We start from the raw sequence: 57,275 nt of genomic DNA, 5'->3' as shown, positions 1-57,275 counted from the left end.
GGGCGGATCCTGCGGCGGGGGCGGCGGCGATGCCGCGGGCGGGGGTACGAAGATCCGGCGCTGACGGCCGAGGGCGGTGTAGGTGGTCGTCACGTCCGGCCAACGCGGGGGCGGCCGCCCTGGTCACCGATCTCCCGAATCGTGCGTGAGTTCGTGGACGTCCGCTCCCGGATCTGGCCTCGGTCCGTTTTCTGACGTACCGTCAGCCGGACCGTCTCCAGCCTCCGGGGAGGCCTGCCATGGCCGACGACCGTCCCGCACCGCTCGACGAGTACCCCGTGCACCAGGTCCCGCTCTCCATGAAGCACGTCGCCACCGGGGACCGGAACGCGTACGACCGCTGCATCTTCCACGTCCTCGACCACGACGGCCACGCCCTGCTCATCCTCGGTCTCGGCGTCTACCCGAACGTCGGGGTGATCGACGCCTACGCCACCCTGCGCACCGGGGACACCCTGCACGCGGTCCGCGCCTCGGACGCCCTGGGCGACGACCGGATGCGGCTCGCGGTCGGCCCGCTGCGCATCGAGGTCGAGGAACCGCTCCAGCGCTTCCGCCTGACCTGTGACGACGACGCGCTCTCCTGCGACCTCGTCTGGACGGCCGGCTTCCCGGCCCTTTGGGAGCCGCACCACCTCCAGCGCCGGGGCGACCGGCTCACCCTGGAGGGCCGCAGGTTCGTGCAGGCCGGGGGAGTGTCCGGGGTGATCCGGGCCGGCGGCGAGGAGTTCCGGGTCGACCCGGCGGGCTGGACCGGCACCCGGGACCGCAGCTGGGGCGTCCGCCCGATCCCGGGGGAGGAGGCCGGGCGGCTCACCGAGGAGAATCCGACCGAGGGCTTCCACTGGATCTGGTGCCCGGTCCGCTTCGAGGACCGCTTCCTGATGGTCATCACCCAGGAGGACGCCGACGGCCACCGCACCCTGAACGAGGCCACCCTGGTCCGCCCCGGCGACCGTGACCGCCAACTCGGCTGGCCGCACACCGAGATCGCCTACCGCTCCGGCACCCGGCACCCCGAGCGGGCCGTCGTCCACCTCGGCGACCCCCGCAAACCCCGGGAACTGGAGGTGGAGATCCTCACCTCCTCGCCGCTCGCGGTGGGCGCCGGCTACCCGCCGGCGGACGACTGGCAGCACGGCACCTGGCAGGGCCGGGGATGGGTGGACCGCCGTACCTACGACCTGACCACGCCGCACCCCCGCGCGGCCTACGGCGTCACCGACCACTCCGCCCGCTTCCGCCTGGACGGGCGGACCGGCCACGGCATCTTCGAGCACGGCTCGTTCGGCAGACACGATCCCAGCGGCTTCACCGGCTTCGACTCGGTGGCGCCCTGAAGGAGGAGGCCGGGATGACGACGAAACCGCGCCCACGCACCACGACCCGCGACCCGGAGGACCTCACGCGCCGGCTGACCGCCTGGCTGGACACGCGGCTCCCCGGGGCCAAGGCCGTCGGCGTCACGGTCCCCGCCACCAACGGAATGTCCAGCGAGACCCTGCTCTTCGAGATCGAGCACCCCGAACCACCGCTGAGGGCCTGCGCGTTGAGACTGGCGGCGGATCCGTCCGCGTACACGGTCTTCCCGTCGTACGACCTCACCCGCCAGTACCGCACCATGCGGCTGGTCGCCGACCACACGGACCTGCCCGTCCCCCGGGTCCTGTGGCTGGAGGAGGACCCCGGACCGCTCGGCGCGCCCTTCTTCGTGATGGAGCGCGTCGCGGGGCGCGTTCCGCCCGACGTCATGCCCTACACGTACGAGGGGAACTGGCTGCACGCGGCGACCGACGCGGAACGCGAACATCTCGAAGCCGTCTCCGTCGGCCTGCTGGCCCGGCTGCACGACCAAGTGCCCCTGCCCGAGGCCGAGTTCCTCGCCCTTCCCGGGGGCGGCGACGCCCTGCACCGGCATGTCGAGTCCCAACGGCGCTACTACGACTGGGTGGTGGACGGTCTCGCCCGCTCACCCCTGATCGAGGCCGCCTTCGACCGGCTGGCCGACCTGTGGCCGCGCGAGCCCGGTACGCCCGTCCTCAACTGGGGCGACGCCCGGATCGGGAACGTCGTCTACGACGGCTTCGACCCCGTCGCCGTCCTCGACTGGGAGATGGCGGCACCGGCCCCGCGTGAGGTGGACCTCGGCTGGACCGTCTACCTGCACCGCTTCTTCCAGGACCTCACGGCCGCCTCCGGACAGCGGGGACTGCCCGCGTTCCTGCGCCGCGACCGCGTCGAGGCCCGCTACGCCCGCCTGACCGGCCACGCCCCGCGGGACATGGACTTCTACACCCTGTACGCCGCCCTGCGGCACGCGATCGTCATGCTGCGCATCGCCTATCGGCAGGTGTACTTCGGTGAGGCCGCCGTCCCGGCGGATCCGGACACACTGATCCTGCACCACGGCAGTCTGCGCGCCATGGTGCAGGGCAGTTACTGGGACGCGGTGCGGTGACTCAGGCAGCCTGACGGACGGCGGTGTAGCCGCCGGGGCGCATCGCCCGTACGCGCATCGGGCGCGAGCCCGGGCCGCCGACGTGCGAGAAGGGCTGCGTCCGCCAGTTCAGACCCTGCGGGAGGGTGAGCAGGAGGGCGGTGTCCTGCTCCTGCGGCTCGGCCGACTCGTCCGCGGACGGGGCCTCGTCCGCCGCGCGGCCCGTGCCGGCACAGACCGTGAGGCCGAACGGGTTCCACGGCGAGGCGCACAGCGCGTGCTCCGGCAGGAACTCCTCGTCCGCCAGCAGCGCGATGGACTGCGCGCAGTCCGGGCAGATCACCCGGAACATCTCGAAGGTGTCGTAGGCGTCCAGTTCCTCGGCCTCGTAGAGGTCGGGTTCGACGCCCTCCGGCTCGGGCTCGACAACCAACTGCGGGCGCTTGGACGTGGTACGACCAGGGCGCTTAAGACTCTGCATGGGTAACTCCCCCTCGGGCTGGGCCGTTACGGCACTGCGGCCTCGACCACAGCAAGCACTTCCCGTCCGCTCTCGGCGGTAATCACGAGAACATCACGGAGCCCGTTCGAGGGCTGTGGCGTTCGTCACATGCCGCGCGCAGGTGCCCGCTGCGGCGGTTTTTTCCGCGGGTCGGCTCGCGGCGGACGCCCCGTGACATCACAAACCGGCCATGACCTGGGCCGCTGAGCTATCCGTGGAGATCAGGCGCACTGTAGTTTTTGCGCCATGGAGGAGCTGGACCGTCAAATCGTGCAGCTGCTCGTCAAGGACGGGCGGATGAGCTACACGGACCTGGGCAAGGCCACGGGTCTGTCCACGTCGGCCGTGCACCAGCGGGTGCGCCGCCTGGAGCAGCGTGGCGTCATCCGCGGCTATGCCGCGGTCGTCGACCCGGAGGCCGTCGGGCTGCCGATGACGGCGTTCATCTCGGTGAAACCCTTCGACCCCAGCGCCCCCGACGACATCGCGGACCGCCTGGCCGGCGTCCCCGAGATCGAGGCGTGCCACAGCGTGGCGGGCGACGAGAACTACATCCTCAAGGTACGGGTGGCGACCCCGCACGAACTGGAGGAGCTGCTGGCCAGGCTGCGCAGCCTGGCCGGGGTGTCGACGCGGACGACGGTGGTGCTGTCGACGCCGTACGAGGCGCGTCCGCCGAAGATCTGAGCGGGCCGCCACCGCTGCCGCCACCCGCGCGTGCTGCGGTTGCTGCCGTTGTCGTCGCCACCGCTACGGCCGCCACCCGCCGCCATCGCTGAGGCTGCCGCCCCCGCCACCGCCACCGCCGTCGGCATTCGTTCGGCAGGGCGGAGCGGGTGGGCACGGCAGACGGCTCCGGGGGCCTTGGAACGTGCTCCGAGTGCAGCCGAGTGTCGACTGCGGGTGGTCGGTGGCTGGTCGCGCAGTTCCTCCCCCAGCCTTCGGCCGGGGGTACCCCCAGCGCCCCTGACGGGGCGCGTTTCGGGCGCCCCCCTGTCCAGAGGCGCCGGTGGCAGGGGCGAAACTGTTCCCCATGAGTGAGCGCAGCCCCGAGCCCAAGACCGTCCTTCTCCGCCGCGGCGAGGTCCACAGTCCCGCCGATCCGTTCGCGACCGCGATGGTCGTGGAGCGGGGGCAGGTCGCCTGGGTCGGCTCCGAAGGCGCCGCCGACGCGTTCGCGGACGGGGTCGACGAGGTCGTCGACCTCGACGGGGCCCTGGTCACCCCCGCCTTCACGGACGCCCATGTCCACACCACGTCCACCGGGCTCGCCCTGACCGGCCTGGACCTGTCCGGGGCCGGTTCCCTGACCTCGGCCCTGGCGCTGGTCAGGGACTTCGCCGCCGCCCGCCCGGACGACCGGGTCCTGCTCGGGCACGGCTGGGACGCCGCCCGCTGGGCCGACGACCGCCCGCCGACCCGCGCCGAGCTGGACGCGGCCACCGGCGGACGCCCGCTCTATCTCTCCCGTATCGACGTCCACTCGGCGGCCGTCACCACGGCCCTGCTGGACCTGGTGCCGGGCGCGGTCCCGCGCCAGGACGCTCCGCTCACCGGCGACGCCCACCACGCCGTACGCGCCGCCGCGTTCGCGGCCGTGACGCCCGCCCAGCGTGCGGCGGCCCAGCGCACCGCCCTCGCGCACGCCGCCTCGCTCGGCATCGGCACCGTGCACGAGTGCGGCGGGCCGAAGATCTCCTCCGAGGACGACTTCACCGGGCTGCTGCGGCTCGCCGCCGAGCTGCCCGGACCGCGCGTCGTCGGCTACTGGGCCGAGGAGGACGCCGAGAAGGCCCGCCGACTCGGCGCGCTCGGCGCCGCCGGCGACCTGTTCGTCGACGGCGCCCTCGGCTCCCACACCGCCTGCCTGCACGAGCCCTACGCCGACGCGGGTCACACCGGCGCCGCCTACCTGGACGCGGACGCCGTCGCCGCTCATGTCACCGCCTGCACCGAGGCCGGTCTGCAGGCCGGTTTCCACGCCATCGGCGACGCCGCCGTGACCGCCGTCGTGGAGGGCGTCCGGGCCGCCGCCGAGAAGGTCGGCCTGGCCCGCGTCCGCGCCGCCCGGCACCGCGTCGAGCACGCCGAGATGCTCACACCCGAGCACATCGCAGGCTTCGCCGAACTCGGCCTGATCGCCTCGGTGCAGCCCGCCTTCGACGCGCTGTGGGGCGGCGCGGACGGCATGTACGCCCAGCGGCTCGGCGCCGAGCGGGCCGGCACCCTCAACCCGTTCGCCGCCCTCCTCAAGGCCGGGGTCCCGCTCTCCTTCGGCTCCGACAGCCCCGTCACCCCGCTCGACCCCTGGGGGACCGTCCGGGCCGCCGCCTTCCACCACACACCCGAACACCGGGTCTCCGTCCGCGCCGCGTTCACCGCGCACACCCGCGGCGGCTGGCGCGCGATCGGCAGGGACGACGCTGGCGTCCTGGTGCCGGGCGCGCCCGCCGACTACGCGGTCTGGCGCACCGACGAACTGGTGGTGCAGGCTCCGGACGACCGGGTCGCCCGCTGGTCCACCGACCCGCGCTCCGGCACCCCCGGCCTGCCGGACCTGACCCCCGGCCGCGAGCTGCCGGTCTGTCTACGCACCGTGGTGGGCGGCCGGACCGTGTTCGTACGACCGGGCGAGTGACCCGCCGCATTCGTACGGCCGGGCGAGTGATCTCCCGGGGTGGCGCGGCCGTGATCGACGGCCGCCGCTCCGTCGCGCGACCTGCGCATCCTCTGCGCTGACCAGGGGTTTGGGGCTGTTTCCGCAGGTCAGACGGCTGTTGACAGCCAGCGGCAGCGGGCCGGTAGGTTCGGCGGAGTCCACCACCGGACGCCCGACCATGGAGCAGTTCGCGCACTCGTCGCAGCGCCGCTGGGTCAGGGACGGTGTGCCGCACCGGGGCACCGTCACTGGGAGCCAGGCTCAGCGCCCGCGCCGACGAGGGAACGTTCCGGCCGGTCGGGAGGTGTGACCCGGGTGGGGCCCGGACGCTCAGTAGACAACGGCTTTCGGTCGACCCGCAGCCAGCGGGTCCCAGGTCGGCCCGAAGGGCGCCGGGCCCCCATCCGCAGGAGAGGCAGCCCTGCCCCGCAGGGGAACAAAGTGGCGCCGCGGGGGAACACGGTGGCGAAAGTACGGATGGCGGGCACCCGAAACGGGCATCCTTACCCCGTTCTTGCGGAATCGACACCACCATACGAATGAGCTGTCGCGTCAGTGCAGGCCGCGGCCACTATGGTGGTCCCCTGCGTACGACATGAAGGGGCAGCAGTGAACGACGGCGACGGGACCCTCGCGGCCAAGGCGCAGGGGCGGCGGTTCGGCCCGCTCGGCACGGCCTTGGTGATCATTCCCACGTACAACGAGGCGGAGAACATCAAGTCCATCGTCGGCCGGGTGCGCCAGGCCGTCCCCGACGCGCACGTGCTGGTGGCGGACGACAACAGCCCCGACGGCACGGGCAAGCTCGCCGACGAACTGGCCGCCGAGGACGACCACGTCCAGGTGCTGCACCGCAAGGGCAAGGAAGGCCTCGGCGCCGCCTACCTCGCGGGCTTCCACTGGGGCATGGACAACGGCTACGGCGTGCTCGTCGAGATGGACGCCGACGGCTCCCACCAGCCGGAGGAACTGCCCCGGCTGCTGACCGCGCTGAAGGGCGCCGACCTGGTGCTCGGCTCCCGCTGGGTGCCCGGCGGCCGGGTGGTCAACTGGCCGAAGTCCCGTGAGTTCATCTCCCGGGGCGGCTCCCTGTACTCCCGGCTCGCCCTCGACCTTCCCCTGCGGGACATCACCGGCGGCTTCCGCGCCTTCCGCCGCGAGACCCTGGAGGGCCTGGGGCTCGACGAGGTCGCCTCCCAGGGCTACTGCTTCCAGGTCGACCTGGCCCGCCGCGCGGTCAAGGCCGGCTTCCAGGTCGTCGAGGTGCCCATCACCTTCGTCGAGCGGGAGTTCGGCGACTCCAAGATGAGCCGCGACATCCTGGTCGAGGCGCTGTGGCGGGTCACCTCGTGGGGCGTCACCGAGCGGGTGGGCAGGATGACCGGCAAGGGCAGGCCTTCCTAGCGGACGCCCGGGAAGCTCACAGTTCCGGTTGATCATCCCCTTATGCCGCACTGAGCCGGGCCCAGGCACACTGGGTGCATGACGACTGGCGCGCAGACCCCTCCGCACACCACCCGGCCCCGCCGCTCCCGGCTCGGCAGATACCTGCCGCTGGGTCTCGCGGTGTGGCTGGTGCTGGAGATCTGGCTGCTGACGGTGGTCGCGGGCGCGGCGGGCGGCATGACCGTGTTCCTGCTGCTGGTGGCGGGTTTCGTCGCCGGTTCCGTGGTCATCAAGCGGGCCGGCCGGCGGGCCTTCCGGAGCCTCAACGAGGCGATCCAGCGCGGCGGCTCCCCGGAGCGCGGCGGTGGCAACGGCCTGATGATGCTGGGCGGCCTGCTCCTCATGATCCCCGGCCTGGTCTCCGACGCCCTCGGCCTGCTGCTCCTGCTCCCCCCGGTGCAGAAGGCGGTCTCGCGTATCGCGGAACGCACCCTCGACAGCAAACTCCGCGCCGCCGCCCCCGGCACCCTCGGCAACGCCTTCCAGCAGGCCCGCATGCACCGCCCGGACGGAAAGGTCGTCCAGGGCGAGGTCATCCGCAACGACGTCCCCCGGCCGGGTGACGAGCCGGCGGGGGAGCGGCCACCGCTGACACGGTGAGTGCGCCCGCACCCGGAACGACCGAGGGCGCCGCACGTTCTGTGAACGTGCGGCGCCCTCGGTCGTTGTGTCGGCTTCCGTTGGACGGAACTGCAAGGACCTATGCGGACTTGCGGCTGTCCCTGGGGTGAATCGCGATGTTCATCGCCCCGGAACGCAGAACCGCGAGACGCTCCTCAAGGACCTCTTCGAGCTCCTCACGGGTGCGCCGCTCCATCAGCATGTCCCAGTGGGTACGCGCGGGCTTGGCCTTCTTCTCTTCAGGGCCGTCGCCGTCCACGAGGAGTGCTGGGGCCCCGCAGACCTTGCACTCCCACTCCGGCGGGATCTCCGCCTCGACCGAGAAGGGCATCTCGAACCGGTGCCCCTTCTCGCATGCGTACTCCACGGCCTGGCGCGGGGCCAGGTCGATACCGCGGTCCGTCTCGTAGCTGGTCACCACGAGGCGCGTACCGCGAAGAGCTCGCTCACTCATGAATCGTGCCTCCCGGGCTTGTCGCCCACAGGACAGGTGTCGCTGTCGTCGTCATCCGGTCAACGTCCGGTCGGCGGTAAAGATTCCCGTTCCGGGTCATGCGTCGCCGTCGTAGCCGCCCCTTGTTGTACCCACCAGCGCCCGGTTTGTCACATCTGCTAGCAGATGTCACCCAGCGTTTCGGTATCTTTGACGCGCAGTAACGGTACGCCTGGCAGGCCAAACGCGTACACTACCGCCCTTCCGCGTTGAACGCTAAATCTTCCTGCTAGATCTTCTGCGGAACCGGATTGCCGGCCTCGCCGATCGCCCGACGCACCGGCACCCGCGCGAGCAGCGCGAACCCGATGACGAAGAACGCCACCAGCGAGATGATCGCCGAGCGGTAGCTCCCGGTCAGCTGGTAGGTGATCCCGAACAACAGTGGTCCCAGCCAGCTCATCCCCCGATCGCTCATCTCGTACGCCGCGAAGTACTCGGCTTCTTTCCCGGGCGGTACGAGATGGGAGAACAGGGAGCGGGACAGGGCCTGGCTGCCGCCGAGGACGAGACCGATGCCGGCCGCGAGGGCGAAGAACCACACGGGTGCCTCGGCCGGCAGGAAGTACCCGGCCGCCAGCGTCACCGTCCATGCCACCAGCGATCCCAGGATGGTGCGTTTCGCCCCGTACGTCCTGGCCAGCCGTCCCATCGTCAGTGCGCCCGCCACGGCCAGCACCTGCACCATCAGGACGGCGCCGATGAGCGTCGACTGGCCGAGCCCGAGCTCCTCCGAGCCGTAGACGGACGCCTGGGAGATCACGGTCTGGATGCCGTCGTTGTAGATGAGGTAGGCCAGCAGGAAGGAGAGCGTCAACGGATGGCGGCGCATGTCCCGGGCCGTCGCCGCGAGTTGACGCAGCCCCGGCGCCGCCGCCTCGGCCGCCCGGCCGCCCCGGTCGCGCAGCCGTCGCAGCGGTACGAGGGTGAAGGCGCCCCACCACAGGCCCGCCGCGGCCAGGCAGACGCGGACCGCCTCGGTCTCGGAGAGGCCGAAGGAGTCGTGCGCGGAGTAGAGGACCAGGTTGACGATCAGTACCAGTGAGCCCGACGCGTAGCCGAAGGCCCAGCCCCGGGAGGAGATGGTGTCGCGCTCCTCGGGCGGGGCGATCTGGGGGAGGTAGGAGTTGTAGAGCATCAGGGCGACGGACTGGGCGGCGTTCGCGACGATCAGCAGCAGCCCGCCGAGCAGATAGCGGTCGCCGTCCAGGAAGAACATGCCCGTCGTCGCCGCGGCCCCGGTGTACGCGGCCACGCCGAGCAGCTGCTTCTTGCGGCCGGTACGGTCGGCCGCGCTGCCCACCAGGGGCATGAGCACGACCGCCAGGATCACCGACAAGGAGACCGAGTAGGCGAAGAAGGAGCCCGCCCGGACCGGGATGCCGAGCGGGTGTACATAGCCGTCGGCGTCCGCCGCGTGGTCGGCGACCGACGTGAGGTACGGGCCGAGGAACACGGTGAGGACACTCGTCGAGTAGACCGAGCACGCCCAGTCGTAGAAGTACCAGCCGCGCTGTTCGCGCCGCAGCTCGGTGGCCTCGTCGAAGACCCCCCTCCGCACGGTTTCGGTGCCCACCCGTGCCCTCGCCTTTCCCGCAGCAGTACCGCCCGCGCGCCTCAGAACCAGACGCCGCGCTTCTGCATGACCTCACGCAACGTGTCGATGTGATCGGTCATGATGCCATCGACGCCGAGGTCCAGGAGCCGGTGCATCCGCTCGGGTTCGTTGATGGTCCACACGTGGACGTGCAGCCCGAGGGCGTGGGCGGCGCGCACGAAGCGCCGGTCGACCACCGGGACCCCCGACTGCGACTCGGGCACCTGGGCGGCCACCGCCGACCGGCGCACCGCGGCGGGCAGTCCCCAGGAGCGCAGCCGCAGCCCGACCACGCCCCGGGTGCCGAACGAGGTGGCCAGGCGCGGCCCGGCCAGCCGCTGCGCCCGCAGCACCCGTGCCTCCGAGAACGAGCCGACGCAGACCCGGTCGTAGGAGTCCGTCTTCTCGATCAGGTCGAGGAGCGGCCGCAGGGCCGGCTCCGCCTTGGCGTCCACGTTCCAGCGGACGTCCGGGAACTCCTCGAGCAGCTCCTCGAAGAGGGGGAGCGGCTCGCGGCCGGCCACGCGCGCGTGCCGTACGTCCTCCCAGGGCAGGTCGGCGATCCGGCCGGCCCCGTCGGTGACCCGGTCCAGGGTGTCGTCGTGGAAGGCGACCAGCTTGCCGTCGGCCGTGGCGTGCACATCGGTCTCGATGTACCGGTAGCCGAGTTCGACCGCGCGCCGGAACTGCGCCACGGTGTTCTCCAGACCGTCCGCGGCCCCGCCCCGATGGGCGAAGGCGATGGGGCCGGGGTGGTCCAGGTACGGGTGGCGTGTCAGCGTGCTCACTTGCGCAGTATCGCGCGCCCGGGTGACCCCGTGGCAACGACCGTGCTGCGACCGGATGCCGCCGGGACGGCGAACACCTTCAGGAACAGCTGCGCGAGGGGGCCGATGGACACGGCGTAGAGCAGGGTGCCGACGCCGACGGTTCCGCCGAGCGCGAACCCGCTGACGACCACCGCGACCTCGATCGCCGTCCGGATGAGCCGGATCGAACGGCCGGTACGCCGGTGCAGCCCCGTCATCAGACCGTCCCGGGGGCCCGGTCCGAAGCTCGCCGCGATGTACAGCCCGGTCGCCGCCCCGTTGAGCACGATGCCGGCCGCCATCAGCGGGATCCGTACGGCGAACGCGTGCGCCTCGGGCAGGACGGCGAGGGCGGCGTTCATGGCGAGGCCGATGACGAAGACGTTGGAGACCGTGCCGAGGCCCGGCCGCTGGCGCAGCGGGACCCACAGGAGCAGTACGACCGCCCCCACGACGATCGACACCGTGCCGATGCTCAGCCCGGTGTGCCCCGCGAGCCCCTGGTGCAGCACGCCCCAGGGCTCCAGCCCGAGGCCGGCCTCCACGAGCAGCGCGGAACTCACGCCGTACAGCGTGAGTCCCACGTAGAGCTGGATCAACCGCCGCCCGAGACGGCCTTGCGTGGACAAGAGATACCCCCTGGTGGTGAAGGTGGCCTGACCCGTGTCACTCTGTGGCTCGGGGGAGAAAGCCATCCATGGCCAATTCGGGGAAGGTGGACTGATTCTCATGGCGCAGTGGACCTCGGCGGTGGGTGCCGCGCAGCTCGCCCGGCTGCTCAGCTCGCAGCAGGAGCGCCCTGCCGGTCCCGGCACCCGGCGTCCGCCCGCCTATCGCGCGCTCGCCGACGGGGTCCGGCTGCTGGTGCTCGAAGGGCGCGTCCCGGTCGCCGCCCGGCTGCCCGCCGAACGCGAACTGGCGCTCTCCCTGTCCGTGAGCCGTACGACCGTGGCGGCGGCGTACGAGGCGCTGCGCGCGGAGGGGTTCCTGGAGTCCCGGCGGGGCGCCGGCAGCTGGACCGCCGTTCCGGCGGGCAACCCGCTCCCCGCCCGCGGCCTCGAACCACTGCCCCCCGAGGCCCTCGGCTCGCTGATCGACCTCGGCACCGCCGCCCTGCCGGCGCCCGAGCCCTGGCTGACCCGTGCGGTCCAGGGCGCCCTGGAGGAGCTCACGCCGTACGCCCACACCCACGGCGACTATCCGGCCGGCCTCCCGGTCCTGCGCTCGATGATCGCGGAGCGCTACACCGCGCGCGGGATCCCGACCATGCCCGAGCAGATCATGGTCACGACGGGTGCGATGGGCGCGATCGACGCCATCTGCCATCTCTTCGGCGGGCGCGGTGAACGCATCGCGGTCGAGTCGCCGTCGTACGCCAACATCCTCCAGTTGATGCGGGAGGCGGGCGCCCGCCTCGTCCCCGTCGCGATGGCCGAGGGGCTGTCGGGCTGGGACATGGACCGCTGGCGCCAGGTCCTGCGGGAGGCGGCGCCCCGGATCGCGTACGTCGTCGCCGACTTCCACAACCCCACGGGGGCGCTCGCCGACGAGGACCAGCGTCGTCGGCTGGTGGACGCGGCCCGCTCGGCGGGCACGGTGCTCGTCGCCGACGAGACGATGAGCGAGCTGTGGCTGGACGACGACGTGGAGATGCCCCGCCCGGTCTGCGGCTTCGACCCGGCGGGCTCGACCGTCATCACGGTCGGCTCCGCGAGCAAGGCCTTCTGGGCGGGCATGCGCATCGGCTGGGTACGGGCGGCTCCCGACGTGATCCGCAGCCTGGTCGCCGCGCGGGCCTATGCCGACCTGGGGACGCCGGTGCTGGAGCAACTGGCGGTGAACTGGCTGTTCAGCACGGGCGGTTGGGAGCAGGCTGTCGACCTGCGCCGGGCGCAGGCGCGGGAGAACCGGGACGCCCTGCTGAGAGCGATCCGGCGGGAGCTGCCGGCCTGGGAGTTCGAGGTGCCGAAGGGCGGTCTGACCTTGTGGGTCCGGGCGGGGGGACTGTCCGGCTCCCGGCTGGCGGAGGCGGGGGAGCGGGTGGGAGTGCGGGTGCCCTCGGGGCCGCGGTTCGGGGTCGACGGGGCTTTCGAGGGCTATGTACGCCTTCCGTTCACCGTGGGGGGAGCGGTGGCGGACGAAGCGGCGGCGCGGCTGGCGGCGGCGGCGCGGTTGGTGGAGTCGGGGGCGAGTGGGGGGAACGGCGAGGCGCCGCGGACTTTTGTGGCGTAGCGGCGGGGTGGTTCTTGGGCCGCGGGTCGGCGGGGGCCGGTCGCGCAGTTCCTCCCCCGGCCGAAGGCTGGGGGAGGCACCCGGCAAGCGCCGGTGAGCGTCCCCACCCCCACCTCAGCCCTCGGCGATCGCGGCTTCCAGAGGTGCCGCCTGCTCCACCACCCCGCTCCGCGGCGGCAGCAACGCCAGCACCGCCTCGCGGTCGACCTCGCTCGTCGCGTCGTCGTACGGATCCGGAGTCGCCGGCACCTGAAGCCGCAGCACCGGCCCGTGCCCCAGCCGCGCGTACCCCCGCCCCGGCGGCACCTGGGCCAGCGGTGTCGTGTGCGGCGGGGCCCCCAGCGCAGCCGCCAGCTCGTCCGGCAGCGCCGGTCCCAGGACGACACGCGCGCGTGCGTGCTGTCGCACCGCCTCGCTCAACACGTCCGCGCTGTCGAGCTGTTCGGCGACCACCACGGTGACGTTGGCCGCGCGGCCGTGCCGGAGGGGGGCCTGGAGGAGGGCCTGCGGGTCCTTCTGGCCGTCCGCCGAGGCCAGGTGGACGAAGGCGCTCGGGCGGTCGAGGAGGATCCACAGCGGCCGCCGGCAGTCGTCCGGCGGCGGATGGCCCGCCTGGCGTGCGCGGCTGAGGGCGATGAGCCGCCGCTCCGTCTCGTTCGCGGCCCACTCCAGGCTGGCCAGTGCCCCGCCGAGCCCGCACTCCACGGCCAGGACCCCGTCGCGCCCGGCGAGGCACATGTACTCGCCGGTGCCGCCGCCCTCGACGATGAGGACGTCGCCGTACTGGAGGGCCTGCAGGGCGATGGAGCGCAGCAGGGTCGAGGTACCGCTGCCGGGGCGGCCCATGACCAGCAGGTGCGGTTCGGTGGAACGGACGCCGGTGCGCCAGACGACCGGCGGTACGTCACGCTGCTCGTCGCCGTACCCGAGCGGGAGCGTGCGCTGGACCTCGCTGGGGTCGGTGAACCCCAGGACCGTCTCGCCCGGCGCGGTGACGAAGCGCTGGGCGGCGATGTCGGTGGGCAGCGGGGCGAGGACGGTCACCGTGAGCCGGTTGCCCTCTTCGTCCCACGCGAAGTGGTACTCGCGGCCTCGCCCGGACTTCGCGGTGAGCAGGTTCTCGATCCGCGCGCGGGCCTGGGGCTCGCCGTCCGGGAAGTACGCGGGATAGCGGAGCAGCAGCTGGCCGAGGCGGCCCGCGTCGTCGAACTCGTGCGCGAGGAAGGCCTTGTCCCACTCCCCGCCGTGTGCGTACAGCGGCGCCGGGTCCTCGGCGGCCGAGAAGTACGGCACCAGGGCCTCGTACAGGGACTGGAGCCGCTGGGTCTGCGACTCGTCGGGGCCCTCCGGCGGGGACGGGGCGCGGTCACGGCCCTGCCAGGCGCTCGCCGCCATCAGGGTGATGACGGCGAGCAGCGGCCCGTACGGCACCAGCGCCACGACCAGGACGACGGAGGCCGCCAGGAACAGCAGCGGCCCACGCTTGTCCTTGGGTGTCTCCGCCCATCTGCGCCGCCCGGCCGAGGCCAGCCGGCTCAGCCCGCGGGTCACGGTGATGAGCGGGTGGAGGACGTCGGTGGCGCTGTCGGCGGCCGTCCGGGCCAGCTCCCGGCTCCGGGCGAGCTGCGCGCCGCCGTTGCTCAGAATGCGGGGGAGAGGGCGCCGGGCCACTGCTGTCTCCTCACGGTGCGTACGGGCGGGTGCGGCATCAGAACTTGATGCCGCCGAGCAGGCTCGCCAGGCTCTCGCCGCCTGCCTTGATGCTCGGTGCGATGGCCGTGCTGGCGAGATAGAAGCCGAAGAGCGCCGAGACCGTGGCGTGCGACGGCTTCAGTCCGTCCTTGCGGAAGAAGAGGAAGACGACGATGCCGAGCACGATGACGCCTGAGATGGAGAGGATCATGTGAGATCTCCTGGTGTCGAAGGGGGACAGTCACCATGAGTTCTTCCAGGATCACAGCAGGTATCCATACTATTAAAGGTGTAAATGGGTGAAACCGGGCTTATTTCACTCATTTGGTGGATCGTCCCTGTTCTGCATCGGCCGGGCTGACCGCCTTCCGGCGTGGGAATGCGATCGTCCGGCGGGGTTGCGGTGATCTTTACCTCGGGCAGATCCGGTCATGTGCCCCCTGAGCCAGTACGCTGGCGATTCACTCGTACGGCTCTGCGGCCCGCCCGTTGCCGTACGCTCCCCCAGTCCGCGATAGTCCCCGCAGCGCACAGGAGAGGCGGTCCGGCCGATGAGCGAAGCCCCCGACCCCGAGGTCGTGGAGCTGGCGACCAAGATCTTCGATCTGGCCCGGCAGGGGCGGACCGAGGAGCTCGTGGCGTACGTCGACGCGGGCGTTCCGGCCAACCTCACCAATGACCGCGGCGACTCCCTCGTGATGCTCGCCGCCTACCACGGCCACGCCGAGGCGGTGCGTGAGCTGCTCGCCCGGGGCGCCGAGGCGGACCGGGTCAACGACCGAGGTCAGACGCCACTCGCCGGAGCGGTCTTCAAGGGCGAGACGGATGTGGTCAAGGTGCTGGTGGAGGCCGGTGCGGACCCGGCGGCGGGCACTCCGTCGGCCGTCGACACCGCACGGATGTTCGGCAAGGTGGAGGTTCTGGAACTGTTCGGCACCTCCTGACCCATCTGTTCTGACCAGCTAAAACACACAAAACGGGGGAGGCGGTACAGGGCCGCCGAAATTTCGGTCGCGGCAGGTCGAAGTGCCGAGTCATCATGACGTCGTGATTCACGGACGCGATGGCTGGGCAGGTGTTGCCGCACCGCGCGGGCCGTGATGCGGCCCGCATGGGCCACTGACGAGAGGCAGAGAGAGATGGTCTACAGCAAGCAAGAGACGGCGGGCGCTCCGACGTTGTGTCACGCGGCCAGGTAGTGCGTGTTCTCCGGTTGCGTCGACGCTTGATGTGAGGCTGTTTCCCATGTTCGATCCGGTCATAGCGCCCAGCGGCACGCTGCTCGGCCTGCTTCAGCGGGGCCGTGGCGACGGCACGCTGCACGCGCTCACCGCCCCGCGCGCCGAAGCGCTCGCGGCGCTGAACCACTGTGTGCTCCACGACCCCCGCCACGACTGGCAGGTGGAGAACCGCTCCCTGTACTACGCCCGGCTCTACCTCGACCTGCACGGCGAGCTGGACGCCATCGAGGCGCACCTCTTCGACCCCGAGGACGTCCTCGACACCGAGGAGTCCCGCACGGGCCTCGCTCTGGCCGTGCTCGGGCACCTCGCCTCCTACGGCAGGCGGGACGCGCTCGAACTGCTGCGCAGGTACGCCGCGACCGGCGCCAACTGGGCCTGGGCCCTGGACGAGCTGGCGCTGCGCGACGACGACGCGGGCCTGCGCGCCCTCGCCGCCCCGGTGCTGGCGCGTTTCACCACGGACGCCGAGGGCGAGGCCGAACTGGCCGCCGCTGTACGGGACGCGTTCGAACCACGGCCCTGGCGGCTGTGGGCCGAGGATCCCCGCGAACCGATCGCCACGCGCGTGCGTGCCGCGCAGGAGACCGGCTGTTTCGACCGCTGGCAGCGCCAGATGCGACCTGCCGGGCCCCGCCCGGGGTGGAGCGTGCGGGCCGTCTTCGAATGGGCCCAGCAGGGCGTCGAGCGGGGCGCGGCGCTCCATGTGCCGGCCGCCCGCTGCCTGGTCGCCGTCGCCGGCCCCGAGGACCGGCCGGAGATCGTCCAGGCCGCCAAGGACGGCACCGACGGAGCCCGCTGCACCGCCCTGCGCTACCTCGCCGACAGCAACGACCCCGACGCGCTGAACCTGATCGAGGTCGCCGTGGCCGACGGCACGGCCACCGTTGTGGAGGCCGCCGTCGACGCCTTCGAACGCATGCGCAGTATCGCCGCCGTCGAACGCGCCCGCGGCTGGGCCCGCCGGCCCGACGCCCTCGGCGCCGCCGCCGGCCGGATGCTGGCTTGCCGGGGCGGAACCAAGGACAGCGAACTGGTCCTCGCCGCGCTGAGGGAGGCCGTACGCGGCGAAGGCCCGGACGCGCCGACGCTCTGGACCCTCGTGGACGGCACCGGACGCCTCGGCATCGTCTGCGCCGCCCCCGTCCTGCGCCACGTGTACCGCGAGACCGCCTCGTCCCACCTCCGTGGCCGCGCCGCCCGCGCCCTGGCCGCCACCGACCCCTCTTTCGCCACCGGCTTCGCCGTCGAATGCCTGTGGGACTGCGAGGAGACCACCCGCGAACTCGCCGCCCGGCACGCCGAGACCGGTGACGCCCGGGTCGTCGAACAGCTCCGCCGGCTCGCCGCCGACCCCGCCGAGGAGGCGGAGGTGCAGACGGCCGTACGCAGCCGTATCGGACCGGACGCGACCGCCATGTGACATATCACTGCAACCGGCAACTGTTTCACCACGGGAACCACGGGGGATCCCGTACACGTTCCATACGCGGACGACCGCCCGCCGGGTGAACAATCGGTGACCGCCCGGTCAGCCGAGCATGGACGCCGGTTGGCCCGCTCGGGTGTGCAGGGCAACGCTCATGGGACGTTTAACAATCGGAAAGATCCACTTTGACGCGGCCACGTCCGGCGCGGCGACAACACCGGTATGCGTGTCGTCATCGTGACCGAATCCTTTCCCCCCGATGTGAACGGCGTGGCCCACTGCGCGCTCCAGACCGCCCGACACCTCGTCGATCGCGGTCACGCTCCCCTCGTCGTCGCTCCGGCTCCCGCCCCCGGAAACAGGCTCGCCGCGGCCGCCGCGCCCTGCCCTGTCGTCCACGTCCCCTCCCTTCCGCTCCCGGGCTATCCCCAGGTCCGCGTGGCTCTCCCCAGCCGCAAGCTCGCCGCCGCCCTGATCGAGCACCGCCCCGACGTGGTGCACCTGGCCAGCCCCTTCATCCTCGGCGTCCGCGGCATGGCCGCCGCCGCCCGGCTCGGCATCCCGGCCGTCGCCGTCTACCAGACCGACCTGGCCGGATACGCCCGCACCTACGTGGGCGCCGGCGAGGCCGCCGCCTGGCGGCGGATCCGGTCCGTGCACGGCGCCGCCGACCGCACCCTCGCCCCGTCCACCGCCTCGATCAGCGACCTGGAGGCGCACGGCGTGCCCCGGATCCAGCTGTGGCAGCGCGGCGTGGACACCGTCCGCTTCCGTCCCGAGTTCCGCGACGAGGCCCTGCGCCGCGAGATCGCCCCGAACGGCGAGGTCATCGTCGGCTACGTCGGCCGTCTCGCCCCCGAGAAGCAGGTCGAACTCCTCGCCGGGGTCTGCGGCCTGGAGGGAGTGAAGGTCGTGATCGTGGGCGACGGACCCGCCCAGGCCCACCTCACCGAGGCCCTGCCCGGCGCGGTCTTCCTCGGCCGCCGCACTGGCGACGACCTCGCCCGGATCTTCGCCTCGTTCGACGTCTTCGCGCACACCGGCCCCTTCGAGACGTTCTGCCAGACCGTCCAGGAGGCCATGGCCAGTGGCGTCCCGGTCGTCGCACCCGCCGTCGGCGGCCCGATCGACCTGGTCGACCACGGCCGCACCGGGTTCCTGGTCCCGCCGCGCGACGCCGGTGCCGTCCGGGAGGCGGTGGCCTCGCTCGTCGCCGACCCCGGGATGCGGGCCGCGTTCGGCCACGCGGCGCGGACCACGGTCGAGGGCCGCACCTGGGCCGCCGTCGGCGACCAGCTGATCGGCCACTACGAGGACGTGCTCGCGGCGCGCCGACCGGTGGTGGCGGCATGAGCGTCACCTCGCCCGGCCCGCTGCGCATCGTCCGGCTGGCCAACTTCGTCGCCCCCGCCTCCGGCGGTCTGCGCACCGCCCTGCGCGAACTCGGCAAGGGCTTCGTGGCGGCCGGGCACGAGTCGGTCCTGATCGTGCCGGGGGAGCGCTACTCGGACCGGGACGAGGAGCAGGGCCGCGTCATCACGCTGCCCGGCCCGCTGCTGCCCGGCACCGGCGGCTACCGCGTCCTCGTCGACAAGAAGCGGGTGCAGACCCTCCTGGAGCACCTCGCCCCGGACCGCCTGGAGGTGTCCGACCGCACCACCCTGCGCTGGACCGGCCGCTGGGCCCGGCGCGCCCGGGTCCCCGCCGTGATGGTCTCCCACGAGACCGCCGACGGGGTCCTGCGCACCTGGGGCATGTCCGAGAACATGTCCCGGCGCACCGCGGACGCGCTCAACATCCGTACGGCGCACACCTACGCGCGCGTGGTGTGCACCACCGAGTTCGCCGAGCGCGAGTTCATCCGCATCGGCGCCCGCAACGTCGTACGTGCCCCCCTGGGCGTCGACCTGGTGGGCCGCCACCCCTCGCTGCGCGACCTCGACCTGCGGGCCCGGTACGCGCGCGAGGACGAGGCACTGCTCGTCATGTGCTCGCGGCTGTCCGTGGAGAAGCGGCCCGGCACCGCCATCGACGCAGTGGAGGCGCTGGTACGGCGCGGCCGCCGGGTGATCCTGGTCGTGGCCGGCGACGGGCCGCTGCGGGAGCGGCTGGAGCAGCGGGTGCGGGAGCGCAGGCTGCCGGTCACCTTCCTGGGGCACGTCTCCGACCGGGACAGCCTGGGCGCGCTGCAGGCGTCCGCCGACGTCGCCCTGGCGCCCGGACCCGCGGAGACGTTCGGGCTCGCCGCCCTGGAGGCCATGGCCTGCGGGACGCCCGTGGTCGCCAGCGCCTCCTCCGCGCTCCCCGAGGTGATCGGAGCCGCCGGGGCCACCGCGGCCGACCGCGGCGAGGCGTTCGCCGACGCCGTGGAGATGCTCCTGGAGCGGCCCGCCGCCGCACGCCGGGAAACCGCACGCGCGCGTGCGGAGTGCTTCGGCTGGGGAACGGCGGTGGAGGCGTTCCTCGCCGCGCACGACGCGCCGGTGCTGTTCCGTCGTGACGAGAGCGGAACGACGGCACCGGTCCGTCGTGTCGTGCCGGAGGGCGTGGCATGAGAGCGGTTCGTTTCGTGGCGCTCGGGGACTCGCTGACCGAGGGCGTGGGCGACCCCGCCGGCGACGGGTGGCGCGGCTGGGCCGCGCTACTGGCCGGCGGACTCGCCGCGAAGGAGGTGGAGTTCACCAACCTCGCGGTCAGCGGGGCGCAGACCCGGGACGTGCTGGAACGCCAGACCCCGGCCGCGCTGGAACTGCGTCCCGACATCGTCGCCGTCGTCATAGGCGTCAACGACACCCTGCGCTGCACGTTCGACATCCACGCGGTGGCCGAACGGCTCGACAAGGTCTACGCGGCCCTGACCGAGCAGGGCGCGACCCTGCTCACGGCGTGCCTGCCCGACCCCGGTGCGATGTGGGGACTCCCGGGCGCCCTGGCCCGCCCGCTGGCCCGCCGGGGGCGTGCGGTCAACGCGGTGGTGCACGCCCTGTCCGAGCGGTACGGGGCCGTCCACCTGCACGCGTCGGAGGGCGCCTGGCTCACCGACCGCGAGATGTGGAGCGCGGACCGGCTGCACCCGTGCGAGCGCGGGCACCGGCAGCTCGCCGTCCGCTTCCACGCCCTGCTCGCCCCGCTGGGCATGGCGACGGGGACGGCGCCGTCCCCCGAGCCCGAGTACCCGCCGCCGACGAAGAAGGCGAGTCTCCTCTGGCTGGCCACGGCCGGCACCGCCTGGGTGATCAGGCGCTGCCGCGACCTGCTGCCCCAGCTGCTGCGGCTGGCCGTCGACGAGATGCGGCACCGCCGCAGGGGCACCAGCGCCCGCCTGGACCTGAGCGCGTCCGCCGCGGTCTCCGCCGCGCTGGCCGCCCTCCAGCCGCCGGAGCGGCCCGCCGACGCCGCGTGAGGACGACGAGGTCATACGGACGACGGCACCGGGCGAGGCCGCCCCGGCGGGTCAGCGACGGCGCACGGCCACGAAGCGGACCGGGATGCCCGGGACCGCCTGGCCCGCCGCCGGGAGGTCGGCGGCGCGGACCACCGCGATCACCGGATATCCGCCGGTGGTCGGATGGTCGGCCAGGAACACCACCGGACGGCCGTCCGGCGGTACCTGCACGGCACCGAGGACCATGCCCTCGCTGGGGAGTTCACCGGTACGGGCCCGTCCCAGGGCGGGCCCTTCCGTGCGCAGCCCGATGCGGTTGCTCGCCGACGACACGCGGTACGCGCGCGAGGTGAACGCCCGGACGGCCTCCGGCGTGAACCAGCCGGCCCGCGGGCCCAGCGTCACCCGCAGCACGAGCTCCGCCGGCGGGGACGGCTGCGGTACGACGTCCCCGCGCGCGTGCGGTCCCACGGGTGCGCCCACCGGCAGCACCGTGCCGTCCGCCAGCGGCGCGGGACCGAGCCCGGAGAGCAGGTCGGTGGACCGGCTGCCGAGCACCGGCTCCACGGCGATCCCACCGGAGACGGCCACGTAACTCCGTACGCCGGAACGGGCCGTGCCCACGTCCAGCAGTTCCCCGGCCGGAACCACGACGGGCGCGCCCCAGGCCGCCGGACGCCCGCCCACCGTGACGGAGCACGGCGCGCCGCCGACCGCCACCACGACCGTCGAACGCGGCCGCACGGCACACCCGTTGAGCGTCGTCTCCAGCACGGCCGCGTCCGGTGCGTTCCCGGTCAGCCGGTTGACGAGCGCCGCGGCGGGTGCGTCGAGTGCCCCGGAGCGGGGCACCCCCAGGTGCGCGTGTCCGGGCCGCCCCCGGTCCTGCACGGTGGTCAGCGCACCGGCCCGTACGACGACGAGCGCACGGTCGGTCATACGTCCCCCACCGGCACGAACCGCACGCGCGTCCCCGGCGTCAGCAGCGCGGCCGGTACGCGCGCGTGGTCCCACAGCACCGCCTCCGTCGTCCCGATCAACTGCCAGCCTCCCGGCGAGGAACGCGGGTACACACCGGTGTACGGCCCGGCCAGCGCCACCGCGCCCGCGGGCACGGCGGTGCGCGGGGTGGCCCGGCGCGGCACGTCGTAGCGGGCGGGCAGCCCGGTGAGGTAGCCGAAGCCGGGCGCGAAGCCGCAGAAGGCGACCGTGAACTCGGCGCCCGAGTGGATGCGGGCCACCTCCCGCTCGGGAACCCGCCAGTGGGCGGCGACCTCGGCGAGGTCCGGGCCGTCGTAGCGCACGGGCAGCTCGATCGCCGCACGCGCGCGTGGGGGAGCGGGCGGGACCACGGCGGAGGCCAGTTCGGCGGCCAGGCCGGCCGGGTCGTCGAGGCCGTCGAGCAGGACCGTGCGGGCCGCGGGCACAATCTCGCGGACCCTCAGCGAGCCGTCCGCGCGGCGGCGCAGCAACTCGGCGTGCAGGGCCTGGGCCTGTGCGCCGGAGCCGACCTCGACGAGGAGGGCGTCGTCGCCGACCGGGTGGACCGTCAGGGGCGTGGCTTCGGGCGTGGCCTCCCGCGGGCTCGTGCTCACGTTCACGCTTGCGCCCACGTTCGTGCCCGTGCTCACGCCCACGTTCGTGCTTGTGCTCGTGCTCATGCGAAGGCCGCCACGGTCACGCCCGCCGCCGTGAGCCGCGCACGCACCCTGCGCGCCAGTTCCACGGCGCCCGGGGTGTCGCCGTGCAGACAGAGCGAGCGGGCGCGCACCGCGATGCGCGTGCCGGAGTGCGAGGTGACCGCGCCGGAGCGCGCCAGTTCCACCGAGCGCTCCATGACCGCCTCCGGGTCGCTCACCACCGCGCCCTCCCGCCCGCGCGGGACAAGCGTCCCTTCGTCGGTGTACGCGCGGTCCGCGAAGGCCTCCGTGACCGTCGGCAGCCCCGCCTTTCCCGCCAGCGCGAGCAGTCGGGAACCGGGCAGTCCCAGGACGGGCAGCGACGCTTCCGCGAGAAGCACGCCGTCGACCACCGCGGCGGCCTGCTCCTCGTCGTGCACGACCCGGTTGTAGAGCGCGCCGTGCGGCTTCACGTACGCCACACGTGCGCCGGCGGCCCGGGCGAAGACCTCCAGGGCGCCGATCTGGTAGGCCACCTCGGCCGCCAGCTCGGCGGGCGGCACGTCCATCGCGCGCCGCCCGAACCCCGCCAGGTCCCGGTAGGACACCTGGGCGCCGATCGTCACCCCGCGCCCGGCCGCCAGCTCGCACACCCGCCGCATGGTCGCCGCGTCCCCGGCGTGGAAGCCGCAGGCCACATTGGCGCTGGTCACGACGGACAGCAGCTGCTCGTCGTCGGTGAGCCGCCAGCGGCCGAAGCCCTCGCCCAGGTCGGCGTTCAGGTCGATCGAGGTCATGGATGCGCTGTCTCTCCTGTCAGGCCACGCGGTACTGCTCGTCGCGGGCGTCGCTGATGAACATCTGACCCGGCGCGTGTGTGATGGCGAACGGCGGCCGGGAGGCCATGACCGCCGCCTGCGGAGTCACCCCGCAGGCCCAGAAGACCGGGATGTCGTCCGGGGCGGCGTCCACCGGGTCGCCGAAGTCGGGCCGGCCGAGATCGGCGATGCCGAGCGCGGAGGGATCGCCGCAGTGTACGGGCCCGCCGTGCACCGCCGGGAGCAGACTGCTCTCCCGGATCGCGGTCGACAGATGCTGCGGCGGGACCGGGCGCATGGACACCACCATCGGCCCGCGCAGCCGTCCCGCCGGGCGGCACGGCCGGGTGGTCACGTACATGGGCACGTTCCGGCCCTGCTCGACATGGCGTATCGGCACCCCGGCACCGGCCAGCGCCCACTCGAACGTGAAGCTGCACCCGAGCAGGAACGACACCAGGTCGTCCCGCCAGTACGCGCGCACGTCCGTCGGCTCGTCCACCAACTCCCCGTCCCGCCACACCCGGTAGCGCGGCAGGTCGGTGCGCAGGTCCGCGCCCTCCGCCAGTTCGGTGCCGGTCGCACCGGCGTCGGTGACGTCGAGCACCGGACAGGGCTTCGGATTGCGCTGGCAGAACAGCAGCATGTCGTACGCCCAGTCGGCGGGCACCGAGATCAGGTTTGCCTGCGTGTGGCCGGCCGCTACCCCGGCCGTGGGGCCGGTGAGGCCCTCCCGGAAACGGGCCCGGGCGCTTCTCGGGCTCCACGCGTGCGCGTGCTCGTCGACGAGGACGACCGGGCGGTCCTCCGTGGCCAGAGCGAGAACGTGGTCTTCCGCAGTGTTCACGCCAGTTCCTTTCCGCGCGTCTCCGGCAGTCCGAACAGGGCCAGGGCCGCGAGCGCGTAACCGGCCGCGCCGAAGACCAGCGCGCCGCCCACGCCCCAGCTGTCGGCCAGGAAGCCCACCAGGGTCGGGAAGACCGCGCCCACCGCGCGGCCCGCGTTGTATGTGAAGCCCTGGCCGGTGCCGCGCACCGCCGTCGGGTACAGCTCGCTCAGGTACGAACCGAAGCCGCTGAAGATCGCCGACATGCAGAAGCCGAGCGGGAAACCGAGCACCAGGAGCAACGTGTCGGCGCCGCCCGGGATGTTCGCGTACGCCAGCACGCAGACCGCCGACAGCACCGCGAACAGCCAGATGTTGCGGCGCCTGCCCAGCCGGTCGGTGAGGTGGCCGCCGGTGAGGTAGCCGAGGAACGCTCCCGAGATCAGGAAGGTCAGGTAGCCGCCGGTACCGACGACCGACAGGCCGCGCTCGGTCTTCAGGTACGTCGGGATCCAGGTGGCCAGCGTGTAGTAGCCGCCCTGGACACCCGTGGACAGCAGGCCCGCGAAGACCGTGGTGCGCAGCAGACCGGGGGCGTCGGCCGTGCCCGGCCGGAAGATGGCGGCGAACGAGCCGCGCTGCGGGCTCTGTTCGCGTACCGCGACCGCCTGCGGGGCGTCGTGCACCCGGCGGCGCAGCCACACCACGAGGAGCGCGGGCAGCGCGCCGGTCCAGAACATCACCCGCCAGGCCAGGTCGTCGCCGACGAACGAGAAGACCAGCGTGTACACGATCGCGGCGAGCGCCCAGCCGACGGCCCAGGAGCTCTGGACGGCGCCCAGCGTGCGGCCGCGGTGGCGGGCGCTCGCGTACTCGGCGACCAGGATCGCGCCGACCGCCCACTCGCCGCCGAAGCCGAGGCCCTGGAGCGCGCGGAACACCAGCAGGGTCTCGTAGTTGGGTGCGAAGCCGCAGGCCACGGTGAAGACCGCGTAGGTGATCACCGTGATCATCAGCGCGCGGACCCGGCCGACCCGGTCCGCGAACACGCCCGCCGCGGCGCCGCCGACCGCGGAGACCACCAGGGTGACGGTGGTGAACAGGCCGGTCTGGCCGCTGTCCAGGCCGAAGTACGCCGCGAGCGCGACCATGCTCAGCGGCAGGGTGAAGTAGTCGTATGAATCCAGGGCATATCCGCCGAAAGCTCCGGCGAACGCACGCCGGCCGCGCGGACCTAGGGCGCGCAGCCAGCCGAACGCGCCGTCCTCGGCGGTGCGTTCACCCCTGCCCGGATGCGTGTCGGACGGCAGGGCCTGCGGTGGAGGAGTCGTGCTCATGGGCACCTCGCAGATGAGGGACGGAGGGTGCGGGGACTGAGCAGTGCGGGGCCGTACCAACGGCCGCTTCGACGGCCGTACGAAGGTGAGCGTGATGAGCACCGTAGAGGATCGTTCAACGATCCTTCAATACCCACGTTGTTTCGTTCCTGTGTCTGCGGTTGAATTCCGGGCATGGCAGAGCAGCTGACGGGACTGGCCGACGACCGCGCCCTCCTCGGGCGGACCAGCACCGCGGAACGGGTCTCCGACATCCTCAGGAGCCGCATCGCCGACGGTTACTTCCCGCCAGGCACCCGCCTGTCGGAGGACGGCATCGGCGGTGCACTCGGTGTCTCGCGCAACACCCTGCGCGAGGCGTTCCGGCTGCTCACCCACGAGCGCCTGCTGGTCCACGAACTCAACCGGGGCGTCTTCGTCCGGGTCCTGACCGTGGAGGACGTCGAGGACATCTACCGCACCCGCGCCCTCGTCGAGTGCGCCGTCGTGCGCGGTCTCGGCGACCCGCCGTACGCCCTGGAGAGCCTGTCGGCGGCGGTCACCGCGGGACGGTCGGCGGCCGCCGCGGATGACTGGAAAGCAGTGGGTACGGCCAACATCCACTTCCACCGGGAACTGGTCGCCCTGGCCGCCAGCGAACGCACCGACGAACTGATGCGCAGCGTCTTCGCGGAACTCCGCCTCGCCTTCCACGTGGTCGACGACCCCCGCGCCCTGCACGAGCCGTACCTGGCCCGCAACCGGGAGATCCTCGAGTCGCTCCAGGACGGTGACAGGGGCGGGGCGGAACGCCTGCTTGAGACCTACCTCACGGACTCCCTGGAACGAGTGGTGGAGGTCTACCGACGCCGAGTGGACAGCGCCCCGTAAGTCTGGGCGCCCCGCAAGGTTCTGCGCCCCGTCAGGGGCGCTGGGGGTAGGAACTGCGCGACCAGCCACAGACGACCCGCACTCTGACACACCACCTGCAGTTAACCGGCGCTCCCGGCGGGGCCGCTCCGCGTCGTTTGGGCCGATGTCAGACCCAGGACCTAGTCTGTGCACCGTGACTTCGCCTGCATCGACGGACAGCGTGCCGCCCCAGCTCAGCGCGGGGCCGCGCCCCGCACCGGGCCCGGCCGCCGACGAGGGGCTGGCGCGCCGGCTGCGCGCGCTCGCCTGCACGGCGCCGCTGCACGACCTCGACGCACGCAAGGCGAACCTGGCCGGCGAGTACTCGGTGTACGGCATGGCCGAGGTGGCCCTCTCCGCCATCGACCTGGTCACCCTGAACATGGACTTCGACACCGGTGCCGACCACGAGCAGATCGTCGCCCGGCTGATCCCGCGCATCTCCGCCCAGACCCCGCACCGCCCCGTCGCCGAGCACGAGCGCGTGGCCCGCTGGGTCCTGGAGAACCTGATCAACGTCGGCAGCGTCGATCGCGGTTTCCGCGCGGTGTACGGCACCTTCGCGCCGGACGGCTCGTACGTCCGCCGGGACTACGACTTCAAGCTCATCGAGGAGGTGCCCGGCCCGGGGGGCACGGTGTACCTCCGGACCACCGACGAGGCGGTCAACGTCCTCGTCGGCGCCCTCGACACGGACGTCACCAGCGCCCAGATCGCCGCCGAGGTCAAGCTGGAGGTGCTGATCAACCGCGGCCGGCTCGCCGACGCCCAGCTCGCCGCGGAGCAGGCCCGCTACCGGACCGTGCAGTACTCGGAGAGCCTGCGCCGGGCCCTGGAGGCCACCCGGCGCAACGTCCGCGCGGTGGACTGGCTCAGCGCCGTCCCCGACATGATCGCCGAGGCCCTCGACCACGTCGCCGACCGGTACCGGCACGAGAACGCGATCCTCACCAACATCCGCAAGGCCCGCGACGAGACCGAGGAGCCCGAGAACAAGCGGCGCGCCGCCGAGCTCGTCGACATCGTCAAGGACTGCATCCGCCGGCACACCCAGTTGCAGTCACGGCTGCTGGAGGCGGGGCCGCTGTTCCGCGCCGAGCAGGACCGGCAGGCGTTCGCGACGCCGATGACGACGTCGGGGACGGACCTGTACGGGCACCTCCTCGCGCCGCTGCTCCCGCTGCCGCTGGAGCAGGCGAGCCGGGTCACGGGGGCGTTCTTCGCGCGCGGGACCGGGCTGCGGACGCCGGTGTCGGTGCGGGTCGGCGACCTCGTCGACATACTGCTGACGCCGCCGGTGGAGCGGGAGCACCTGGGTGCGGAGATGCCGGAGCCGGACCTCATCGCCACGCCGGACGACAGCCGGTTCAGCGAGGAGCAGCTGGCGGACGCCATGCGGCTGCTGGACCTTCCGGCCGACGCGCCGCGGCGGTTGTCGGGGCTGCTGGCGGAGGCGCGGCGCGTGGGGGGCGAGGATCTGGCGTACCTCGTTGCTCTCCTGGCGGTGCACGCTGCCAGCCCGGCTGTCGGTACCGCCTATCGGCAGGGCGAGCAGAAGTTGTTGTTCGCGGTGGACGACGGTACGGAGTTGGACGACCCCGGCTTCGGCGGTGCCGATCTCGTCGTCGGGACGGCTCTGCTGGACGCGGTGGGGATGGCTGCGGATCGGACCGAGGCCGCGTGATGTCGTGTGCCGGGTACGGGTCCGTTGTGGCTGGTCGCGCCCACGCGGCGGCAGTCGCAGATTCAGCACAGCCCCGCGCCCCTGAAGGGGCGCACCAGGGCGTCCCTGTTTTCAAGATCGAGGAGTTGTCGTTGTGAGCGAGTACGTCGAGGCTGAAGCGGCTGTCGCGTCGGCGAGTGCTGCCGTCACGCCCGCCGATGCCGCCGACGCGGCTCGGCTCGTCGCCTTCGGGCTGCAGCCCAAGCTGCAGCCCGCGCGTGATCAGGAGTACGCCGAGCTGCTGCGGCGCTATCGGGAAGACCCGCCGTTCGCGCGGCTCGCCGATGCCGTGGCCGCCGGTCTGGGGCTGGTGGTCCTCGAGGTGTCGCCCCGCGCGGGCATGGCCGTGACCGCCGCCGAGGACTCGGTGTTCGCCGTGCGCATGGGCGACTACGCGCGTCGTACGTCCGCGGACGGCAGCGACCGGTTCCTGCACGGCCTCGCCCACCTCGCCGTCGCCGCGCTGGCGTTTCCGCGCCCCGAGGACCTGGCCGACGACGGCTACATCGGGCGGATCACCGTCAACGGCGTCGACGCCTTCGTCCGGCAGGCCTGCCGGCGGCTGGAGGAGCGGGCCGAGGAGGCGGGAGAGAACACCGACCCGGCCACCGACGCGCCCGGGCTGGAGGCCGCCTGGCGGATCTGGGCCAGACGCAGCGCGACCGGCGCCACCAAGGACGCCCGCCGGCTGGCCGGTTCCACCACCGGCATCATCGGCAAGGCGGTCGTCTTCCTCACCGACTCCGGGTTCCTCCAGCGCACCGGCGACGACCAGGGCGGCACGTACCGCACGACGGCCCGCTACCAGCTCCAGGTACGGGACCTGGCCGGCAGCGCCGCCATGGCCGAGCTGCTGGAGCTCGGCGTCGTCCCGGTCACGGACGGCACGGCCAGCCTGCTGCCCGCGGACGCCACCGAGGACCTGGACCTGGTCGCCGACGCCGGTCTGCCGTTCCACTCCTGAGCCGTTCCCGAAGCCTTTCCGAGCCGTCACCACCCTCTTCCCACGTCTTACGAGAGTCCGCCATGTACGAGCTGTCCCGGGTCCGCCTCTACTCCATCGGGCCCGCCGGTGCGCGCTACGCCGACACCGTGCTGGACCTGCGCGGTGTGGGCGAGCCCGTGCCCGACCCCGCCCCCACCCAGGCGGAGTTCTTCGAGGAGGAGCCGGTCGGCCCGCCGCGCCGGCCCGCGCCCGCAGGCGTGCTCTTCCTGGAGAACGGCGGCGGCAAGTCGGTGCTGCTCAAGCTGATCTTCTCGGTGATGCTGCCGGGGCACCGGAACACCCTCGGTGGCGCGAGCTCGGGTGTGCTGCGCAAGTTCCTGCTCGCCGACGACTGCGGCCATGTCGCCCTGGAGTGGCAGCACACGCTCACCGGCGAGTGCGTGGTCGTCGGCAAGGCGAGCGAGTGGCGGGGGCGGCAGGTCTCCAACGACCCGCGGAAGTTCGCCGAGGCCTGGTACTCGTTCCGGCCCGGCCCCGGGCTCTCGCTGGACAATCTGCCGGTCGCCGAGTCCACCGCCGTACGACAGCCCGTGGAGGGCACCTCCGGGGCCCAGGGGCGGCGGCGCACCATGAAGGGATTCCGGGACGCCATCACCGAGGCGGGCAAGGCGTACCCGCACCTGGACGTGTACTGGGAGGAGATCCACGACCGCTGGATCGAGCACCTCGGCGACCTGGGCCTCGACCCCGAACTCTTCCGCTACCAGCGCGAGATGAACGCCGACGAGGGCGAAGCCGCCGGCCTGTTCGCGGTGAAGAAGGACTCGGACTTCACCGACCTGCTGCTGCGGGCCGTGACCGACACCCGGGACACCGACGGACTCGCCGACCTGGTCGGCGGCTTCGGCAACAAGCTCGGGCGGCGCGCCGAGCTGATCGCCGAACGGGACTTCACCGCCGGGTCGGTGGACCTGCTGGGGCGGATCGTGGAAGCCGCGGAGGCACGGTCACGCGCGCGTGACATCCACGCGGGCGCCGAACGCCGTACGCGTAACCTGGCGCGCCGGCTGTCCGCGCGAGGCGTGCAGGAGCGGGTGCGCGCCGCCGACCTCGCCCAGCGGGTCACGGCCGCCGCCTACGCCGTCACACACACCGACGGCGCCCGCGAGCGCAGCTCGCTGATCGCCGCCGAACTCGCCTACCGGCACGCCTCCCTGGCGCTCGCCGTCGGCGAGAAGTCCGCCGCAGCGCAGAAGCGCGAGCTGGCCGACGCACGCACCCTGCACTCGGCCTGGCAGGCCGCCGAAGCCGTGCTCCGCCACCGCGCGGCCGCCGACCGCGTCGCGCGGGTGGCCGCCGCCATCCAGGAGGCCGAGCGGGACGCGGCGCCCGCCCTCGCCGCCCGCGCCAAGGCCGCCGTCGCACTGGTCCGGGCCCTGCACGGGGCCGCCGAGAGCGCGGAGACCCTCGCCAACGAGGAGGAGGAGCGATCCGCCGCGCTCCAGGAGGTCAGCGACTGCGCGTACCGGGACTCGACCTCCGCCGCCACCGAGGCCCAGCGCGCCCGCAGCGAGACCGGGCATCTCAGGCAGCGGCTCGGCGAGGTCGAGCAGGAGACCGCAGAGGCGGTCCGCGCGGGCTGGCTCGACGACAGCGCCCCGGACGCCGACCCGGCCAGGGCCGCCCTCGCGGCGAGCGACGCCGAGAAGACGGCCGTGGCCGCCTGGGACACCGCCCGTGAGGCCTCCCGCCGAGCGAGCGAGAACGCGCGAGAGGCGGCCTCCGCCGAGTCCCGCGCCGAACTCACCGCCGCCCGTGCGGCGGACGCCGCGACCGCGGCCGAGCGGACGTACGACGCCGAGAAGCGCCTGGCCGAGAGCCTCGCCGGGGAGGAGCGGCTCACCGAACTACTGGGCCTCACCGGCTCCCGCACCGCCATTCCTCGACCCCGCCACGAGGGCGGCGACGACCACCACACGACCCTCGTGCCCGAGGAACTCGACCGGTTCGCGGACGAGTTGCGGGAGCTGCTCGACGACGCCGTCGGGTCCGCCGAGCGGCACCTGTTCGAGCTGCGCACCGCCGCCGCCGACGACTCCCGGATCCTCGGCGCCCTCGGCGACGGCGGACTGCTGCCGCCCGGCCCCGACGTGCTGGCCACCGTCGAGTTCCTCGGCGAGCACGGCATCCCCGCACTGCCGGGCTGGCGCTACCTCGCCCAGGCCGTCGACCCCGCCGACCACGCGCGCGTGCTGGCGGCCCGCCCCGAACTCGTCGACGGCGTCGTGATCACCGACCCCGACACGCACGCCCGCGCCCGCGAGGCGCTCAGCGAGGCGGCCCTGCTGCCCCGCTCGGCCGTGGCCGTCGGCACCGCCGCCGCCCTGCTCGCGCCCACCCCGGCCGCCGACGCCACCCCGGGCGACGTGTTCCTGGTACCGCCGAACCCGGCCATGCACGACGAGCACGCCGCCGACGAGGAGCGGCAGGCGCTGCGCGCGCGGGCCACCGAGCGGGACGAGGAGATCCGCATCCTCGCCGCACGGCTCGGCAAGGACCGCGAGCTGGCCGCACGGCTCGCCTCCTGGCGCACCGGCTGCCCGGCCGGGCGGCTCGTGGAGCTCGCGCAGGAGGCCCGGGACGCGCGGGTGTTCGCGGAGGAGTCCGAGGCCGAGCTGGCCGAGGCCCGGACCGGGCGGGCGGAGGCCGAGGAGGCCGCCGCCGAGGCCGCGCAGGTGCGCGACGAACGACAGGAGGCCGCCCAGCGGGCCCGGCGCGCGGCCGACGCCCTCGCCGGCCTCGCGTTCCGGCTGCGCGAGCGGGCCGGCTGGCAGGTCAGGTTGCGCGAACTCGCCGACGAGGCCACCGAGTCGGAGGCGCGCGCCCAGTCCTGCCTGGAGCGCGCCCGCGTCGCCGACGAGGACCGGCGCGCCGCCCAGCGCGCCGCCGACGACGCCCGCCGCACCGCCCGTGCGCTGCGCGCCGAGCGCTCCGAGATCGCCGGCGCCCCCGACGACATGCCCGAGACCGACGAGGACGCCCCGGGGTCCTCGTCCCCGCTGCCCGCCCTGCGCGAGGCCTACCGGGCCGCCTCGCAGGTGTACGAGAAGGTCGGTGTCGGCGCCGATCTGCGCGCCGAGCAGGCCCGTGCGGAGAGCGACGAGAGCGCCGCGCTCGCGGAGCTGGAGCGGCTGAGCAACAAGGTCCGCACCCGTGCGGAGCAGCTGCTGCAGTCGCCCGACGGCTCCGACGGGCCCTCCCGGCAGGCCGCCGCCGCCCGTGCCGAGGAACTGGTGCAGCTCCTGGAGACCCGCATGTCCACCGCGAGCGAGCAGCTCGGGCGGCTCCGCGGCGAGGCCGAGCGGCACGCTCCCGAGGACGGCGAGGCGCACACCGAGCTGCCCGAGGAGCTTCGGCCGCGCGACGCCGAGCACGCACAGGCACTGCTGCGCACGGCGACGGCCGAACTCGCCGCACGCACCGAGGCGCTGGCTCAGGCCAGGGAGGCGCACGCCGAGCTGCTGGACACGCACCGCGCGGCCGAGGACGCGGCGGGCGGCTTCGAGGAGATCGCCGCCATGCTCCGCGACCTGCTGCGTGAGCACACCGCCGACGAGGAGCAGGAGGAGCCCGAGCCGTACCCCGGCAGCCTGGAGGAGGCCCGGCAGTCCGCCGCCGAGGCCCGCAGGTCGCTGCGCGGCTGCGCCGGCGACCTGTCCGCCGCCGAGTCCGCCGTCCGTGAGGCGAGCGACGTCCTCGTACGGCACGCCAACGCCACCCGTTACGAGGCGGTGCGGACCCCCGCGCGCCAGCAGATCCGGGAACTGCCCGCCTCCGCGCTGCCCGAGCACGCCCAGAAGTGGGCGGACGCCTTCGCACCCCGGCTGCGGGTGCTGACCGACGAACTGTCCCAGCTGGAGCGGAACCGGGACTCGATCGTGGACCGGCTGCGGGGGCTCGTCGAGTCCGCGCTGGCGACCCTGCGCTCCGCCCAGCGGCTCTCCCGGCTGCCCGAGGGGCTCGGCGAGTGGTCCGGGCAGGAGTTCCTCCGCATCCGCTTCGAGGAGCCCGACCAGGCCACGCTCACCGAGCGGCTCGGCGAGGTCGTCGACGAGGCGACCCGGGCCGCCGTGAAGAAGAACTCCGATCTGCGGCGGGACGGAATGTCCCTGCTGCTGCGGGGAGTCGCGGCCGCCCTTCAGCCGAAGGGCGTCGCCGTGGAGATCCTCAAGCCGGACGCGGTACTGCGCGCCGAGCGGGTGCCGGTGGGGCAGATGGGGGACGTGTTCTCCGGCGGGCAGCTGCTGACCGCCGCCATCGCCCTGTACTGCACGATGGCCGCACTGCGCTCCAACGACCGGGGGCGGGACAAGCACCGGCACGCGGGGACGCTGTTCCTCGACAACCCCATCGGGCGCGCCAACGCGACGTACCTGCTGGAGCTCCAGCGGGCCGTGTCGGACGCGCTGGGCGTGCAACTGCTGTACACGACCGGGCTGTTCGACACGACGGCACTGGCCGAGTTCCCGCTGGTCATCCGGTTGCGGAACGACGCGGACCTGCGGGCCGGCCTCAAGTACATCAGCGTGGAGGAACATCTCCGGCCCGGGCTGCCGCAGCAGCCGCAGGCCGGAGAGGCCGTGCACAGCGAGATCACCGCCACGCGGATGTTCAAGAAGCCGTCAGCCTGACGGTCGGTCCCTTCAGGCACCGGGTGCGCGGCCTCAGGGGTGCGTCAGCTGCCCCGCCTGGCCGCCCCGCCGCCGTATCCGCTCCTGCTCGCGCTCGGCGGCCCGCTGCTGCCGCCGGGCCGCGCGCCGCTCGCGGCGGAGCGTGCGGGCGGTGCTGCTCGGCTCCGAGACCACGCCGTAGCGCTGGTTCCACACCTGACGGGTCACCAGGACGTCGACCGCGCTCCAGGTGGCCACCACCGTGCTCACCACGCTGCTGATCACCATCGGGAACGCCAGCCAGGACTCCGCCATCGTGCAGAAGAACGCCACCATGGCCAGTATCAGCGTGACAGCGATGATGATCACCGACCGCACCGCCGAAGTCCGCACCGGATCCGGCATCCGGTACCGCTTGGCAGGCTCCTCGATCCACAACGTCCGGTACTGCGCCTGCTGTTGCCGCACCGTCGAGTGCGTCGCCGCGCCGTCCTCGGACGCCGCCAGCCGCTCAGCCGTCCCCATCAACGTGTCACTCCCCACCGCCGACAAGCCCTCGCACCGGTGTCCGACGACCCCGGCTCCCCAGTGGCTGCCCGGCTTGCGCTGTTTTACGCCGCCCGGATGCGAGATGCGGCTCCTGTGGCCGAATCCGCGCGCATCACCTGTCTACAAGGACGAACGAACTCGCCCGATGATTCCCAACCAGGGAAAAATTCCGGCCAACTGATCCTTCGTGCCGTTCCCGCCCCACTCGCGTGAAGTCGACTGAAGTCGGCGTGATCGCGGTGGCAATCTCCCGCAATGACCGGACAACTCGTCCTGTGTGTCCGCCATGTCTGCGCACCGAGGCGGAAGTTCACCGTCCGGACAGTTCTTCGAGTTATCCCTGTGACGGTAGTAGGCTCGCGCCGTTTGTTGACGTACATGTGTACCCCCGGCCGGTGGGGGTCGAGCTGGGGGAGGCCATGCGCTTTCGCGGGAAGTCCATCCGCCGGAAGATCGTGGCGCTGCTTCTCGTGCCGCTGGTGTCCCTGACGGCCGTCTGGGGATTCGCGGCCGTGCTCACGGGACGCGAGGTCACCCACCTGTTCCAGGTGTCGGCGATCGTGGAGGACCTCGGCTACCCCACCGAGGACGCGGTCCGCGCCCTCCAGCAGGAGCGCCGGCAGACCCTGGTCTATCTCGCCGACCCACGCGCCGCCGACGCGCTCACCGCCCTGAACCGCACACGCGCCGCCACCGACGAGACCGTGGCCAGGCTCCGCAAGAACGCCGGGGAACAGCACGTACGCGACGGCCTGGACGCGGACGACAGCGACCGCCTCACCGCCGAACTCGACGGCCTCGACGGCATCGCCCCCCTGCGCCGCAGCGTCGAGCAGGGCACCGTGGACCGCGCCCAGGCCCTGAGCCTCTACAACGCCGTCGTCGAGCCCTGCTACGCGCTGCTCGGCTCCCTCGACGGGATCGACGACGTCGAGATGGACAAGCAGGCCCGCGCCCTCGTCAACATCACCCGCGCCCGTGAGCTCGTCTCCCGCGAGGACGCCCTGCTCGGCTCCGCCCTGGTGGTCGGGAAGGTCTCCCCGGAGGAGACCCGCGAGGTCTCCGACCTCATCGCCCAGCGCACCCTCCTCTACGACATCAGCCTCCCGCTGCTGCCGGCCGGCGAACGCGACCGCTTCGACCGCTTCTGGCGGGGCGCCACCACCGCCCCGCTGCTGGCCGCCGAGAAGTCCGTCCTCGCCGCCGGGTCCGGCACACCGAACGACGTCAGCGCCAAGAGCTGGGACGCCACCGCGGGCACGGTGCTCGGCGAACTGCGCACCCTCGACGACCAGGTCGGCGACCGCTTCCAGGACCGCGTCCAGCCCGTCTCGGTCACCGTGATCGCCCAGGCGGCCGTCGTCGGCGTCCTCGGTCTGGTCGCCGTGCTGTTCTCGCTGATCGTGTCGGTCCGCGTGGGCCGCGGCCTCATCCGCGACCTGCGGTCGCTCGGCCAGGAGGCGCACGAGGCGTCCGGGGTCCGGCTGCCGAGCGTGATGCGCCGGCTGTCCGCGGGCGAACAGGTCGACGTGGAGACCGAGGTCCCACGCCTGGAGTACGACAAGAACGAGATCGGTGAGGTCGGCCAGGCACTCAACACCCTGCAGCGCGCCGCCGTCGAGGCCGCCGTCAGGCAGGCCGAGCTGCGCGCCGGCGTCTCTGAGGTCTTCGTCAACCTCGCCCGCCGCAGTCAGGTCCTGCTGCACAAGCAGCTCACCCTGCTCGACACCATGGAGCGCAGGACCGAGGACACCGACGAACTCGCCGACCTCTTCCGCCTCGACCACCTCACCACCCGTATGCGCCGGCATGCCGAGGGCCTGGTCATCCTCTCCGGCGCCGCGCCCTCGCGGCAGTGGCGCCGGCCCGTCCAGCTGATGGACGTGGTGCGCGCGGCCGTGGCCGAGGTCGAGGACTACGAGCGCATCGAGGTCCGCCGGCTGCCCCGCGTCGCCGTCACCGGCCCCGCCGTCGCCGACCTCACCCACCTCGTGGCCGAGCTCCTGGAGAACGCCACGGTGTTCTCGCCGCCGCACACCGCCGTGCAGGTTCTCGGCGAACGCGTCGCCAACGGCTTCACCCTGGAGATCCACGACCGGGGTCTCGGCATGGCGGCCGAGGCGCTCCTCGACGCCAACCTGCGGCTCGCCGAGACGCCCGAGTTCGAGCTCTCCGACACCGACCGGCTAGGCCTGTTCGTGGTCAGCCGCCTCGCCCAGCGTCAGAACGTCCGTGTCTCGCTCCAGCCGTCCCCCTACGGCGGCACCACCGCCGTCGTCTTCATCCCCGACGTACTGCTGACCGACGACGTCCCGGACACCAACGGCGTCGGCTTCCGCCTCGACCGCAGCCGCCAGGCCAGGGAGGCCGAACCCGAGGAGAGCCGCGCCGCCTCCCTGGCCCAGGTGCCGGGGCAGCGGCCCGGACTGCCGGCCGCACTGCTGGACGGCCCGGTCGAGCTGGAGGCACCCGTCGACCTGGACGCGCTGGGCGACTTCCCGGGCGCCCTCACCGACGACGACAGCGAGCGCGGTGGCCTGTTCCGCCCCCGCCGCTCGCTCGCCGACGCCGACGACGCCCCCACGCCATCCGTGACCGACCTCCACCACCCGGCCCGCGAGGCCGCCGACCGCTTCGGCGACGAGCACCCCGGTGGCCCCGTGCCACTGCCCGCACGGCGTACGCCCAAGCTGGTCAGCTCGCACGGCAAGCCGGTCACCGAGCAGCGCTCCCGCCGCGTCGACCCGGACGAACGCGACCCGGCCGACCAGGGCCGCCCCGAACCGGGCGGACTCGCCCCGCTGCCCTCCCGCCGCCGCACCGACCCGTCCGCCCGCCGCGCCATCGGCCCGGCCGACCACGTCGAGGAAGGCACCGCGCCCCGGGCCGGAGGCCCGGACGAACCCTCGGGCCCCCCTGCCCTGCCCCAGCGCACCCGCCGCTCCGCGACCGCCTCCGGCAGCGGCACCGAAGACTCCGTCCCGCCCCTCGGCAGCACACCCCCGGAGGCCGCGTCCGGCACCCGGCCGCTGCCCAAGCGGGTACGGCAGGCCAACCTGGCCCCACAGCTGCGACAGGAACCCGCACCATCCGCCACGCGCGAGCCGGAACTCGTCGAGCGTGATGCCGACGAGGTCCGCAGCCGCATGGGCTCGCTCCAGCGCGGCTGGCAGCGCGGCCGTGCGGAGAACGCCGAGGGCGACGGCTCCCGGGACAGCACAGCACAAGGAACGACTAAGGGGGACGGTCGATGACCGATCCGAAGGCGACCGGCCACACGGCGACGAACAAGGGCGAGCTGAACTGGCTGCTGGACGACCTCGTGGACCGGGTCGCCAGCATCCGCAAGGCCGTCGTGCTCTCCGGCGACGGCCTGCCCACCGGCGTCTCCAAGGACCTCACCAGAGAGGACAGCGAGCACCTGGCCGCCGTGGCCTCCGGCTTCCACAGCCTCGCCAAGGGCGTGGGCCGGCACTTCGAGGCGGGCAGTGTCCGGCAGACCGTCGTCGAGCTCGACGACGCCTTCCTGTTCGTCACGGCCGCCGGCGACGGCAGCTGCCTCGCCGTCCTCTCCGACGCCGACTCCGACGTCGGCCAGGTCGCGTACGAGATGACGCTCCTGGTCAAGAGGGTCGGCGTACATCTGGGGTCCGTTCCGCGCACCGATCTGCCCTCGGGCGGGTAGTGGGATGACATGAGCGGAGACGGTCAGGGAAGAAGCCACTGGTTCGACGACGAGGCCGGACCTGTCGTCCGTCCGTACGCCATGACACGCGGCCGCACCACCAGTGCGGCCCAGCACCGGCTCGACCTGATCGCGGTGGTCGTCACGGAGCCGCACGCGGACGACCCGGACGACGACCGGACGCTGTCCCCGGAGCACGTGGACATCGTCGAGCTCTGCCGCGACGCCCCGCAGTCGGTCGCCGAGCTGGCCTCGGAACTCGATCTGCCCATCGGCGTGGTCCGGGTCCTCATCGGCGACCTGGTCGACGGGGAACTCGTCCACGTCAACCGGCCGGTACCCCCGGCCGAGCTGGTGGACGAGAGTATTCTGCGCGACGTGATCAACGGCCTCCGGGCGCTGTGACCGGCGCGGAAGCGGAGTAGTGACGTGACAGGCTGGCAGTTCTGGGTCGACCGCGGCGGTACGTTCACCGACGTCGTCGCACGGCGCCCGGACGGCCGCCTGCTCACCCACAAGCTGCTCTCCGACAACCCCGCGCGATACTCCGACGCTGCCGTGGCCGCCGTGCACGAGCTCCTCGACGGCTCCGGCGCCCCCGTCGACGCCGTCCGGATGGGCACCACGGTCGCAACCAACGCGCTTCTCGAACGCAAGGGCGAGCGCACCCTCCTCGTCATCACCCGCGGCTTCCGCGACGCCCTGCGCATCGCCTACCAGAACCGCCCCCACATCTTCGCCCGCCGCATCGACCTGCCCGAGCTGCTGTACGAACGGGTCGTCGAGGCCGACGAGCGGATCGCCGCCGACGGCACCGTGCTGCGCGCACCGGACCTGGACGCCCTGGCGGGCCCGCTCCAGGAGGCGTACGACGACGGGATCCGCGCGGTCGCCGTCGTCTGCATGCACAGCCACCTGCACCCCGCCCACGAACAGGCGATCGGTGAGCTGGCCGCCTCGACCGGCTTCCCGCAGATCTCGCTGTCCAGCGAGGTCAGCCCCCTGATGAAGCTCGTCCCACGCGGTGACACCGCCGTCGTCGACGCCTACCTGTCGCCCGTGCTGCGCCGCTACGTCCGCCATGTCGCCGACGAACTCGAAGGCGTACGGCTGATGTTCATGCAGTCCAACGGCGGGCTCGCCGAGGCGGGGCAGTTCCGCGGCAAGGACGCCGTCCTCTCCGGCCCGGCCGGCGGGATCGTCGGCATGGCCCGGATGTCGCAGCTCGCCGGCTTCGACCGGGTCATCGGCTTCGACATGGGCGGCACCTCCACCGACGTCTCCCACTTCGCGGGCGGCTACGAACGGGTCTTCACCACCCAGATCGCGGGCGTCCGGCTGCGCGCCCCCATGCTGGACATCCACACCGTCGCCGCGGGCGGCGGCTCGGTACTGCACTTCGACGGCTCCCGCTACCGCGTCGGCCCGGACTCGGCCGGCGCCGACCCCGGACCGGCCTGTTACCGGGGCGGCGGCCCACTGGCCGTCACCGACGCCAACGTCATGCTCGGCCGGATCCAGCCGGCCCACTTCCCCCAGGTCTTCGGCCCTGGCGGGGACCAGCCGCTGGACGCCGGCCTCGTCCGCGACCGCTTCACCGAGCTCGCCCGGGAGATCCGCGAGCAGACCGGCGACGACCGCACCCCCGAACAGGTCGCCGAGGGCTACCTGAGCATCGCGGTGGCCAACATCGCCAACGCCGTGAAGCGGATCTCCGTCCAGAAGGGCCACGACGTCACCCGCTACGCCCTCACCACCTTCGGCGGGGCCGGCGGTCAGCACGCGTGCATGGTCGCCGACTCGCTCGGCATCCGCACCGTCCTGGTGCCGCCCATGGCGGGGGTCCTGTCCGCGCTCGGCATCGGGCTCGCCGACACCACCGCCATGCGCGAGCAGTCCGTCGAGGCGCCCCTGGAGCCCGCCGCCATGGCCGGCATCCGCAAGACCGCCGACGACCTGGAGGCCGGGGCCCGCGCCGAACTCCTCGCCGAGGACGTCCCGGAGGACCGCGTCGAAGTCACCCGCCGCGCCCAGCTCCGCTACGACGGCACCGACACCACCCTCACCGTCGAGCTCACGGAGCCCGATGCGATGAAACAGGCCTTCGAAGAACGTCATCGCGCCACGTACTCCTTCACGCTCGACCGCCCGGTAGTCGTCGAAGCGCTCTCCGTGGAAGCCACCGGCATCACCCAACCCCCCGATCTCTCCGCCCTCGCCCCTTACGAGGGCACTCCCGCCGCCCCGGAGACCGTCCGTCTCCACACCGGCGGCGCCTGGCGCGACGTACCCCTCCACCGCCGCGAGGACCTGCCCTCCGGCGAATCCGTCACCGGCCCGGCGATCATCACCGAGTCCAGTGCCACGACCGTCGTCGACGACGGCTGGCGGGCCGCGGCGACCGACGACGGGCATTTGGTCATGGAACGCGCGACGGTCACGCAGAGTTCCGATCTCGACACGGAAGCCGACCCGGTCCTGCTCGAGGTCTTCAACAACCTCTTCATGTCGATCGCCGAACAGATGGGCGCCCGCCTGGAGTCGACGGCCCAGTCCGTCAACATCAAGGAGCGTCTCGACTTCTCCTGCGCCCTGTTCGACCCGGACGGGAACCTGGTGGCCAACGCCCCGCACATCCCCGTCCACCTGGGCTCCATGGGCACCAGCGTCAAAGAGGTCATCCGCCGCCGCGGCACCTCGATGAGCCCCGGCGACACCTACGCCGTCAACGACCCGTACCACGGCGGCACCCACCTGCCCGACGTCACCGTGATCACACCGGTCTTCGCCACGGAGGGTGACCGGATCCTCTTCTACGTCGCCTCCCGCGGCCACCACGCCGAGATCGGCGGCATCGCGCCGGGCTCGATGCCGGCGAACAGCCGCACCATCGACGAGGAGGGCGTCCTCTTCGACAACTGGCTGCTCGCCGAGAACGGCCGGTTCCGGGAGACCGAGACGCACCGGCTGCTGGCCGGGGCCCGCTATCCCTCCCGCAACATCCCTACCAACCTCGCCGACCTGCGCGCCCAGATCGCCGCCAACCACAAAGGCGTCGACGAAGTCGGCAAGATGATCGAGGAGTTCGGCCTGGACGTCGTCCAGTCCTACATGCGGCACGTCCAGGACAACGCCGAGGAAGCGGTCCGCCGGGTGATCGACGCCCTCGACGACGGCGCGTACGCCTACGAGACCGACTCCGGCGCGGTCATCCGGGTACGCGTGCGCGTGGACCGCGACAAGCGGCGCGCCACCATCGACTTCAGCGGCACCTCGGCCCAGCTGGCCACCAACTTCAACGCCCCGTTCGCCGTCGTCAACGCGGCCGTACTGTACGTCTTCCGCACCCTCGTCGCCGACGACATCCCGCTCAACGACGGCTGCCTGCGCCCGCTCGACATCGTTGTGCCGCCCGGTTCGATGCTCGCCCCCGAACCGCCGGCCGCCGTGGTCGCGGGCAACGTCGAGACCTCGCAGGCCATCACCGGTGCCCTCTACGCGGCGCTCGGCGTCCAGGCCGAGGGCTCCGGGACCATGAACAACGTCACCTTCGGCAACGAACGCCACCAGTACTACGAGACCGTCGCCTCCGGTTCCGGAGCCGGTGACGGCTTCCGCGGCGCGAGCGTCGTACAGACCCACATGACCAACTCCCGGCTCACCGACCCGGAGGTCCTGGAGTGGCGGCTGCCCGTCCGCCTCGACGAGTTCGCCGTACGGGCGGGCAGTGGCGGCGCGGGCCGCTGGCCCGGCGGGGACGGCGCGGTCCGCCGCGTCCGCTTCCTCGAACCCATGACCGTCTCGACCCTCTCCCAGCACCGCCGCGTGCCGCCGTACGGCATGGCCGGGGGCGAACCCGGCGCACTCGGCGCCAACCGGGTGGAGCGGGCCGACGGCACGGTCACCGAACTCGGCGGCAGCGATGCTGCGGACGTCGGCCCCGACGACGTACTCGTCGTCGAAACCCCGGGTGGCGGCGGATACGGACGCCCGGCACCCGGCACCCGAACCCCCCACCGACCCCAGCAAGCAGGAGAAGAAAACGATGATCTTCGGGCGATCTGAGCGCGGCAAGCCCCCGGTCGAGCCCGTCACGCTCAAGATCCTCGTGGCCGGAGGCTTCGGCGTGGGCAAGACGACCCTGGTCGGCGCGGTCAGCGAGATCCGGCCGCTGCGTACCGAGGAGCTGCTCACCGAGGCGGGGCGGCCGGTCGACGACACCTCCGGCGTCGAGGGCAAGCACACCACCACCGTCGCCATGGACTTCGGCCGCATCACCCTGCGCGAGGACCTGGTGCTCTACCTGTTCGGCACGCCCGGGCAGGAGCGGTTCTGGTTCATGTGGGACGAGCTGGCCGAGGGCGCGCTGGGAGCCGTCGTGCTCGCCGACACGCGCCGGCTGGAGGACTGCTTCGCCGCCGTCGACTATTTCGAGCGGCGTTCCATACCCTTCCTCGTCGGCGTCAACTGCTTCGAGGACGCGGCCCGCTATCCGGTGGAGTCCGTCCGCAAGGCCCTCGACCTCGATCCGGACGTACCGGTCGTGCTCTGCGACGCCCGGGACCGCGAGTCGGTCAAGGAGGTGCTCATCGGCGTGGTCCGGCACGCGATGGCGTACGCGGCGGCCCACCGGCAGGCCGTCACCACCTGAACGGCGGCGGCACGGCCCGTACCCCCGCCGACCGGGGTACGGGCCGTGGTCCCAGGGGGGTTACTCGCCGTCCTCCAGCCAGCCGAAGCTCTTCTCCACCGCCTTGCGCCAGTTCGCGTACTCGCGGTCGCGCACCGACGCCGCCATGGCGGGCGTCCACTCCGCGTCCTTCTGCCAGTGCGACCTGAGCTCGTCCAGGTCGTTCCACACCCCGGTGGCCAGGCCGGCCGCGTAGGCGGCGCCCAGGCAGGTCGTCTCGGAGACCCGGGGCCGGATCACCGGTACCCCGAGGACGTCGGCCTGGTGCTGCATCAGGAGGTTGTTCCCGGTCATGCCGCCGTCCACCTTCAGGGTGGTGATCGGCACCCCGGAGTCCTGGTACATCGCGTCCACGACCTCCCGCGTCTGCCAGCTGGTCGCCTCCAGGACCGCGCGGGCGAGGTGCGCCTTGGTGACGTAGCGGGTCAGCCCGGTGACGACCCCGCGCGCGTCGGAGCGCCAGTAGGGCGCGAACAGGCCGGAGAAGGCGGGCACGATGTAGGCGCCGCCGTTGTCGTCGACGCTCGCCGCCAGCGTCTCGATCTCGTCTGCGGTGCGGATGATGCCGAGCTGGTCGCGGAACCACTGGACGAGTGCGCCCGTGATCGCGATCGAACCCTCCAGGCAGTACACCGGCGCCTCGGTGCCGATCCGGTACCCCATCGTCGTCAGCAGCCCGCTCTTGGACGGCACCGGCCGGTTGCCGGTGTTGAGCAGCAGGAAGCTGCCCGTTCCGTAGGTGTTCTTCGCCGTGCCGACGTCGTAGCAGGCCTGCCCGAAGACCGCCGCCTGCTGGTCGCCCAGCGCGGACGCCACCGGCACCCCGGCGAGCTGGCCGACCGCGGTGCCGTACACCTCGGCGGACGACCTGATCTCGGGCAGCACCGCCTCGGGCACGTTCATCGCGGCGAGGATGGCGGGGTCCCACTGGAGGGTCTCCAGGTTCATCAGCATGGTGCGCCCGGCGTTGGTGACGTCGGTGACGTGCCGGCCGCCGTCGGTGCCGCCGGTGAGGTTCCAGATGAGCCAGGAGTCGATGGTGCCGAAGGCGATCTCGCCGCGCTCGGCCCGGTCGCGCAGCCCGGGCACGTTGTCCAGCAGCCAGGCCGCCTTGGGCCCGGAGAAGTAGCTGGCCAGGGGCAGTCCGGTCGGCTCGCGGAAGCGGTCCTGCCCGTCGCTGCCGCCGAGTTCGTGGCACAGGGCCGCGGTGCGGGTGTCCTGCCAGACGATCGCGTTGTGCACGGGCTTGCCGGTGGCGCGGTCCCACAGGACGGTCGTCTCGCGCTGGTTGGTGATGCCCACCGCGCTCAGCTGGTCGGGGCGCAGCCCCGCGTTGGCGAGCGCACCGGCCACCACGGCCTGCACCTTGGACCAGATCTCGGTGGCGTCGTGCTCCACCCAGCCCGGCTTGGGGAAGATCTGGCGGTGCTCGCGTTGGTCGACGGCGACGATCGCGCCGGAGTGGTCGAAGATGATGCAGCGGCTCGACGTGGTGCCCTGGTCGATTGCGGCGACGTACTTCTCGGCGGTGTCCGTCATGGCTACCCCTTGGTCGCTGGGTCGGAAGGCTGCGTTGGTGTCAGGTCCGCGTCGAGTCAGAAGGCCACGTTGTAGATGAGGCCCGCGAGCGCCCCGCCGATCAGAGGGCCGGCGACCGGGATCCAGGCGTAACCCCAGTCCGAGGTGCCCTTGTTGGGGATCGGCAGGAAGGTGTGCACGATCCGCGGGCCGAGGTCGCGCGTCGGGTTGATGGCGTAGCCGGTGGGGCCGCCGAGCGACAGCCCGATGCCGACGACGAGCAGCGAGACGATCAGCACGGTGGTGCCGGACTCGCCGAGCCCCTTGGTCAGTCCGAAGGCGAGGATCGGCAGGACCAGCGCGATGGTGGCGATGATCTCGGTGATCAGGTTGGCGACCGGGTTCCGGATCTCCGGGATGGTGGAGAAGATGCCGAGCGTCGGCGTCGGCTCCTCCCCGGACTCCTCGTCGCGCACGTTGGCCTGGAACTGGGCCAGGTAGACCAGGTAGGTCAGCACGGCCCCGAGCATCGCGCCGACGAACTGCCCGAGCAGGTACACCCAGACCTTGCCCCACGCGCCGGTGTCGACGGCGATGCCGATGGTGACCGCGGGGTTCAGCTGCCCGCCGGAGAGGGGAGCGGCGGTGTAGGCGCCGGCGAGGACGCCGAATCCCCAGCCGAACGCGATCACCACCCACCCCGCGGCCCGGGCCTTGGAGTGTCTCAGGGTGACCGCGGCGCAGACACCGGCGCCGAACAGGATCAGGATGGCCGTGCCGATGACTTCGCCGACGAAGATGTCTCCGTTGCTCATGGCGGCTCCTAGGGCGCTGGCCGGGGATCGACCCCGGTGCATTGAGCAGGAACGGTTCCCTTGGCGACGTCAGCCGAAGGCAGGGAAGGTCCCGCGCCCCGCCCGGCGTCCATGACGAGCGTGCCGTAGCGGCCGAATCGCCCATGGGGAAAGAGCCTGGAGACAGGAGCGGCCCATGGCGCAGTGCCTGAATACGCCGAGAATGTACGGCGATGTCGACCGACACCGGAAGTTTTCACCGGCGCTCAAGGGGCGTCAAGGTCGGCGACGGCAACGATGACAGGCAACTCGTCCCGGAGCAGCTGTCACGGCTCCACCGCCGCGTATCCCGCCTGGGCGGGATACGCGTCCGAACCGCGCCGGATCTCGTGCCCGGGCAGTCCCGCCCGTCCCAGTACCCAACTCGCCCCGTACAGTGCCTTGGCGGCCTTCTTGAGCGGTGCAAGACAGCCGGCCGCCTGCCGGTGGTCGGCCACACTGCCCGGACCGCAGACGACGGTGGCCAGGGACAGCGTGACGGGACGCCCGCCCGCGGACCAGGGCGCGTCGAGCAGTGCGGCGACCCGGTCCAGCCCCGCCTCGTCGGCGAGCACCAGGAAGTCGTCCCCGCCGATGTGCCCCACGCGCGTGTGCCCGACGGCGGCCTCCTGCAGCGCCCACCCCACCGAACGGATCAGCTCGTCGCCGGCGGCGAACCCGGCACCGTCGTTCACCTGCTTGAAGTGGTCGATGTCCAGCCAACTCAGCGCGAAGGCACGGCCGTCCGCGATCCACCGGTCCACCTCGCCCGTGATCGCGTCCGAACCGGGCAGCCTGGTCAGCGGATTGAGCCCGGCCGCCTCCTCGACCCGGGTCTCGGCGAGCGCCCGTACCAGGTCGGCGAGGCGTACGACGCCCACGCAGCGCCCGAACCGGTCGACGACCGTGACATCGTCCGAGGTGCGGTCCGGGCCGCCGACGGCAACCACGTCCAGCACCTCCCAGGCGGTCGCGTCGACGCCGACCGTGCGCGGGGCGTCGCCCAGCTTGAAGGCCGGGCGGTCCGCGTACAGGGCGTGCCCGTAGCGGCCCGACATGGACAGCAGGAAGCGGGAGCGGTGCACCGACCGGACGGGGGCGCCGGCCTGGTCGACCAGGAGCACGCCGGAGACGTCCGGGGAGCCGGTGAGCAGCGCCCGCACCTGCAACGCGGACGCGGTGACCGGCAGGAGTGCGGCGGGCCGGACGAACTCGCGTACGGACGGCCCGGAGCGCGGTGGCGGTACGGCGGCGGGGGAGGGCGGCGGAACGTATACCTCCGCGACCGGGATCCGGGCCGGGGGCGCGAACAGCTCGCCCTGGGCCAGTTGCGCCCCGGCGGACAGCGCGGCCGCGTGCTGGAGTTCGGTCTCCACGCCCTCGACGGCCACCAGGGCGCCGAGTTCCTCGCACAGGGTCCGCATCGCCCGCACCGCGGCCGGCCGGGCGAGCAGCGAGGCGTCGAGCTTGACCAGGTCGGGGGAGAGATCGGTGAGCAGCCGCAGCGGCACGTCCCCGTCCCCGATGCCGTCCGCGCTGATCCGGAAGCCCTGGCCGCGCAGCACCGCCACGGCCTCCAGCAGGGCCCGCTGCGGCACGTGCGTGTACGGCGGGACGATGTCCAGGGTGACTTCCCAGGGCATCCGTCCGGCCTCGCGGACGGCCTCGGACAGCGGTCCGATGCCGCCCAAGTCGGCGAGGGTGGCCGCGAAGACGTTGATGTGCAGCGGCAGCAGCGTCTCCTTGCGGGCCGCCGCGCGGAGGGCCAAGACCGCCAGTCTGCCGTCGAGTTCGGGATTCCGGCGGGCTTCGGCGAGGATGTCCCCGGTCTCGGGGCGGGCGAGGATCTCCAGTGCGGTGATCCCGCCGGTCGTCAGATTGACCACCGGCTGGAAGGCGAAACGGAGAGCATCCGTCCAGGTGCGCACGGGAGCATGATGACGCCACCGGCGCACGCCCATGGGCAGTTCATGAGACGTTCACGCACCATTTCGGGGTGGTCACGCAGGGTATGCACCCTCCGCTGGCACACCCGTCCCGTCAGCGCACCGCTATCACGGACGAGCCGTGCCCGAACAGCCCCTGATTGGCTGTGATCCCCACGCGCGCGTGCGCCACCTGCCGGTCGCCCGCCGCATCCCGCAACTGCCAGGCCAGCTCGCAGACCTGGGCGATCGCCTGGGCCGGCACCGCCTCCCCGAACGAGGCGAGCCCCCCGCTGGCGTTGACCGGTATACGGCCGCCCGGGGCCGTCGCGCCCTCGCGCAGCAGCTTCGCCGCCTCGCCCTCGGCGCACAGCCCCAGATCCTCGTACCACTGCAACTCCAGCGCGGTGGAGAGGTCGTACACCTCGGCGAGCGACAGCTCCTCGGGGCCGATGCCCGCCTCCTCGTAGGCGGCCCGCGCGATCGAGGCGCGGAAGGACTCCGCCGGCGGATCCACCGCCGCCGCGGAGTCCGTGGCGATGTCCGGGAGGTCCAGCACCGTGCTCGGGTAGCGGGGCGTGACCGTGGACACCGCGCGGATCCGCACCGGCCGCGCCGCTCCGTGCCGGCGTGCGAACTCCAGGCTGGACAGGACCAGTGCGGCCCCGCCGTCGGAGGTGGCGCAGATGTCCAGGAGCCGCAGCGGATCGGCGACCACCTGGGAGGCGGCGACCTCCTCGGCGGTGACCCGCTTGCGGTAGCGGGCGTAGGGGTTGAGCGCCCCCAGGGCCGCGTTCTTCACCTTGACCAGGGCGAAGTCCTCGGGGGTGTCCCCGAACACCGCCATCCGACGGCGCGCGTACAGCCCGAAGTACGTCGGGTTCGTCGCCCCCAGCAGCCGGAAGCGCAGCCAGTCGGGATCGTCGGGCCGCTCTCCTCCGGCGGGCCGGAAGAAGCCCTTGGGCGCCGCGTCCGCACCCACCACGAGCACCACGTCCGCGAGGCCCGCCAGGATCTGCGCCCGCGCCGCGGCGACCGCCTGGGCCCCGGACGCGCACGCCGCGTACACGCTCGCGACCCGCGCCCCCTGCCAGCCCAGCGCCTTCGCGAAGGTCGCGCCCGCCACATAGCCGGGATATCCGCCCCGCACCGTGTCCGCGCCCACGACCGAGCCGATGTCCCGCCACTCGAGTCCGGCGTCCGCGAGCGCCGCGCGGGCCGCCGCCGTCCCGTACTCGACGAAGTTCCGGCCCCACTTGCCCCAGGGGTGCATGCCCACGCCGAGCACCGCCACGTCCGCCGTCACGCCGTCACCCCCGTCGGCCGCCAGTGCCAGGTCGTCCAGGTCGTCTCAGCGTCCTCGCCCAGGACTCCGGGGACGACCTCGACCTCCATGCCCACCGCCAGATCGGCGACGATGATGCCGGGAACCGCCTGCCCCAGCACCACGATCCGCTCGGAGGGCAGCTCTACAGCGATCAACGCGTACGGCTCCCAGGGAAGTTCAGGGTCGCTCACATAGGGTGACGGGGGCCGGTATCTGCTGTCGGTGTACGACCAGATCCGTCCGCGCCGGGAGAGCGGGACCTCCTCCAGGTCGCCGCCCGCGCAGCCGGGGTTGCGGCAGTGGACGTCCTCGCGAGGGAAGAAGACCGAGCCGCAGGCCGCGCAGCGGGTTCCCAGAAGCCGGAATCCGTCCCCCTCGCCCGTGAACCAGCCGTCGACCGCCGGCGTGCGTGTGCGCGACAAAGCTCCTCCAGGACACCAGATCTGACGGAACGTCAGAAGTGTGCCACGGGCTGCCCGGATTGGGCAGGCCGCGGGGGCGGATCCCGCCGCGCCGGCCGCTCCGGGCTCCGGGCCGGAGCATGTCCGTTCACTTCCGGAAGGAGGCGTTCCCCTGACCGTGAGACGTCGTTCTCCTGATCGGATAAAGTCCGCGCGTGTCCGAAAATCAGCACCCAATTGCCAACTCCGCTCCGGGCTCGCACTGTTCGAGCTGTGGAGCGGCCTACGGAGAGGGAATCTCCGGCTGGCCCCGCACCTGCCCGGCCTGCGGCCACGTCGCCTACCGCAACCCGCTGCCGGTGGCGATCGCCCTTCAGCCCGTCTACGACACGAAGGGCACCGCCCTGGTCGTCATCACCCGCACGGTGGCCCCCGCGCGCGGCGGCACCGCGCTGCCCGGGGGCTACGTCGACGACCGCGAGGACTGGCGGCACGCCGTCGTCCGCGAACTCAAGGAGGAGACGGGCATCGACGCGGCCGCCCGCGACGTACGGCTCGTCGACGCCATGAGCTCACCCGACGGGCACCTGTTGCTGTTCGGCCTCCTGCCGGAACGCCCGGCCGAAGGTCTCCCGCCGTCGGGAGCGACCGACGAGACGGAGGGCTGGCACCTGCTGCGCCGCCCCGAGGAACTCGCCTTCCCGCTGCACAGCGTGGCCGTACGCGCGTGGTTCGAGGGCCGCTACTGAGCCCTCCGGCTCATCCCAGCCCCCGGACCCGGACGGGCCGGGACGGCTCGCTCACGCCCGTCTCGTCCTCGCGTGCGACCACCACTCGCCGGCCCTCCCAGCGGGCGACATAACGCTCGATCTCCGGCTCCTCCCAGCCGTCGCCCGCGTCCGGCACGACCAGCCCGCCGCCCGTCCGACCCCGGGCGGGCGCCCACACCTCCAGCCGCGTCCCGCCGTCCTCGTCCCGCACGGGCAGGACGGCACCCGCGCGTACCAGCACCGGGATCCGCGACAGCGGGGCATCCACGAGCACCTGCCCGGGACCCTCGTACGCCTGCTCGGTCACCGTGTCGTACCAGCGTCCCCGGGGCAGCTGCACCGCACGCCGGTCGGCACCCGGATCCAGCACCGGAGCCACCAGCAGGGCGTCACCCAGCAGGAACGCGTCCTCGCAGTCGCGCAGCGCCCGGTCCTCCGGCGCACTCCACCACACCGGCCGCACGTACGGTGCACCGGTCCGCCGGGCCAGCTGCGCCAGCGTCATGAAGTACGGCAGCAGACGCCGCCGTTCGACAAGCGCCACGCGCGCGTGCTCCAGCACCTCGGCCCCGAACTCCCACGGCTCCCGGCGCCCCGCCCGCATGCTCGCGTGCGTGCGGAACAGCGGCAGGTACGCGCCCAGCTGGAACCAGCGCAGAAACAGCTCCGGCGACGGACTCCCGTCGTAGCCGCCCACGTCCGGCCCCGAGTACGGCACCCCGCACAGCCCGAGCCCCAGCACCAGCGACAGGGAGGCGCGCAGCCCCGGCCAGCCGGTGGCGACGTCACCGGACCACGTGCCACCGTACCGCTGCATACCGGCCCAGCCCGCGCGGGAGAACAGGAACGGCCGCTCCTCGGGCGCGAGCCGGCGCAGGCCCTCGTGGGCCGCACGCGCCATGCAGAGCGCGTAGACGTTGTGTGCCTCCCGGTGGTCGCCGCCGCGCCCCTCCAGGGCGTGCCGCGCCGAGCGCGGCAGCGTCGACTCGCCGAACGCGCTGAAGGACGTGGGCTCGTTCATGTCGTGCCAGAACCCGGCGAAGCCCAGCGCCAACCGCTCCTCGTACAGCCCGCCCCACCACGAACGCACGCGCGCGTCCGTGAAGTCGGGGAAGACCGCCTCCCCGGGCCACACCACCCCCTCCACCGTCCGCCCCGACGGATCACGGACGAAGGCGTCGACCGCCGTCCCGCTGTCATGGACCGCGTTGCCCCGCTCGGCCTTCACCGCCGGGTCGACGATCGACACCAGCCGGATCCCGTCCCGCCGCAACTCCTCCGCCAGCGTCGGCAGCTTCGGGAAGCGCTCGTGATCGACCGTGAACACCTGGTGGGCGTCGTAGTGGTCGATGTCCAGATGGACGGCGTCCAGCGGCAGACCGCGCTCCTGGTAACCGGCGACGATCCGCCGCACCTCCTGCTCGCTGCCGAAACCCCAGCGCGCATGGTGATGACCCAGCGCCCACGACGGCGGCAGTGCGGGCGCGCCCGTGAGCGAGGCCCACGTGTGCAGCACGCGCGCGGGGGTGCCCACCATCACCCAGCAGCGCAGCGGACCGCCGTCCATCCGCAGCTCGCAGCGCCCGGCCCGGTCGTGCCCCGAACCGGCGCCCTCCTCGCCCTCCCTGAGCGTCACCGTCCCGTCCCAGGAACTGTCGTGGAACACCAGATGCGCCGCCGCGTCCGCCACCACCAGCTGCACCGGCATGGTGATGTACAGCGGATCGTCACCGGGCCCGAAGGCACGGCCGGGATCGGTGTTCCACAACCGGTACGTGCCGTCCCGCAGCCGCGGCCCCGAGGGACGCCCGCCCAGCCCGAAGAACCGCGCGTCCGCGGCCACCTCCGACCGCTGCACCCAGCGCGCCGCACCCCCGCCCACCGGCTCCCACCAGCGCGGCGGCAGATCCCGCCGCAACATCACGCCACCGGGCGTGCACACCTCCACCGCGCCGTGCCGCGAGACACTGACCGTCACCCGCTCCGCCACGACCCGCCAGCCGCCGTTCGTGTCCGGTTCGAGAACCGCCCGCGGATCCGGCTCCGGACAGCGCCCCGCGAGCGCGTACGACGGCTCGGGACCGGCCCCGTCCCAGCCCCAGAAGACGGCTCCGTTCACGGCGACCGTGATCCGCAGCTCGGACCGGCTGAACCGGATCACTCCGCCGCCCGGCCCCGGCTCCGCGTCCTGCACCGGTCCCGGCACCCGGGCCCGCTCCGCACCCCGCGCGGGCAGCCCGGCGGCATCGATCCGCCTTCTGCGCCACGCGGCCCGTACGGTACGCAACCCCTGAGCCGCCTTGCTCGAACCGACCACTCTTACCGAACGCACCAGGTCACGACCGTCCATGCTGCTCACCCTGCCACTCAGCGCTCCACACGCGCGTGCCGTTCAACTGGCGTTCACCCGTGCCGCGGCCACATCTTTACGACACGGACTATGTGGAGCGCACCCTGGTGCAGAAGTCGATCACATGGCATCGTCCCTGTCAGCCGCGTCACGCGCACACCCCAGCCCGTGCGCGTCCCACGCACACAAAGCGCAGAAGCCCGGGAGCCGCCCCATGTCGACCGCGAACCCCCAGCCGCTCTGGCAACCCGATCCGCACCGGACCGCCCAGGCACGCATCACCAGGTTCCAGTCCTGGGCGGCGGAACACCACCAAGCCCCCGCCGACGGCGGGTACCCGGCCCTGCACCGCTGGTCCGTCGACCACCTGGACACCTTCTGGAAAGCCGTCACGGAATACTTCGACGTGCGGTTCTCGACGCCCTACGCGCGCGTGCTCGGCGACCGCGCCATGCCCGGCGCCGAATGGTTCCCCGGCGCGAAGCTGAACTACGCCGAGCACGCCCTGCGCGCCGCCGCCACCCGCGCGGACGAACCCGCCCTCCTGTACGTCGACGAGACCCACGAACCCCGCCCCGTCACCTGGGCGGAGCTGCGCCGGCAGGTGGGCTCCCTGGCCGCCGAACTCCGCGCCCTCGGCGTCCGCCCCGGCGACCGGGTCAGCGGCTACCTCCCCAACATCCCGCAGGCCGTTGTCGCCCTGCTCGCCACCGCCGCCGTGGGCGCCGTCTGGACCTCGTGCGCCCCCGACTTCGGCGCCCGCAGCGTCCTGGACCGCTTCCAGCAGGTCGAACCCGTCGTCCTGTTCACCGTCGACGGCTACCGCTACGGCGGCAAGGAACACGACCGGCGCGAGACCGTCGCCGAACTCCGCCGCGAACTGCCCACACTGCGCGCCGTCGTGCACATCCCGCTGCTCGGCACCCCGGCCCCCGAAGGCGCCCTGGAATGGTCGGCCCTGACCGCCGCCGACACGGAACCAGCATTCGAACAGGTCCCGTTCGACCACCCCCTGTGGGTGCTCTACTCCTCCGGCACCACCGGCCTGCCCAAGGCCATCGTCCAGTCCCAGGGCGGCATCCTGGTCGAACACCTCAAACAGCTCGGCCTGCACTGCGACCTGGGCCCCGAGGACCGCTTCTTCTGGTACACCTCCACCGGCTGGATGATGTGGAACTTCCTCGTCTCCGGCCTCCTCACCGGCACCACGATCGTCCTGTACGACGGCAGCCCCGGCCACCCCGACACCGGCGCCCAGTGGCGCGTCGCCGAACGCACCGGAGCCACCCTCTTCGGCACCTCCGCCGCCTACGTGATGGCCTGCCGCAAGGCCGGCGTGCACCCCTCCCGCGACCACGACCTCTCCCGGGTGAAGTGCGTCGCCACCACCGGCTCCCCACTGCCCCCCGACGGCTTCCGCTGGCTGCACGACGAGTTCGCAGCGAGCGGGGCCGACCTCTGGATCGCCTCCGTCAGCGGCGGCACCGACGTGTGCTCCTGCTTCGCGGGCGCCGTGCCCACCCTCCCCGTCTACACCGGCGAACTGCAGGCACCCGGCCTCGGCACCGACCTCCAGGCCTGGGACCCGGCCGGCCGCCCCGTCATCGACGAAGTGGGCGAACTGGTCGTCACCAACCCCATGCCCTCCATGCCGATCCGCTTCTGGAACGACCCCGACGGCAGCCGCTACCACGAGAGCTACTTCGACACCTACCCCGGCGTCTGGCGCCACGGCGACTGGATCACCGTCACCTCACGCGGCACGGTGATCATCCACGGCCGCTCCGACTCCACGCTCAACCGCCAGGGCGTACGGATGGGCTCGGCCGACATCTACGAGGTCGTCGAGCGCCTCCCCGAGATCAAGGAGTCCCTCGTCATCGGCGTCGAACAGCCCGACGGCGGCTACTGGATGCCCCTCTTCGTCCACCTGGCACCGGGCGCGGTCCTGGACGAGGCCCTGCTGACCCGCATCAAGCAGGCCATCCGCGAACAGCTCTCGCCCCGCCACGTCCCGGACGAGGTCATCGAAGTCCCCGGCGTCCCGCACACCCTCACCGGAAAGCGCATCGAGGTCCCCGTCAAGCGCCTCCTCCAGGGCGCACCCCTGGAAAAGGCCGTCAACCCCGGCTCCATCGACAACCTCGACCTGCTGACCTACTTCGAGGACCTCGCCCGCAAGCGCGCCTGACGTCCGCCCCCGTTGTCAGTGGCGCCGGTTACTGTGAGTGAGCATTGATCGACCGCTCACAGGGGGAACCATGGCGTACACCGACCACCGGACCATGCGACGCGTCCTGCGCCGCGAGATCGCCGGCACCATCGGCCTGCTGACCGACGAACACGACTTCCGCGCCATGCGGCGCTACCGCACCTTCACCTTCGACGACCACCTCACCTACCTCCGCCAGATCGAAGCCCTCCTCAGGACCCGCGCCGCCGAGGGCACCCACACCACACTCGCCCTGTTCGACCCGGAGGAATACGCCGAGTTCTGCACAGCCACCGGCCTCGACCCGGACGCCCCGGCCAGCCGCAGCCGCTTCACCGCCGAACTCGCGGCCACCGGCGCCACCGTCCCGTACGACGGCCGACCCCTCACCGACCTCGTCCCCGCCCTCGTCGACGAGGCCGTACGACAGGCCACCTGGGAGTACGCCAGCACCCTCCTCGCCCGCCTCGGACCCTGCCCCACCTGCGGTGAAGACATCGGACGAGCCGCCTTCACCCGCGCCTCCCACCTCCTGACCCGCATCCTCGACACCGCCCCGGCAGGCAACCGGCACCTCGTGTGCAGCGTCTCCGGACCACCCGAAACCCTCGTCACCGTCCTGCACGCCGACCGCAACGGCGACGGCACCACCCTCCTCGACGAGGCAGAAGCCCTCGAATTCACCAGCGTCCTCGCCCTCGGCCTCGCCACCAACAGCCCCGGCGGACTCGTCATGCGCACCAGCGCTGCCGGCACCCCCGACCGTGTCTACGGCTGGCGACTGCGAGGCAACAACCTCGGGCCCCTCACCGCCGGCGAGGTCTTCGACGCCTACTGCACCGACGTCGAATCCGGAGACCTCATCTCACCGGAATCGGACGTCGACTACTGCGCGCCGCCCGACCTGGGCGACCAGCAGACGATCCCCGGCCACCACCACTAGAAACCGCCAGGGGCGCCCCACCAACAGGTGGGGCGCCCCTGGAAAGACAGCCGATCACGGCCGTAGCCGACTACTCGCCGGACAGCACCGCCTGAGCCGCCACACGGGCCTCGTCCGCGCTGTCCGTCGCGCGCGCGGCCGCCGCGGCCCGCTCGCACTGGGCCAGCGTGTACTTGGCCAGCATCGCCCGGACATAGGGAATCGACGCCGCGCCCATGGAGAGGGAGGTGACACCCAGACCCGTCAGCACACAGGCCAGCAGCGGATCCGACGCGGCCTCACCGCACACGCCACAGCTCTTGCCCTCGGCGCGCGCCGCCTCCGCCGACAGCGCGACCAGGTCGAGCAGCGCGGGCTGCCACGGATCCTGCAACCGGGACACCGCACCGACCTGACGGTCAGCGGCGAACGTGTACTGGGCAAGGTCGTTCGTGCCCAGCGAAAGGAACTCGACCTCCTGAACGACCGAGCGCGCCCGCAGCGCGGCCGACGGAATCTCCACCATCGCGCCGAACTTGGCCCGCAGCCCCGCCTCCCGGCAGGCGTCCGCGAACGCCTTCGCATCGGCACGGTCCGCCACCATCGGTGCCATGACCTCAAGGTGGACGGGCAGCCCTTCGGCCGCCTTCGCCAACGCCGTCAGCTGGGTGCGCAGCACCTCGGGGTGGTCGAGCAGCGTCCGCAGACCACGCACGCCCAGCGCCGGGTTCGGCTCGTCCGCCGGCGTCAGGAAGTCCAGCGGTTTGTCCGCGCCCGCGTCCAGCACCCGTACCACGACCCGGCCCTCGGGGAATGCCTCCAGCACCTGACGGTAGGCCTCGACCTGCTTCTCCTCGGAAGGAGCGCTCTTGCTGTCGTCAAGGAACAGGAACTCGGTACGGAACAGACCGACGCCCTCGGCACCGGCCTCCACCGCGGCGGGCACGTCCGCCGGGCCGCCCACGTTGGCCAGCAGCGGCACCTTGTGCCCGTCCGCGGTCGCGCCAGGGCCGGTCGAGGCGGACAGCGCCGCCTTCCGCTCGGCGGCCGCCGCGGTCAGCGCCGCCTTCTTCTCCGCACTCGGGTTCACGAAGATGTCGCCGGTGCTGCCGTCCACGGCGACCACGGTGCCCTCGGCGAGCTCACCGGCACCCGGCAGCGCCACCACGGCCGGCACCCCGAGTGCCCGCGCCAGGATCGCGCTGTGGCTCGTCGGCCCGCCCTCCTCGGTCACGAAACCGAGCACCAGCGTCGGGTCGAGGAGCGCCGTGTCCGCGGGCGCCAGATCCCGCGCCACCAGCACGTACGGCTCGTCACTGTCCGGGACACCCGGCATCGGAACACCCAGCAGCCGGGCGACGATACGATTCCGCACATCGTCCAGGTCGGCCACCCGGCCGGCGAGGTACTCGCCCGCTCCGGCCAGCAGCTCGCGGTACGCGGCGAACGCGTCGTACACGGCACGCTCGGCAGTGCTGCCGACGGCGATCCGCCGGTCCACGTCGGACATCAGCTCGGGGTCCTGCGCCATCATGGCCTGCGCCTCGAGCACCGCCTGGGCCTCGCCGCCCGCCAGATTGCCGCGCGCCATCAGGTCGGCCGCCACGGCATCCACGGCCTGACGGGCACGCCCCTGCTCCCGCTCCGCCTCTTCCGCGGGGATCTGCTTGGCAGGCGGCTCCAGCACCGCCGTTCCCATGTGCCGAACCTCGCCGATCGCCACACCGTGGCTCACGCCGACGCCTCGCAGCGTTGTCTCCATCTCACCGTCTCCGATAGTGCGGCGGGTCCCGCCGCCGCGGTGGTTGTCGTGGTCGTCAGCTACGTAGCCATATACAGAGCAGTCAGTAGCTATAGAGGAGTCAGTTCCAGGCGAAGAGGCTGTCGCCGGCCTTCACGTCACCGTCCTCGCGGAGGGCGGAGAGGGCGTCGGCCGTCGCCTCCAGGGCCACGACAGGGCAGACCGGGGACTTGCCGGCGGCCTCGACCGCGGCCGGGTTCCAGCGCACGACGCCCTGGCCGCGAGTGACGGTGTCACCCTTGTTGACCAGCAGTTCGAAGCCCTGCCCGTTGAGCTGCACGGTGTCGATACCGAGGTGGGTGAGCACGCCGTGGCCGCTCTCGTCCACGACGACGAACGCGTGCGGGTGCAGAGAGACGATGACGCCGTCCACGGGTGCCACGACCTCGGAAGGCTCACGCACGGGGTCGATCGCCGTGCCCGGGCCGACCATGGCCCCGGCGAAGACCGGATCCGGCACGGCGGCCAGTCCGATGGCGCGTCCTGCGAGCGGGGACGTCACGGTGGTCATGGGAAGCCTCCCGGAAGTGGAGCTGCGTACGGGCCGTCACTGGCTGTTCGGACGGCACTGAGCAGCAGCGTATGTCATATGAAGTGGCGGTTCCGCATGGAAGCTACCAGGTAGTGGTCTAGACCACCAGCCTATTCGATTTGCGCGGCCTTCGAGGCTCCGTGTACAGTCGTACTCCTGCTTGGGGCCAAGCGGTGCGGTAAAGCGCCGTAACTCAGCAGCACTCAAACTTGTCAGATCCTAACTCGGGATCATCTTCCGCATGCCTGCGGGAGGGTGGTCAGGGAGACGGAAAAACACTGATAGAGTTTGGAACACCGAAGGGAAGCCCGGAGGAAAGCCCGAGAGGGTGAGTACAAAGGAAGCGACCGTTCCTTGAGAACTCAACAGCGTGCCAAAAGTCAACGC

The 57,275-nt window shown here is 72.6% G+C and carries 47 protein-coding genes (1 of these 47 running past the window's edge); 24 read left to right on the top strand and 23 right to left on the bottom strand.

The genetic code is table 11. The annotated features are described in order from the left end of the window. Nucleotides 1-93 carry the 5' portion of a hypothetical protein gene (locus tag ACFY6U_RS44930; protein ID WP_390047896.1) on the bottom strand. It extends 156 nt beyond the left edge of the window, so the window shows 93 of its 249 coding nt (coding positions 1-93); it begins with the start codon at nt 91-93; the stop codon falls past the left edge of the window. 146 nt (nt 94-239) lie between these two features. On the opposite strand from ACFY6U_RS44930, the gene ACFY6U_RS44925 reads away from it, so the two are divergent. Both ACFY6U_RS44925 and ACFY6U_RS44920 read left to right on the top strand, forming a co-directional pair. Then, complete coding sequence (locus ACFY6U_RS44925) at nt 240-1,340, top strand: hypothetical protein (protein ID WP_390047894.1); 1,101 nt, start codon at nt 240-242, stop codon at nt 1,338-1,340. 14 nt (nt 1,341-1,354) lie between these two features. Then, on the top strand, nt 1,355-2,458 hold the full coding sequence (locus tag ACFY6U_RS44920; RefSeq protein ID WP_390047892.1) for a phosphotransferase family protein: 1,104 nt from the start codon (nt 1,355-1,357) through the stop codon (nt 2,456-2,458). A gap of 1 nt (nt 2,459) precedes the next feature. Here ACFY6U_RS44920 and ACFY6U_RS44915 read toward each other — a convergent pair whose 3' ends face one another. Further along, nucleotides 2,460-2,918, bottom strand: a complete 459-nt coding sequence (locus ACFY6U_RS44915; protein WP_390047890.1) for a hypothetical protein — start codon at nt 2,916-2,918, stop codon at nt 2,460-2,462. Between the two features lie 267 nt (nt 2,919-3,185). Here ACFY6U_RS44915 and ACFY6U_RS44910 point away from each other — a divergent pair, with 267 nt between their 5' ends. The 4 genes from ACFY6U_RS44910 to fxsA all read left to right on the top strand — a co-directional run bounded on the left by ACFY6U_RS44910 (nt 3,186) and on the right by fxsA (nt 7,644). Next, a complete protein-coding gene (locus tag ACFY6U_RS44910) occupies nt 3,186-3,626 on the top strand; it encodes an Lrp/AsnC family transcriptional regulator (protein ID WP_066997022.1) in 441 nt (146 codons plus the stop codon). A gap of 346 nt (nt 3,627-3,972) precedes the next feature. Further along, on the top strand, nt 3,973-5,577 hold the full coding sequence (locus ACFY6U_RS44905) for an amidohydrolase (RefSeq protein ID WP_390047888.1): 1,605 nt from the start codon (nt 3,973-3,975) through the stop codon (nt 5,575-5,577). A gap of 630 nt (nt 5,578-6,207) precedes the next feature. Beyond that, the gene (locus ACFY6U_RS44900; protein WP_390047886.1) at nt 6,208-7,002 is read left to right on the top strand and encodes a polyprenol monophosphomannose synthase; all 795 of its coding nucleotides are present in this window, start codon (nt 6,208-6,210) and stop codon (nt 7,000-7,002) included. 78 nt (nt 7,003-7,080) lie between these two features. Further along, nucleotides 7,081-7,644 carry an FxsA family membrane protein gene (gene fxsA, locus ACFY6U_RS44895; protein WP_390047884.1) on the top strand — a complete coding sequence of 188 codons (564 nt, stop codon included), beginning with the start codon at nt 7,081-7,083 and terminating at the stop codon, nt 7,642-7,644. 100 nt (nt 7,645-7,744) lie between these two features. Here fxsA and ACFY6U_RS44890 read toward each other — a convergent pair whose 3' ends face one another. The 4 genes from ACFY6U_RS44890 to ACFY6U_RS44875 all read right to left on the bottom strand — a co-directional run bounded on the left by ACFY6U_RS44890 (nt 7,745) and on the right by ACFY6U_RS44875 (nt 11,193). Next, complete coding sequence (locus tag ACFY6U_RS44890; RefSeq protein WP_351492306.1) at nt 7,745-8,119, bottom strand: RNA polymerase-binding protein RbpA; 375 nt, start codon at nt 8,117-8,119, stop codon at nt 7,745-7,747. Nucleotides 8,120-8,387: 268 nt separating this feature from the next. Further along, nucleotides 8,388-9,734, bottom strand: a complete 1,347-nt coding sequence (locus tag ACFY6U_RS44885) for an MFS transporter (RefSeq protein ID WP_390047882.1) — start codon at nt 9,732-9,734, stop codon at nt 8,388-8,390. A gap of 41 nt (nt 9,735-9,775) precedes the next feature. After that, nucleotides 9,776-10,543, bottom strand: coding sequence for a glycerophosphodiester phosphodiesterase (locus ACFY6U_RS44880; protein WP_390047880.1), 768 nt, complete (start codon nt 10,541-10,543; stop codon nt 9,776-9,778). Beyond that, a complete protein-coding gene (locus tag ACFY6U_RS44875) occupies nt 10,540-11,193 on the bottom strand; it encodes a YitT family protein (RefSeq protein WP_390047878.1) in 654 nt (217 codons plus the stop codon). Before ACFY6U_RS44875 ends, ACFY6U_RS44880 begins: the two co-directional genes overlap by 4 nt. A 100-nt stretch (nt 11,194-11,293) precedes the next feature. Between ACFY6U_RS44875 and ACFY6U_RS44870 the strand changes: the two genes are divergently transcribed. Beyond that, on the top strand, nt 11,294-12,796 hold the full coding sequence (locus ACFY6U_RS44870; RefSeq protein WP_390047876.1) for a PLP-dependent aminotransferase family protein: 1,503 nt from the start codon (nt 11,294-11,296) through the stop codon (nt 12,794-12,796). A gap of 114 nt (nt 12,797-12,910) precedes the next feature. Here ACFY6U_RS44870 and ACFY6U_RS44865 read toward each other — a convergent pair whose 3' ends face one another. Both ACFY6U_RS44865 and ACFY6U_RS44860 read right to left on the bottom strand, forming a co-directional pair. Next, nucleotides 12,911-14,467: a hypothetical protein gene (locus tag ACFY6U_RS44865; protein ID WP_390047874.1), complete on the bottom strand. Its 1,557-nt coding sequence runs from the start codon at nt 14,465-14,467 to the stop codon at nt 12,911-12,913. Between the two features lie 37 nt (nt 14,468-14,504). Next, nucleotides 14,505-14,699 carry a hypothetical protein gene (locus tag ACFY6U_RS44860; protein WP_189268091.1) on the bottom strand — a complete coding sequence of 65 codons (195 nt, stop codon included), beginning with the start codon at nt 14,697-14,699 and terminating at the stop codon, nt 14,505-14,507. Nucleotides 14,700-15,039: 340 nt separating this feature from the next. Here ACFY6U_RS44860 and ACFY6U_RS44855 point away from each other — a divergent pair, with 340 nt between their 5' ends. Both ACFY6U_RS44855 and ACFY6U_RS44850 read left to right on the top strand, forming a co-directional pair. Continuing rightward, the gene (locus ACFY6U_RS44855) at nt 15,040-15,432 is read left to right on the top strand and encodes an ankyrin repeat domain-containing protein (RefSeq protein ID WP_351492292.1); all 393 of its coding nucleotides are present in this window, start codon (nt 15,040-15,042) and stop codon (nt 15,430-15,432) included. 301 nt (nt 15,433-15,733) lie between these two features. Beyond that, on the top strand, nt 15,734-17,152 hold the full coding sequence (locus tag ACFY6U_RS44850) for a HEAT repeat domain-containing protein (protein ID WP_390047871.1): 1,419 nt from the start codon (nt 15,734-15,736) through the stop codon (nt 17,150-17,152). A 108-nt stretch (nt 17,153-17,260) separates the two neighbouring features. On the opposite strand, the gene ACFY6U_RS44845 is transcribed toward ACFY6U_RS44850, so the two are convergent. Next, the gene (locus ACFY6U_RS44845) at nt 17,261-17,479 is read right to left on the bottom strand and encodes a hypothetical protein (RefSeq protein WP_390048149.1); all 219 of its coding nucleotides are present in this window, start codon (nt 17,477-17,479) and stop codon (nt 17,261-17,263) included. Here ACFY6U_RS44845 and ACFY6U_RS44840 point away from each other — a divergent pair. The 3 genes from ACFY6U_RS44840 to ACFY6U_RS44830 are packed head-to-tail and all read left to right on the top strand — an operon-like array spanning nt 17,381 to nt 20,561. After that, the gene (locus tag ACFY6U_RS44840) at nt 17,381-18,511 is read left to right on the top strand and encodes a glycosyltransferase family 4 protein (RefSeq protein ID WP_390047869.1); all 1,131 of its coding nucleotides are present in this window, start codon (nt 17,381-17,383) and stop codon (nt 18,509-18,511) included. The two genes, ACFY6U_RS44845 and ACFY6U_RS44840, sit on opposite strands and share 99 nt — an antisense overlap. Continuing rightward, entirely contained in the window at nt 18,508-19,713 is a 1,206-nt protein-coding gene (locus ACFY6U_RS44835) for a glycosyltransferase (RefSeq protein ID WP_390047867.1), read from the top strand. The genes ACFY6U_RS44840 and ACFY6U_RS44835 overlap by 4 nt, the downstream gene beginning before the upstream one ends. Further along, on the top strand, nt 19,710-20,561 hold the full coding sequence (locus ACFY6U_RS44830; protein ID WP_351492284.1) for an SGNH/GDSL hydrolase family protein: 852 nt from the start codon (nt 19,710-19,712) through the stop codon (nt 20,559-20,561). Before ACFY6U_RS44835 ends, ACFY6U_RS44830 begins: the two co-directional genes overlap by 4 nt. Nucleotides 20,562-20,612: 51 nt before the next feature. On the opposite strand, the gene ACFY6U_RS44825 is transcribed toward ACFY6U_RS44830, so the two are convergent. From ACFY6U_RS44825 to ACFY6U_RS44805, 5 genes are all read right to left on the bottom strand, one after another. Further along, nucleotides 20,613-21,482 (bottom strand): biotin-dependent carboxyltransferase family protein, encoded by an 870-nt coding sequence (locus ACFY6U_RS44825; protein ID WP_390047865.1) that lies wholly within the window; start codon nt 21,480-21,482, stop codon nt 20,613-20,615. Further along, nucleotides 21,479-22,096, bottom strand: a complete 618-nt coding sequence (locus ACFY6U_RS44820) for an allophanate hydrolase subunit 1 (RefSeq protein ID WP_390048139.1) — start codon at nt 22,094-22,096, stop codon at nt 21,479-21,481. Before ACFY6U_RS44820 ends, ACFY6U_RS44825 begins: the two co-directional genes overlap by 4 nt. Nucleotides 22,097-22,200: 104 nt before the next feature. After that, complete coding sequence (locus ACFY6U_RS44815) at nt 22,201-22,959, bottom strand: LamB/YcsF family protein (protein ID WP_390047863.1); 759 nt, start codon at nt 22,957-22,959, stop codon at nt 22,201-22,203. Nucleotides 22,960-22,978: 19 nt separating this feature from the next. Then, nucleotides 22,979-23,827, bottom strand: coding sequence for a putative hydro-lyase (locus tag ACFY6U_RS44810; protein WP_390047861.1), 849 nt, complete (start codon nt 23,825-23,827; stop codon nt 22,979-22,981). Beyond that, nucleotides 23,824-25,143, bottom strand: a complete 1,320-nt coding sequence (locus tag ACFY6U_RS44805; protein WP_390047860.1) for an MFS transporter — start codon at nt 25,141-25,143, stop codon at nt 23,824-23,826. Before ACFY6U_RS44805 ends, ACFY6U_RS44810 begins: the two co-directional genes overlap by 4 nt. A gap of 174 nt (nt 25,144-25,317) precedes the next feature. Here ACFY6U_RS44805 and ACFY6U_RS44800 point away from each other — a divergent pair, with 174 nt between their 5' ends. The 4 genes from ACFY6U_RS44800 (at nt 25,318) to ACFY6U_RS44785 (ending at nt 33,394) form a co-directional block, all read left to right on the top strand. Continuing rightward, nucleotides 25,318-26,013 (top strand): GntR family transcriptional regulator, encoded by a 696-nt coding sequence (locus ACFY6U_RS44800; RefSeq protein WP_390047859.1) that lies wholly within the window; start codon nt 25,318-25,320, stop codon nt 26,011-26,013. Between the two features lie 175 nt (nt 26,014-26,188). Continuing rightward, nucleotides 26,189-27,718 (top strand): hypothetical protein, encoded by a 1,530-nt coding sequence (locus ACFY6U_RS44795; protein WP_390047857.1) that lies wholly within the window; start codon nt 26,189-26,191, stop codon nt 27,716-27,718. Between the two features lie 133 nt (nt 27,719-27,851). Continuing rightward, the gene (locus tag ACFY6U_RS44790) at nt 27,852-28,721 is read left to right on the top strand and encodes a hypothetical protein (RefSeq protein WP_390047856.1); all 870 of its coding nucleotides are present in this window, start codon (nt 27,852-27,854) and stop codon (nt 28,719-28,721) included. Between the two features lie 62 nt (nt 28,722-28,783). Beyond that, a complete protein-coding gene (locus ACFY6U_RS44785) occupies nt 28,784-33,394 on the top strand; it encodes a hypothetical protein (protein ID WP_390047854.1) in 4,611 nt (1,536 codons plus the stop codon). A gap of 33 nt (nt 33,395-33,427) precedes the next feature. Here ACFY6U_RS44785 and ACFY6U_RS44780 read toward each other — a convergent pair whose 3' ends face one another. Continuing rightward, nucleotides 33,428-33,898 (bottom strand): hypothetical protein, encoded by a 471-nt coding sequence (locus ACFY6U_RS44780; RefSeq protein ID WP_390047853.1) that lies wholly within the window; start codon nt 33,896-33,898, stop codon nt 33,428-33,430. A gap of 443 nt (nt 33,899-34,341) precedes the next feature. On the opposite strand from ACFY6U_RS44780, the gene ACFY6U_RS44775 reads away from it, so the two are divergent. From ACFY6U_RS44775 to ACFY6U_RS44755, 5 genes are read left to right on the top strand one after another with little or no spacing between them, the layout of a single operon-like run. Then, nucleotides 34,342-37,176, top strand: a complete 2,835-nt coding sequence (locus ACFY6U_RS44775) for a nitrate- and nitrite sensing domain-containing protein (RefSeq protein WP_390047852.1) — start codon at nt 34,342-34,344, stop codon at nt 37,174-37,176. Next, on the top strand, nt 37,173-37,607 hold the full coding sequence (locus tag ACFY6U_RS44770) for a roadblock/LC7 domain-containing protein (RefSeq protein ID WP_189268075.1): 435 nt from the start codon (nt 37,173-37,175) through the stop codon (nt 37,605-37,607). Before ACFY6U_RS44775 ends, ACFY6U_RS44770 begins: the two co-directional genes overlap by 4 nt. Before the next feature lie 9 nt (nt 37,608-37,616). Then, the gene (locus ACFY6U_RS44765) at nt 37,617-38,012 is read left to right on the top strand and encodes a DUF742 domain-containing protein (protein ID WP_390047850.1); all 396 of its coding nucleotides are present in this window, start codon (nt 37,617-37,619) and stop codon (nt 38,010-38,012) included. Nucleotides 38,013-38,036: 24 nt separating this feature from the next. After that, nucleotides 38,037-41,672, top strand: coding sequence for a hydantoinase B/oxoprolinase family protein (locus tag ACFY6U_RS44760; protein WP_390047848.1), 3,636 nt, complete (start codon nt 38,037-38,039; stop codon nt 41,670-41,672). Further along, nucleotides 41,653-42,258: an ATP/GTP-binding protein gene (locus ACFY6U_RS44755; protein ID WP_390047846.1), complete on the top strand. Its 606-nt coding sequence runs from the start codon at nt 41,653-41,655 to the stop codon at nt 42,256-42,258. The genes ACFY6U_RS44760 and ACFY6U_RS44755 overlap by 20 nt, the downstream gene beginning before the upstream one ends. Before the next feature lie 60 nt (nt 42,259-42,318). Here ACFY6U_RS44755 and glpK read toward each other — a convergent pair whose 3' ends face one another. The 5 genes from glpK to ACFY6U_RS44730 all read right to left on the bottom strand — a co-directional run bounded on the left by glpK (nt 42,319) and on the right by ACFY6U_RS44730 (nt 48,322). Then, nucleotides 42,319-43,836 carry a glycerol kinase GlpK gene (gene glpK / locus ACFY6U_RS44750; RefSeq protein WP_390047844.1) on the bottom strand — a complete coding sequence of 506 codons (1,518 nt, stop codon included), beginning with the start codon at nt 43,834-43,836 and terminating at the stop codon, nt 42,319-42,321. A 56-nt stretch (nt 43,837-43,892) separates the two neighbouring features. Next, the gene (locus tag ACFY6U_RS44745; RefSeq protein ID WP_390047842.1) at nt 43,893-44,630 is read right to left on the bottom strand and encodes an MIP/aquaporin family protein; all 738 of its coding nucleotides are present in this window, start codon (nt 44,628-44,630) and stop codon (nt 43,893-43,895) included. Between the two features lie 305 nt (nt 44,631-44,935). After that, nucleotides 44,936-46,576: a GGDEF domain-containing protein gene (locus ACFY6U_RS44740; protein ID WP_390047840.1), complete on the bottom strand. Its 1,641-nt coding sequence runs from the start codon at nt 46,574-46,576 to the stop codon at nt 44,936-44,938. Between the two features lie 112 nt (nt 46,577-46,688). Then, complete coding sequence (locus ACFY6U_RS44735) at nt 46,689-47,879, bottom strand: lipid-transfer protein (protein WP_390047838.1); 1,191 nt, start codon at nt 47,877-47,879, stop codon at nt 46,689-46,691. Continuing rightward, nucleotides 47,876-48,322: a Zn-ribbon domain-containing OB-fold protein gene (locus ACFY6U_RS44730; protein ID WP_390047836.1), complete on the bottom strand. Its 447-nt coding sequence runs from the start codon at nt 48,320-48,322 to the stop codon at nt 47,876-47,878. The genes ACFY6U_RS44735 and ACFY6U_RS44730 overlap by 4 nt, the downstream gene beginning before the upstream one ends. A gap of 194 nt (nt 48,323-48,516) precedes the next feature. Between ACFY6U_RS44730 and ACFY6U_RS44725 the strand changes: the two genes are divergently transcribed. Continuing rightward, on the top strand, nt 48,517-49,050 hold the full coding sequence (locus tag ACFY6U_RS44725; protein ID WP_362585090.1) for an NUDIX domain-containing protein: 534 nt from the start codon (nt 48,517-48,519) through the stop codon (nt 49,048-49,050). A gap of 10 nt (nt 49,051-49,060) precedes the next feature. Here ACFY6U_RS44725 and ACFY6U_RS44720 read toward each other — a convergent pair whose 3' ends face one another. Next, the gene (locus ACFY6U_RS44720; RefSeq protein WP_390047834.1) at nt 49,061-51,421 is read right to left on the bottom strand and encodes a TIM-barrel domain-containing protein; all 2,361 of its coding nucleotides are present in this window, start codon (nt 51,419-51,421) and stop codon (nt 49,061-49,063) included. Between the two features lie 214 nt (nt 51,422-51,635). Between ACFY6U_RS44720 and ACFY6U_RS44715 the strand changes: the two genes are divergently transcribed. Both ACFY6U_RS44715 and ACFY6U_RS44710 read left to right on the top strand, forming a co-directional pair. Beyond that, on the top strand, nt 51,636-53,612 hold the full coding sequence (locus tag ACFY6U_RS44715) for an acetoacetate--CoA ligase (RefSeq protein WP_390047832.1): 1,977 nt from the start codon (nt 51,636-51,638) through the stop codon (nt 53,610-53,612). A 70-nt stretch (nt 53,613-53,682) separates the two neighbouring features. Beyond that, entirely contained in the window at nt 53,683-54,576 is an 894-nt protein-coding gene (locus ACFY6U_RS44710; protein ID WP_390047830.1) for a hypothetical protein, read from the top strand. Between the two features lie 70 nt (nt 54,577-54,646). Here the strand turns inward: ACFY6U_RS44710 and ptsP are convergent, their stop codons facing one another. Next, a complete protein-coding gene (gene ptsP / locus ACFY6U_RS44705) occupies nt 54,647-56,317 on the bottom strand; it encodes a phosphoenolpyruvate--protein phosphotransferase (protein ID WP_390047828.1) in 1,671 nt (556 codons plus the stop codon). A gap of 100 nt (nt 56,318-56,417) precedes the next feature. Then, nucleotides 56,418-56,867 carry a PTS glucose transporter subunit IIA gene (locus ACFY6U_RS44700; RefSeq protein ID WP_390047826.1) on the bottom strand — a complete coding sequence of 150 codons (450 nt, stop codon included), beginning with the start codon at nt 56,865-56,867 and terminating at the stop codon, nt 56,418-56,420. Between the last annotated feature and the right edge of the window lie 408 nt (nt 56,868-57,275).

The organism is Streptomyces sp. NPDC013157 (assembly GCF_042899865.1).
GTDB lineage: Bacteria > Actinomycetota > Actinomycetes > Streptomycetales > Streptomycetaceae > Streptomyces.
The sequence above is the reverse complement of the archived record's forward strand: the minus strand, read 5'-3'. Positions and strand labels throughout refer to the sequence as shown.

Excerpts from the sequence above, each read along its gene's own strand:
- ACFY6U_RS44925 (WP_390047894.1), top strand. The coding sequence starts at position 240 with ATGGCCGACGACCGTCCCGCACCGCTCGACGAGTACCCCGTGCACCAG.
- ACFY6U_RS44920 (WP_390047892.1), top strand. The coding sequence starts at position 1,355 with ATGACGACGAAACCGCGCCCACGCACCACGACCCGCGACCCGGAGGAC.
- ACFY6U_RS44915 (WP_390047890.1), bottom strand. The coding sequence starts at position 2,918 with ATGCAGAGTCTTAAGCGCCCTGGTCGTACCACGTCCAAGCGCCCGCAG.
- ACFY6U_RS44910 (WP_066997022.1), top strand. The coding sequence starts at position 3,186 with ATGGAGGAGCTGGACCGTCAAATCGTGCAGCTGCTCGTCAAGGACGGG.
- ACFY6U_RS44905 (WP_390047888.1), top strand. The coding sequence starts at position 3,973 with ATGAGTGAGCGCAGCCCCGAGCCCAAGACCGTCCTTCTCCGCCGCGGC.
- fxsA (WP_390047884.1), top strand. The coding sequence starts at position 7,081 with ATGACGACTGGCGCGCAGACCCCTCCGCACACCACCCGGCCCCGCCGC.
- ACFY6U_RS44890 (WP_351492306.1), bottom strand. The coding sequence starts at position 8,119 with ATGAGTGAGCGAGCTCTTCGCGGTACGCGCCTCGTGGTGACCAGCTAC.
- ACFY6U_RS44870 (WP_390047876.1), top strand. The coding sequence starts at position 11,294 with ATGGCGCAGTGGACCTCGGCGGTGGGTGCCGCGCAGCTCGCCCGGCTG.
- ACFY6U_RS44860 (WP_189268091.1), bottom strand. The coding sequence starts at position 14,699 with ATGATCCTCTCCATCTCAGGCGTCATCGTGCTCGGCATCGTCGTCTTC.
- ACFY6U_RS44855 (WP_351492292.1), top strand. The coding sequence starts at position 15,040 with ATGAGCGAAGCCCCCGACCCCGAGGTCGTGGAGCTGGCGACCAAGATC.
- ACFY6U_RS44850 (WP_390047871.1), top strand. The coding sequence starts at position 15,734 with ATGTTCGATCCGGTCATAGCGCCCAGCGGCACGCTGCTCGGCCTGCTT.
- ACFY6U_RS44840 (WP_390047869.1), top strand. The coding sequence starts at position 17,381 with ATGCGTGTCGTCATCGTGACCGAATCCTTTCCCCCCGATGTGAACGGC.
- ACFY6U_RS44835 (WP_390047867.1), top strand. The coding sequence starts at position 18,508 with ATGAGCGTCACCTCGCCCGGCCCGCTGCGCATCGTCCGGCTGGCCAAC.
- ACFY6U_RS44830 (WP_351492284.1), top strand. The coding sequence starts at position 19,710 with ATGAGAGCGGTTCGTTTCGTGGCGCTCGGGGACTCGCTGACCGAGGGC.
- ACFY6U_RS44825 (WP_390047865.1), bottom strand. The coding sequence starts at position 21,482 with ATGACCGACCGTGCGCTCGTCGTCGTACGGGCCGGTGCGCTGACCACC.
- ACFY6U_RS44815 (WP_390047863.1), bottom strand. The coding sequence starts at position 22,959 with ATGACCTCGATCGACCTGAACGCCGACCTGGGCGAGGGCTTCGGCCGC.
- ACFY6U_RS44805 (WP_390047860.1), bottom strand. The coding sequence starts at position 25,143 with ATGAGCACGACTCCTCCACCGCAGGCCCTGCCGTCCGACACGCATCCG.
- ACFY6U_RS44800 (WP_390047859.1), top strand. The coding sequence starts at position 25,318 with ATGGCAGAGCAGCTGACGGGACTGGCCGACGACCGCGCCCTCCTCGGG.
- ACFY6U_RS44785 (WP_390047854.1), top strand. The coding sequence starts at position 28,784 with ATGTACGAGCTGTCCCGGGTCCGCCTCTACTCCATCGGGCCCGCCGGT.
- ACFY6U_RS44780 (WP_390047853.1), bottom strand. The coding sequence starts at position 33,898 with ATGGGGACGGCTGAGCGGCTGGCGGCGTCCGAGGACGGCGCGGCGACG.
- ACFY6U_RS44775 (WP_390047852.1), top strand. The coding sequence starts at position 34,342 with ATGCGCTTTCGCGGGAAGTCCATCCGCCGGAAGATCGTGGCGCTGCTT.
- ACFY6U_RS44770 (WP_189268075.1), top strand. The coding sequence starts at position 37,173 with ATGACCGATCCGAAGGCGACCGGCCACACGGCGACGAACAAGGGCGAG.
- ACFY6U_RS44765 (WP_390047850.1), top strand. The coding sequence starts at position 37,617 with ATGAGCGGAGACGGTCAGGGAAGAAGCCACTGGTTCGACGACGAGGCC.
- ACFY6U_RS44755 (WP_390047846.1), top strand. The coding sequence starts at position 41,653 with ATGATCTTCGGGCGATCTGAGCGCGGCAAGCCCCCGGTCGAGCCCGTC.
- glpK (WP_390047844.1), bottom strand. The coding sequence starts at position 43,836 with ATGACGGACACCGCCGAGAAGTACGTCGCCGCAATCGACCAGGGCACC.
- ACFY6U_RS44745 (WP_390047842.1), bottom strand. The coding sequence starts at position 44,630 with ATGAGCAACGGAGACATCTTCGTCGGCGAAGTCATCGGCACGGCCATC.
- ACFY6U_RS44720 (WP_390047834.1), bottom strand. The coding sequence starts at position 51,421 with ATGGACGGTCGTGACCTGGTGCGTTCGGTAAGAGTGGTCGGTTCGAGC.
- ACFY6U_RS44715 (WP_390047832.1), top strand. The coding sequence starts at position 51,636 with ATGTCGACCGCGAACCCCCAGCCGCTCTGGCAACCCGATCCGCACCGG.
- ACFY6U_RS44710 (WP_390047830.1), top strand. The coding sequence starts at position 53,683 with ATGGCGTACACCGACCACCGGACCATGCGACGCGTCCTGCGCCGCGAG.
- ptsP (WP_390047828.1), bottom strand. The coding sequence starts at position 56,317 with ATGGAGACAACGCTGCGAGGCGTCGGCGTGAGCCACGGTGTGGCGATC.
- ACFY6U_RS44700 (WP_390047826.1), bottom strand. The coding sequence starts at position 56,867 with ATGACCACCGTGACGTCCCCGCTCGCAGGACGCGCCATCGGACTGGCC.